This is a genomic window from Gemmatimonadales bacterium, assembly GCA_019637315.1.
GTDB lineage: Bacteria > Gemmatimonadota > Gemmatimonadetes > Gemmatimonadales > GWC2-71-9 > SHZU01.
Window position 1 is genome coordinate 1 of record JAHBVU010000014.1, and the last position, 57,671, is coordinate 57,671.

A 57,671-nucleotide genomic window follows, 5' to 3' on the forward strand; every position below is an offset into this window, starting at 1 on the left:
GGTTGGTCCATGCGGCGCTCCTGGTGAGCGCCATGACCTTCTTCTCGGTGGTGTTTCCGTCTCGTGGCGGGGCGGCGGGTGCGGGGCTGGCGTTCTTCTTCGGCACCCTCGTGCTGGCGATCTGGCCGGTGGCTACCCGTTACAGCTTCATTGGGTTGCCTGGTGGGGTCGGCGCGGTTGTACGATCGGCGCCGTACGCCGCGACCTGGCCGGTGCTTACTGGCGTCGTGGCTACCGTAGGGTTTGCGGTTGCTGCCGTTGCTGCCTTTCGTCGTCAGGAACTCTGAACGCCTGATTTGATTGGAACCTCTCGAGTGCCGGTGCCGCCCGGGTAGGGTCTAGGGCGGCCAATCCAAGTAGAAATACGAGATTGCCTCAACTGCTCCTTTGGGATAGCCTTGTAGTGATCTATTAAAGAGAGTGAGAGCCATTTCCATGTACAGACGGACGATACTTCGTACCAGGTACTGGTGCCGGCCGCCGCTTGGCGGGTGTCTGAGGGTCCACGCTTTCATGATGGAGTGGTGATGTACGAGGAATTCAGCCCCGACTCGTCGAGCCCTGCTGCCGGACCAGTTGTTACGGAAGCGGAGAGGATTGCACGCGGGTGCGGTTCGGGGTGCTGGCGGCTTCTTCCGTGCTGGAACGCGCTATTCACCGAGCTCCGGCCGCTCGGGACCGTCAGGGCAATCGTCCGGGCTCCTGGTGTCTGGATCGCGCGTTGCCTTGATATCCGCCGCATGGTGTCTGCGGGCGGCGTGGCGGATCTCCTAGCGGGCGCGGCCCATTTTCGAGGCGATCTGTCCAGATGGGCCAGTGTCTACCTGACGGATGAGCGTTGGGCCGACGGCCAGGCGAGGAGCGTACGCTGGTTCGATGCTGCCGGGGCGCCTGCCTTCGAGCTCCACGTTCCGGCGGAGGGGTGGGGAACCCTGGATATCCTGGTTGCCGGGTTTTCCGACCCAGACCAGGCGCCCGACCAACTCGTGACCCCGGAGCCCCTCCCGAAAGAGCCTCCGAACGACGATATTGATGTCAAGGAACTCCGTGCGGCCTGGGATCGGCTGAATCCGAGGACGCCGTTCTCGTCGTTACTGGTCCGGTTTGGCATCGGGCGCCCACAGGCGTACCGGCTGGCCGGGCCGAGTCGTGCGGAGCCTGTTGATCCCGTAAGCGTGTGCCGGATTGCCTGCCAGGCCCGGAAGACTGGGCGGCCGCTGGTGATACGGGTGCATGCTGGGACCTCGTCTTTGGCCTACGCAGGGCCAATCACGGGCCAAGCAATGGCGGATGGCGTTCCGCGGATGGTCGCCACCTGCCTTGCGGTTTCGGTCCAAGTGGATCGGAGCCACAGCGCGTGGAGCGTTACACGACCGGGTGTTGCGGCGATAGTGCGCAGCTCTGGTGTACGACGAATCGAATCGGTCGCTGGCCGGGTCTGCCTTGCCCACCGAGTGTGACGTCGACTCCGTGTAACCAGTGTGTGTACCGTTAATCTCTGGAGCAGTCACAAGTGAATCTTCGTGGTCCGAAGGGTAAGATCGCCCGGGCGCTGGGCATTCCGTTGTCCCCCAAAACGGCCAAGGTCCTGGCGGCCCGGCCCGAGCGGCCCGGCCAGCACGGCGCGGCCCCGCAGCGCAAAGTTTCCGAGTACAAGCGGCAGCTGATGGAAAAGCAGCGGCTCCGCGCGCAGTACAACCTGAGTGAGCGGCAGCTGGAAAACGCCTTTGCCGAAGCCTCCCGCTTGCCGGGCAACACGGGTGAGCGGCTGTTGCAGCTGCTCGAGCTCCGGCTCGACGCCGTGGTGCTCCGTTCCGGGTTTGCCCGGACCATCTTTGCCGCCCGTCAGCTGGTGGCGCATGGTCACGTCACGGTCAACGGCCGGATCAGCAAGGCGCCGGGGCGTCGTTTGGCGCCGGGGGCCGTGGTCGGCCTGCGTGAGCGCAGCAAGGACATCGTGCCGGTCGTGGCGGCGCTCGAGGCGCGGCCCGTTGTGCCCACCTACCTCGACGTCCAGGGCGCGGCGCGGAAGTCGACTGTGCGTGCCTTGCCGGTGCGCGATCAGATTCCGGTGCTCTGTGAGCCGGCGCTGGTGGTCGAGTTTTACTCGCGCTAAACGATCAGCGCCGCAGCTGTCGAGAAGGGCCCTGCATACGCGGGGCCCTTCTTGCTTCAGGCCGATCTGCTATCGGGTAAGTCGAACAGCCAGGTGTGCGGTCATGGGACCACCACAATCAGGATGCTGGCGAACGACGTTGGTGCTGTCTCACGGTCGATAGATCGGGTCTCTGATCGACACCGCATTTCGCGCTGGCGGGGCATACACCACGAACCATGTGGGTCCTTCGTATCCGTCCGCCGCTTGCGGACACCCGAGGGACGCGTCAGAGTTCAGCCATGACGAGTTCCCTGGTCGACCCTCCGTTGCCGGTTCAGCTGACCCGATTCATCGGCCGCGAGCGCGAAATGGCCGATCTTGGCGGTTTGCTTGGCGAGGTCCGGCTTGTCACCATCACCGGGCCGGGCGGCGTCGGCAAGACTCGGCTGGCCCGCGAGGTTGCCGCCAAAGTCCTGGCGGATGGGGGCGAAGTGGGGTGGGTGGAACTCGCTCCGCTGGCTGATCCTGCCCTGTTGGCCCAACAGATTGCCGCGTGTCTCGGCATACCTGAAGAGCCTGGGCGATCAGCCTCCGATAGTGTGCTGGACGCGCTGCAGGCTCGTCGGCTGACCCTCGTGCTCGACAACTGTGAGCACCTGGTCGACGCCTGCGCCGCACAAGTCGACCTTCTCCTGCGCCATTGCCCCGGTCTCACCATCCTGGCGACCAGCCGCGAGGGGCTCGGCGTCGATGGTGAACGGGCCTGGCTGGTACCGCCGCTGTCGCTTCCAACGGCCGGGACCGACCTTCGGCCAGACAACCTCTTCCAGTACGAGGCGATTCAACTCTTCGTCGAACGAGCGGGTGACGTCCTTCCGTCCTTTCGGCTCACTGAAGCCAACGCCAGCACGATCGTGCAGATTTGCCGCCGTCTGGACGGCATTCCCCTGGCCATTGAGCTGGCCGCCGCTCGGGTGCGCGTCCTGGCTCCGGAGCAGATCGCCGAGCGACTGGACGACGCGTTCCAGCTGCTGACTCGGGGCAGGCGCACCGCCATACCGCGCCACCAGACCCTCCGCGCCACCGTCGACTGGAGTTACCGCCTGCTGAGCACAAAGGAGCAGGTGCTGCTGCAGCGACTCTCGGTCTTTGCGGGCGAGTTCTCGCTGGAGGCGGCGGAAGCCGTCTGCGCAGGTGACGGGATCGAGGCCGACGAAGTGCTCGATCTGGTGGCGAGGCTGGTGGACCGTTCGCTGGTGGTAATGCGAGAGCGGATTGGCAGCGCGGGTTATTGGTTGCTGGAGATCGTACGACAGTACGGTCGGGATCGGGGCCAGGCGGCGCCGTCGGCCGATCGCGACACGCGGGCCAGGCATGCCGCATATTTTGCCCGGCTAGCCGAGACCGGCCGTCCCGAGCTCGAGCGCACCGGGTCGAGTGCCTGGGTCACGCGGTTGCGCGGCGAGCAGGACAACATTCGGGCGGCGCTCCATTGGTCGCTGTCCGGCGGGCACGACATCGGGGTTGCGCTCGACCTTGTCTCGGCGCTCTGGCGTTTCTGGTTTCATGCCAATCAGTGGCGTGAAGGTGCGACCTGGTGTGAGGCAATGCTGGCCACCACCCCCGACCGCACGCCGGATCCCCGCTGGATTCGCGCGCTGCACGGTGCCGGCGTCTTTGCGTACCTGGCTCGCAACAGCGATCACTGCCGTTCGCGGCTCGAGGAGGCGGAGCGATTGTCACGCCTCCTGGGCGATCCGGAGCTCCAGGCGACGACGGATTACCGTCTGGCGCACCTGTACTGCGATCTCGGATTGGACGCACTCGCGCTGGCGCGGGCCGAGTCGGGTCTGGCACGGGCGCGCGAGAGCGGCAAGCCGTGGGTCGTGGCCGAGGTGCTGGTATACGCGGTGGCCTTCGTGCACCGGGTTCAGGGGCGCCCGGATCAGGCCGATGCCGCATTTGCCGAAGCTGCGGAGCTGGCCCAGGATTCGGCGGCGTGGATGGCGCTGGTCGAGGCGGCAATGGGTCGCGCACTGCTGGCTCTCAATCGGGACGATATGGCGGCAGCTGCGCGGCATGCGGTGCAGGCCTTTGGCGCCGCGCGAACCCTGGCCGATGACTGGTATGTCTCCCGAGCACTGCTGATTGCGGCCGCGGCATCTCGCCGGGCAGGCGATTCGGTCCGCGCTGCTCAGCTGCTGGGTTACGGCGCGGCGCTGCGTGAGGCTTCCGGCACACAGGTCTTTTCGCACGAGCAGGCCTTCTTTACAGAAACGACGGAGGGCGTTGAGCGCGCGCTGGGCCGGGACGATGCGGTCCGCTGGCGGGCGGTCGGCGCGGCGCTACCGATCGACGAGGTCATTCGGCTGGCGGAGGTGGGAAGCTCGGGGGTCGAGCCGAAGCGCTCAGGTGTACCTGGGCCGATCGCGATCGCACCAGAGGTGCCCGTGGCATCCGGGCCGCGGCTGCGCATCGTGACCCTCGGACGCACCGAGATCTACCAGGACGGTAGGCCGCTTGCGGCAGAAGCGTGGGCCTATGCCAAGCCCATGGAACTGCTGCTGTATCTGGTGATGCATCCCGAAGGTCGGACGCGGGAGCAGATCGGGGTCGCCTTCTGGCCCGATGGGTCAGCTGCGCAGGTCAAGAACGTCTTTCATGTGTCGCTGCATCAGCTGCGCAAACGGCTCGGCCGTCATGACTGGATTCTCTTCGAGCGGAATCGCTATCGTGTCAACGAGGCGCTCGGCGTCGAAGTGGATGCCATTCGTTTCGCCGATCGGATTGTCGCGGCGCTGCGCCTGGCCCAGGCGGGCTCGGTGCCGGTGGACGCCTTGCAGGAGGCGCTGCTCGATTACGCCGGTGATTACCTCGAAGCCAATACGGCCGGCGACTGGCACCTGGAACACCGCGACCATCTGCGCCGCCTGTACCTGAACGGCCTGTCTGCCCTCGGACGAGGCCTGACTGCCGCGGCACGCTTCGAGGAGGCGGCCGAGGTGTACCGGAAGCTGGTGCGGACTGACGACCTGAACGAGACCGCACATCGCGGGTTGATGCACGCGCTGGCCCGCGCCGGCGATCGGGCCGGGGCGCTGCGTCACTACGAGCGGCTGGTTGCGCTCCTGGAAGCGGAACTCGAAGCGGCGCCGGAGCAGGAAACGGTCGATCTCGCGGACGCCATTCGCGCCGCCGCCGTCCCCTCGCTGGTCGATTAAGCGGTTGGAGACGGGCTGTAATCGCCCGGTAAGGCCCGAGGCGGAGATTGTCGGCTCGTTTCCTGTTCGGACCCAAGCGAGCCCGAGGCCAATCGTGTTATCCCATCGGCGGTACCTTGCGACCCTGCTGTCGCTCACCTTTCCATGCCTGATCGTCTCTTGCGCCACGACCGGCGCCACCCTCGGCAGCGGGGTGGGGGACACCTATCTCGAGCGCCCGCCGCACTACGCGGGCGTCGGTTTGCCCGATCCCGTCCGGCCACTCGGCTATCTGCCGGTCAGCTACCAGCGAGGCGCCTCCCAATCTCCCGTATTCGACCCCGCCCCAGGGGGCGAACTGCAGAGGCTCCTGATCGAAATGACAGCGTACCTCGATTCTCTGGGCGTCGGGCCACGGCTCGGCGAGGGCGGGTCCGGGCCGCGGCCAGGCGCCGTACCCCCGGATGTGCGCTTCGGGTGTGAGACAGAGACCGGCGCGCCGGATGCCGACTGTGCCGAGCGTGGCGGCGAGGCCCTTGGGCGAGGGTACCAGCACCTCAAGCTGTCGGTCGGGCGTCCCTCGGCCGATTGGGCCAGCTGGATCGACACGACGATGGCAACAGGGCAGGTCGAAGGAGCGCTCGTGATCACGCTCGAGATCGGTCAGTACTGGATCCGGCAGCGCGGGCTGGTTGGAAGCAAGGAGGTCGTGCTTGGCACCGATCACGTCGCCAAGTTGCCATGGCTGACGTCGCTCGAGACGCCGGTGGCGGTGGTCCAGCTCACCGGCGCGCTGATCGGTCCTGGCGGCAAAGCGCTTCGGATCGGCGCTGAGGGGCTGCTGGCGCGCCGCACCCCCTTGCTGATCAGCGCGGTGGGGGGCCAAGCGCTGGTAACGGACGATGAGATCCGCGCGCTCGGCACGGACCGTCGGGTCGACCTGCCGGGGGAGCCGCTCGTCTGGCAGGTCGGGCTGCGCCATCTGGTGGCCGGGCTGACCGGTCGCCCTGGGGCTGGAGGATGATCCCCGCGGTGGTCGGACCTTTGGGTCCGGCCACCGCTTTCCACTGCTTACCGCTGGGGCCCGCCTGACCCGTCCATCCGACTAATCGCTCGATAAGACCCGAAGCTCAGATTCGGATCATCAAACTCAACTGGAGTGAGGATCCGAGTATGTGGTACAGTCTGATGCTGGTTCGGCCGGGCCGCGTGGCCCGGCGTTTTCTGATCACCCTGCTTGCCGGCGCGCTCCTGGCGGCGTGCGGCGAGGATGGGGCGGGGCCGGGGCAGCCTCCGGTGGTGGCCAGCGTGCAGGTGCAGCCTGGCCAAGGCACGGTGACCGTCGGCGACGAACTACCGTTTACCGTGCGCGCGCTCGACGCCGGCGGGCGCGAAATCACAGGGCGGCTGGTCGCCTGGTCCTCCAGCGCACCTGCCGTGGCAACGGTTACGGCAGCAGGAGTCGTCACCGCATTGAGCGCGGGCACGGCTGACATTCGCGCCGCAGTCGACGGGGTAACGGGGGCAAGCGAGCTGACGGTGGCCGAAGCTGCGGTGGCTGCGGTGACGCTCGATGTGTCCGATCTGCATCTCTGGCCGGGCGAAACCCGCCGGCTTCAGGCGGCGGCAAAGGATGCGGCCGGGCGCCTCTTGCAGGGTCGTGCTGCGGCCTGGAGCAGCGCGAGTCCTGCCGTCGCGACGGTAGGTCCGGACGGCCGCGTTCTGGCGGTGGGGCCGGGGCAGGGTGAAATCCGGGTCGTCATTGAAGGCATCGAGGCCGTGGCCCGCGTCACGGTGAGCCGCCGACCCGTGGCCTTCATCGCGATCACGCCTTTGACGCCGGTCCTGACTCTTGGGGAAGGCGTTCAGTTGACGGCCGTGACCAAGGACGCGACCGGTCAGCCGTTGGAGGAGCGGATTGTCGAGTGGTCGGTCGACAACGGCAATGCGACGATTTCCGATGACGGTCTGCTGACCGCCGTGCGTGAGGGATATGTCACCGTTACCGCGCGAAGCGAGGGTGTTGCGGCATCGATGGGTGCCACGATTGTCGATGACGCGGAGTACGAACACGATCTGCTTTATCATCGGGTGACTGCGGCAGGTTCGTCCGAGCTGTTCGTTCTCACGCTCGGCACCGGGCTCGCTCCGTTGCGGCTCAACGCCGGATCGGTGTCGCATGCGCCGACGTCCTCTCCTGACGGGCGACGGGTGGCGTTTGCCGTCTCGATGCGCGAACTCGGCACGGGCTTGCCGGTCGACGACATCTTTGTGATCGATCGGATCGGTGGTCTCAACCTTCGACGGTTGACCGCCACCGCTGGGATCGACGATCAGCCGGTCTGGTCGCCGGCCGGGGGGAAGATTGCCTATCGTCGGGCAGCCGGTGACGGTCGCTCCGACATCTGGGTGATGAACGAGGACGGGAGCGCGCCGGCCAACCTCACCGCCGACATGGATGCAGCCGCGGTCCGCAGCGCACCGGCGTGGACTCGGGATGGAACCCGCCTCGCCTACAGTCAGATTCACAACGGCCCGGCGGGTACGACGGCTTCTATCTGGGTCATGAATGCCGACGGTTCCAGCAAAACTCAGCTCACGAGCACGTTAACCGGATTCGATGCATCGCCAACCTGGTCACCTGACGGAACCCGGATCGCGTTCGTTCGTTATTACGGCGCCGAGGCGGACATCACGATCCTCCGTCTGAGTGACGGTAGTCTGACCCGGATTCCGCTCGAGGGTCGACAAACGACGCCAGCCTGGTCGCCGGACGGCTGGTTGATTGCCTTCGGGCAAAACGTTCGCGGGATCGACGAGCTGTTCACGATGCAGGTGAACGGAACCAACGTACGCCTGCGGACCTCGGATCGAAGCTGGGGCGGCGGTCTGGCGCCGGCATGGATCCGTCGCTTCTGATGGTCAGGGCGAGGCGAGGAGAGAAAGGCTCGTGAAGGCGGCAGTGGTGACGGGGTACGGTGGTCCGGAGGCGATCAGGCTGGTCTCGCCTCCGGATCCGCTGCCTGGTGCAGGGGAACTGCTGGTGCGAGTTCACGCGGCGAGCCTCAATCCGCTGGATCTCAAGCTGCGCAGCGGGGCGTTGCGTCGTGCGATGCCCCTCCGCTTTCCGGCGATTCTGGGGTTCGACTTTGCCGGGGTCGTCGAAGGCGTCGGGCTGGGCACAGCCGGGTGGTCGACCGGTGATCCGGTATATGGCCGGGTCGACGCTCGTCGCGGTGGCATGCACGCCGAGCGAGCTGTCGTTCCCGCGTCGGTGGTCGACCGGATTCCGAACGGCCTTTCGTTCGAGGGTGCGGCGAGCCTGCCGCTGGCGGCCCTGACAGCTCTGCAGGCAATCGACCTCATCGGTCCACGGGCCGGCGATCGAATCCTGGTCTGCGGCGTGGCAGGCGGGGTTGGGTCGGTCGCCGCGCAGCTCGGCCGCACCTCGGGTGCGGATGTGATTGGCGCATTTCGTGGAAGGCCTGCCGAGCTGGGTCTGCGTCTCGGGATCCGCGGCGTCGGCCTGGTCGAGGGCGACGCGCTTCGGGGCGAGGGCCCGTTCGACGGCGTGGTCGACACGGTCTTCGGCGCCCCGACGGCGCTGGTGCGGTCGCTGCTGGCGAGCGAGGGTCGGTACGTCACGACCGGGTTCGCGCCGGGCCTGTTGCTCCAGCAGTGCCGGCGGCTCTGGTCGCGGCAGCGTTTTCGCTTTGTCCGCAGCAGCCCGAGCGGATCGCTGATGCGACGCCTCTCGGCGCTCGTCGCCTCGGGGCAGGTCCGGCCGGTCGTGGATACCGTGTTCGATCTGGCGGATGTTCAGGCGGCCCATGCGCGGCTCGATCGGGGCGGGGTGGTGGGGAAGGTCGTGCTGGCCATGAGGTGAAACTCCTCTGGCAGGAAGCTAGCTTTGGAGGTCAGCCGGCGACTGCCCGGCGGAGTCGCACTCTCGATCGGGATGCCGATGTCGCCGACGATATTGTCACTGGCGCTTGTACTCCAGGCGCCAGCCACCCAACCGGACCCGCCGGGCTACTGGCAACAAAGCGTCTCCTACGCCATCGATGCCTCGCTCGACGAGGCGGCCGGAATGCTGCGGGGGTCTCAGCGCGTGGTGTATCGCAACCGATCACCCGATACGCTGAGCACCCTGTCGTTTCATCTCCATCTCAATGCCTTTCGGCCCAACTCGCGCTGGGCCCAGGCTGATCTCGCTGAGCAGCGCCGTCGGTTCAGCGATCTGCGCGATCCGGATTTCGGAATGAACCAGGTTCGCAACGTCCGAATCATGGGTCAGCCGGTTTCGCCGCTGTATCCCTTTGCCCCGGACAGCACGATCGTCCGTTTCGCGCTGCCCTCCTATTTGCCTCCGGGTGATTCGCTGGTGGCCGAACTCGATTGGATCGCTCGACCGTCGACGATGCCCAGACGGCAGGGGCGGCGTGGCCGGGCCTTCGACTTTGCGCAGTGGTACCCTAAGGTCGTGGTCTACGACAAGTATGGATGGCAGGAGCAGCCGCTCCTCCCGGCGGGCGAGTTCTACGGTGAGTTCGGCGACTTCACCGTCGCACTGGATCTTCCCGAGGACCAGGTTGTCGGTGCCACGGGGGTTCCGATGTGCGGCGATCCCGGCTGGGAACGCGCGAATCGGAATCCTGCGCGCGCGGTGGAGTATCAGCGGGATCACTATCCCGATGCGCTGGCTGTGCTCGCGCCGGATGCCTGCGCTTCACGAGCGCCCGGCCGCAAGACGGTCGTCTGGCGCGCTGAGCAGGTCCATCATTTCGCCGTGTCGATGCGTCCCGACTTCCTCTATGAGGGCGGTCGCTATGGGCCGATAGCCGTGCACGTTCTCTATCAGCCGGGAGACGAAGCGACCTGGGGGGGCGGCCTGGTGGTGCAGCGCACCGAGGCCACGATGGCGTGGCTCGATCGGATCTTTGGCGCGTATCCCTGGCCCCAGATGACGAACGTGCACCGCCTCGAGGGTGGCGGCACCGAGTTCCCGATGATGATGGGCAACGGAAACCCGAGCCTCGGCCTGATCCTCCACGAGGCCGGTCACAACTACGTCATGGGTGTTCTCGCCAACAATGAATGGCGGGAAGGATTCCTCGACGAGGGATTTACGAGCTATCAGACGACCCGCTATTTCCTCGAACAGGGCGATTCCGCCCGCTATCACGCCGCCGAGCTCCGAATACTCGGGCTGGATCTCGATGGTCGCTCGCAGCCGGTGAGCTATCCCAGTCATGCTTACCGGGACTTCGCGACCTACAATGCGATGATCTACGCCCGCGGGGAGCTCTTCTTCCACCGGCTGCATGCACTGGTCGGGGCGGAGACCATGGGGCGTATTCTGCGCACCTACTATGCGCGATGGAAGCTCCGCCACGTCGACGAGGCCGCTTTTCGGCAGGTGGCCGAGGAGGTCTCGGGGCGGAATCTGTCGAGCTTCTTTGGGCAGTGGCTGCACGGCAACGTCCGATACGACTACGCGATTCGGAAGGTGCGATCGAACCGGACCACTGACGGGCGTTGGATTACTCGGGTCCAGCTCGAACGGCGGGAGGACGGAGTGCTGCCGGTCGAGGTGTTGGTGCGCACTCCAACCGATCGAGCCCGGGCGCGGGCCGAGGGGTACGCTACCCGGGAGACGGTCACGCTGCTGACCGAAGGACGCCCGGTCGAGGTGGTGCTCGACCCTGATGGCGTGACGCACGACTGGAATATGCTCAACAACCGGCAACGTCGCGGCTTGCTCGGGTGGTATCGGGCACCGAAGTCGGCCTACTCGATCGACCGGCTGGTCTCGACGCCAGTGTATCGGGACCGGCGTGCAACGACGCTGCTGCCGACGGTCTGGTATAACGACGCTGGCGGGGTGACGGCTGGGTTCCAGGCGCGATCCAACTATCTGGGCCGGTTCAATCGGCTCACCTTCCGCCAGAGCATGGCAACCAGGCTGTGCTGTGAGCGTGGCGAGGCCTTCGAACAGTGGCAACTTCGTCTGGAGAACCCGACGGCTCTCTATGCCCCCCGGCTTGCCACGGCGTTCGAAGCGTTCTCGTTCGAAGGGCGGCGGGGCGCCTCGGCCCTGGTCGAAAAGGAACGGCTCGGGCACCTGGGATTCGGCCCGCGAGACTGGTACGGGTTGTCGGCGGGCTGGGTTGCCACCTCCAACATGGGGTTCCTCGACCAGGCCCTGTACGAGAACGCCGGCACGGTCGAGGCCGCCGCCCATTGGCGGACCGAGCGACGGATCGGCGCTGTTGGGGTGCGAGGCAGGATCGACGTGGCTGGTGGCGTCGAGTATCGGAATCGTGAGCAGGGGGTGGTGACCGAGAGCCGATACGACGCCCAGCCGTATGTCCGACTTTCGCTCGATGCGGCGTTTCGGCGCCCGCTCGATGCGCGGAGTGAACTTGGCGTCCGGATATTTGGCGGCGCGGTGGCCAGTGAATCCGATCCGGTCAGGCAGCGTTGGTTCTACCTGGCAGGCGCGGATCCGTATCAGCAGCTGGGCAATCCCTTCACTCGCTCGAGGGAGGCCTTGCTGACGGGCGAGGTGCACTGGCATACCCCGGGCGGCGGTAATCTGCGCGGTTTCGAGCGCGACGTGGCGGCAACTGCCCTTGCCGCGCTCAATGTCGAACTCGACCGGTCGATCCTGGCGCGGCCGGGTGCCGCCCTGTTTCGTGACACGCGCTTGGCAGTCTTCGGCGATCTGGCCCTGAGTGACGGATTCTTTTCCTTCTCGGGGTCGGGGCGCCTGGCCGGCGACGCCGGAGCGGGTGTGCGATTCACGCATCGGCTGGGCGAGACTACTTTCGTGACACGCTTCGACTTCCCCCTGTTCGTCTCCCACCCCGACCGGGCCGTCGGCGGTGTCTCGGGTGATGGACGTTTCGGGTTCCGCTGGACGATGGCCCTGAGTCCCACGTTTTGAGGTGCGTATGGATCGACGCATTGCGCTGCTCGCGTTCGGCGTTCTCTCGGTCGGAGCAGGATCGGCGGTGGGCCAGGGGCGAGCCTTCGCACCGGGGGACTGGTACCGCCTGACGAACGTTTCGAGCCCGGCGGTGTCGCCGGACGGCAAGTGGGTTGCGTTCACGGTCACCACCGTGCGCGAGTCGGAGAACAAGCGTCATTCCGAGGTCTGGATGGCGGCGACTGCGGGCGGTGCCCCGATGCGGATGACCTCGCCCAGCATGGCGAGTTCGAATCCGCGCTGGTCTCCCGACAGCAAGTTGCTGCTCTTCAACTCGACTCGCCCCAACAGCCGCGCAAGGACTTGGGGACTTCGGATCGATGGTCCCAGTGGCGAGGCCTTCGAGGTCGACAGCATTCCGGACGGCTCGTTTACCCGAGATGGTCGGACAGTCTTCTGGGCTGACACGGTCGAATGGAGGCGGGACACCACCCAGCGGGATCCGTACGAGAAGACTCAGCCGATGGCACGCCCCCCGTTCGGCGCCGTCACGTCACCGGTCGATCCGGTGCGATTCGACGGTCGGCACATCATCGACCTGGGGTACAAGTTCAACAACCGCGGGTTCATTCCGGCGCCTCGGTACACGCCTCGCTGGAACCCGGCGCAGATCTGGACGAGGAGTCTCGACGGCGGGGCCAAGCGACAGCTGACCAGCACCGTCTACTCGCATCGGCAGGTGACTGTTTCGCCGGACGGCGCCTGGATCGCATTCGTGGCTGATGCCCGCCTGCGATCGGATTCGCTGGCTCAAGCGGAGCAGGACTCGGTTCAGCGAGCGCCGTATGATCCCAAACGGAGTGAAACACCGCGCAATGATGCTGACATCTTCGTGGTTTCTGCGTCGGGCGGTGAGCCGCGGCGGCTGACCAGTGCATCTGGAACGGAGGGCGAACTCACCTGGTCGCCCGACGGAACGAGGCTGGCGTACATCTCGGCGCTGACGCGAACGAGTTCGCGCCGGATCTGGATGGTCGAGGCGCAGGGTGGTGCCCCGGTTGATCTGCTCGGGACCTGGGTCTACGAGCCGAACTGGATGCAGTGGCTCCCCAGCGGCGAAATCCTCTTCGGCGCGTCGGTCGGCGGACGTGACGCGGTGTTCTCCCTCGACCCGGCAACCAGGACGCGCCGGGAGCTGGTGTCGGGGCGCCGGCGCTTGCCGGGCACTTCGACCGATGCGGCGGGCCGGATCATGGCGTACGTCAGCACCAGCATCACGTCACCGACCGAGCTGTACCTCGCCAATGCGGACGGCAGTGGCGAGCGGAAGGTGACGACCTTCAACGACAAGCTGAATCAGGAAGTGGCCTGGCCCGACGCGGAACGATTCACCTACAAGGGCGTAGGTGGCCTCGAGATCGAGGGGTGGCTCCAGAAGCCGCATGGGTATCAGCCGGGCAAGAAGTATCCGCTCGTCCTCTACATCCACGGCGGCCCGCACAGCGCGTATGGTGAGCAGTGGTTCGACGAGTTCCACAATCTGACCGGGGCCGGGATGTGGGTGCTCTTTACCAATCCGCGCGGATCGAGCGGCTACGGCTCAGCGTTTACCTACTCCACCCGTGGCCGTTGGGGACTCGAGGATTATCGGGACCTGATGCAGGCCGTTGACATCGCGGTCCGCAGGCCCGACGTCGATTCAACCCGTCTCGGCGTGACCGGCGGGTCGTATGGCGGGTTCATGACGGCGTGGATCACGACGCGGACCAACCGCTTCAAGGCGGCCCAGGCCGACCGAATGATCAGCAACTGGTGGTCGTGGTGGGGCACCTCCGACGTGCCGGGGCTGACCGAGTTCGAGTTCTACGGGATGCCATGGGAGCGCCCGTTGCTCTACGACTCACTTTCACCGATGCGGCATGTCAACAAGGTGCGCACCCCGACTCTCATCGTGCAGTCCGAGGAGGATCATCGGACTCCAATGGCCGATGCGGAACAGTGGTTCCAGGCCTTGCGGAAGCTCAACGTGCCAGCCGAGTTCGTACGCTACCCGCGCTCGACGCACGATCTTTCACGGACCGGAGAACCCTGGCTCCTGGTCGATCGGCTCGGCCGCCTGCGGCAGTGGTTCGGGCACTGGCTCGGCGATGAGCGGCCTGCATCTGCAGGAGGGCAGGGGAGCGAGTAGCGAGCGCGTCGGTCGGGAGCAAGCGAGGCGGCGCCGGGCCGCCTCGTTTCTTTGGGGGATTACAGGGAGAAGTAGTAGTTGCCCTTCACCAGCAGCACGTTCCGCATGTCATCGCCGAAGATGTTGCCCAGGTCGCGCAAGGCGCGGAACCGCGGATCGCGGTCGAGGTTGGCCCGCGCCTGATTCCAGACCAGGAACAGCGTTGATCCCGGACGGTACTCCCAGCGGAGCACCACGTTGCTGCGGAGTGAGCGAATGCTGAAGCTCGGATCGGCATAGGTGAACGCCGGGGCAGGACCAGCGCCATCGGCGTCGACGGTCAGCGTTCCTGCGGCAGCATCGCGGGTCAGGGTCGAGGTTCCGATCCCGTAGGCAGCAAAGTCTCCGCTTCGGGCACGAAGCAGGCGCTCCGGCGATGCAAAGCTGGCGCTGGCGACGAACGGCTCGGCGTAGAGTTGCAGCGACAGCGCCGGCGTGAAGTAGAACTCGAGCCGTGTCTGAATGCCCAGCCCCTGCTGCTCGAACGGGGCAAAGACGTAGCGCCGGCCGAAGGTTTCCGTAGCGGTCGGGTCCGCGTAGCTCCCGGTATAGAAGGCGCGGTAGCTCTGCCGGGTGTAGACCGGGGTCAGCGACAGGCTGTGGCCGCGGCGCGTCTGGACGGCGGCACGCACCTCGCCCAGGAAGGTGTTGGTGCCGTCATCAGCAGCGCTCCACTGAGCCCGAACTCGTCCCGACACGGTCCGACGGGAGTCGAGGCTGTAGAGCACAGAGGCGTTCACTTTGCCGGGCGAGCGAACCAGCGGTCCTCCACGGGTCGCGCGATCGTCCTGACCCGACAGCTGGTATCCGGCGCTCAGTGAGACTGAGGAGAGCGAATGCAGTGACAGGCCGGAGACGATATCGATGGCAGGTCCAGGGCCCTCACCGCCGAAATTGACGAACTGATTGACTCGCAGGCCGAGATTCGCGCGTCGAGTCAGGCGGGTCGGCCGAGTCCAGGTTCGGTTGACGAAACCGGCCAGACGGATCCGGTCGGCGTCGATCTGAAAGCCGGCGTCGTTGATCTCGAATCCGGGCGACGATGCGTTCGCACCGATCGAGTAGGTCCAGTCGCCGCCCACCTTGTCCAATTGGATCTGGCCGGTAAAGCCGCTCAGGCTGGTGCGGGTTGGATCGAAGCCGACGTAGTCCTGGTCCGGGCGCTGGAAGTAGCGGGCCGACGCAAGCTGCGTCGCGGCAATGGCCGCAGCGGAACCGTTGACGCGCGAGACGCCGAGGTTGCCGCTCAACTGGAAGGTGTTGCGCTGCCATCGGTGAAAGAAATCGGCGCCGCCAACCACCGCGCTACCGCGCAGCAGATTGAAACTGACTGAATCGGCATCGCGCTGGACCCCGGTCACGATGAAGCCGAAGCCCGACGTGCCGCGGTTGAGGTCGCGACGGACCCGCGCCACCGTGTAGTTCGACAGTGGTTCGATCGGGACCCGCTCGATCTGGGCTCCGGAGGACGTGAGCTCGGCCGTGCGCGCGTACTCTGCCCGCGTGACGGCGTTCAGAACGCCGATCGACCAGCCCGAGCTGGATCGTCCCGACAGCTTGGCAGCACCGAGGATGGCGGTCGAACTTGGCTGGTCGACGAACGGCGCGCGTCCCGCTGCCGAGACGCTTGGTGCGCGTCCGACCCGTCGCGAGTAGAAGAAGCGATCGCTTCCGAAAGTACCGGAGAAGGAAAACAGATCGGCGCCTTCGACGAAGAAGGGTCGTCGTTCTTCGAAGAAGGTTTCGAAGGCCGTCAGATTGACGACCGACGGGTCGGCTTCGACCTGGCCGAAGTCGGGATTGATCGTCGCGTTGAGGGTAAAGGCAGTCGAAATGCCGTACTTGAGGTCGACCCCGGCCGTTGCGGATGTCACGCTGCCGTCGTCGAAGGGGTTTCCCGGCGGAATTCCCTGGGTCAGCCGTGCCTGACTCGACAAGTATGGAAGCAGCTCGATTCGCCTGGGCGCGGGGATGTTCGCCAACCCCAGCAGGTGACCGTACTTGGACACCACCCCTGGTTCGGTCGCGGGCGACCACTCCCAGTCGACGGCCTCGGCGGCGCGGACGTTGTCGCGACGAAACTGGACCCCCCAGACCTGCTCCGGCGCCGACGAGAAGCGCAGCTGGGAGAACGGAATCCGCATCTCGGCCACCCAGCCTAGCGAGTCGATCGAGGTCGCGGCCTCCCAGACGGGATCCCATCCGATGTCGAGCTCTCGCTGCCCGTCGCCAGTCCGAATGGCATCGCGCCGCTCGCCCGCCGCGGTGACCCCGAAGATGACCTGGGTCTGGTGGTCGTGATGCGGGTCGAGAATGACAAAGAAAATGTCGTTGAACGACGAAAATGAATCGCGGCGGTTGAGTCGGCGCGAAATCAGATCGGGTCGGTCGTCATAGAGACGCGCAGCAACATACAATGCATCCCGATCGAAGAGGACGCGAACTTCAGTATCCTGCGTTGCAGGTTTGCCGTCGCTGGGCGAATCACGGCGGAAACCGCGTTCTGGGTTTGCTGCGGCCCACGCGGCGTCGTCGAGCTTGCCGTCGATCCGTGGCGGAGTGACCGTTGGCACCGCGATGGCGGCCCGCGGCACCCGTCCGTTCGGATGCATGAGCTCCGGTCGGGGCGCGACCGTGGCAGACTGCGTTTGCAGGAGAACAGCGAGCGGGAGCAGCATTGGTGAACAACTCGGGGGTGACGGTAAGACGCCGGCAGGTCCGAGACGCAACTTCGCAGCCGGTACAAGGTACTGGGGCGGGTGCGGCGGTCCAAGGGGCCATATGGCCCTACGGTTAGATTTCGGCATGCGGATCCTTTCATCTGGAGCATGCAATGAGGCGAGCGTGGGGGCGGGGGGCGCTGTGGCTCGGGTTGGTCTCAGGTGCCATGACCGCCGACGCTGAGCCGTTGGCGGCGCAGCGGGGCACCCCGCCGGCTGCCTGGGCATCGGTCAAGACCTTCTTCCATGAGACGTTAGCGGCTGAAGGGGTGGTGGGAGGCAGCCTGATGGTCTTCCACGGGGACTCGATCGTGGGGCGCGAGTTCTTCGGTTTTGCCGACCTTGCCAGCCGCCGGCCCGTCGATGAACGGACGATCTTTCACTGGGCCTCGATCACCAAAACGCTGACCGCGATTGCGGTGATGCAGCTTCGCGATCGCGGACGGCTCGGACTGGACGACCCGATTGTCCGGCATGTGCCTGAGCTCAGAGCGGTCCACAATGCCTTCGGGCCGATGGATGCGATCACGATTCGCCAGTTGCTGTCGCATTCTGCCGGGTTTCGGGCAGGAACGTGGCCGTGGGGAGGTAACCAGCCCTGGCACCCGTTCGAGCCCCGGGAATGGTCGCAACTGGTTGCAATGATGCCGTACACCGAGGTGACGTTTCAGCCGGGCGCCAAGTTCAGCTACTCGAACCCTGGCATCGTCTATCTGGGCCGGACGATCGAAGGGCTGACTGGCGACGACTACGAGGTGTACGTCGATAAGAACGTGCTGAAGCCGCTGGGAATGACGAGCAGCTACTTCGACGTGACGCCCTACCATCTCCTGCCGGATCGTTCCAACAACTACACGGTTCGATCAGGGCAACCCCACCCCAACGGTCTCGATTTCGATACTGGCATCACGGTGTCGAACAGCGGGCTCAATGCACCGCTGACCGAGATGGTGAAATACCTGCAGTTCCTTGCCGGGGCGCCGGGGTTGACCCCGGCCGCTCGCGGGGTACTCGCCCGGTCGAGCCTGAACGAGATGTGGCAGCCGATTCATCCGGTTGGCACCGCCGACGGCGATTCGATCGGGCTCGGATTCTTCATTCGTGAGCATAACGGGGTGCGCCTGGTCGGTCATACCGGAAGCCAGGCAGGCTTTCGGGCCTTTTTCTATGTCGACCCGGTTCGCAAGGCTGGCATGATCGCCGCGTTCAACACCGCCCCGTCGGGCGACGCGCGAAACCCGACGGACGAGGGGCCGGCAAAACCGAGGATACCGTTGATCTACTCAGGGTTGATCGAGCGGCTGACCGCCAACGTCTTTCCCCATTTTCGCCCGTGAGCGTTTGGGATCACGATAGCCCTTCGGACCGCCGTCAGGTTCTCCGTGACGGCCTGAACCGTTGGGTCAAGACGCTGGTCGAGCGGACCGAGGATCGCGTCGTCCAGCAGCGTTACGTCCGTCCGCCGGGTGCGCTGCCGGAGGTTGGCTTTCTGGCGGCGTGTACCCGGTGCGGTGCTTGCGCACCTGTTTGCCCTCCCGGTGCCATTCGGACGGTCCCGCCCTCTGGCGGGCTGGCTGCCGGTACGCCGATGCTGGAGCCTGCGATCGAGCCCTGTGTTGCCTGCGCCGAGATGCCCTGCGTAGCGGCGTGTCCGACGGGTGCGCTGACGCTTCCGGATGCGGGGTGGACCGGCTACCGTTTGGGAACCGTTGAGTTCGTCCCGGAACGCTGTATCACATTCACAGGCACGGCATGTCGGGTCTGTGTGGATGCCTGTCCCATGGGCGAGGCGGCACTGATTCAGGACGAAGCGGGACGACCGGTGCTGCGGCGCGAAGGATGTGTCGGGTGCGGTGTGTGCGTGCGGAAGTGTGTGACGTCTCCATCTTCGTTTCGCTTTCATCCTGCGAGGTCTTAGGTGGCGACAATTCCCTATCGCGTCGAGAAACCATGGGGATACGAACTGATCTGGGCTCGGACCGATCGCTACGTCGGCAAAGTGCTGCACGTAAACGCCGGGCACGTGCTCAGTCTGCAGTACCACAATGTCAAAGATGAAACGATGCATGTTCTGACAGGTGAACTGATCGTGCGGACGGCCGATTCCGAAGGCAACCTGACGGCCCGCCAGTTGCATGCGGGCGAGTCCATGCATATTCCTGCCAAGCTGATCCACCAGGTCGAGGCCGTGGTCGACACCGACGTGCTCGAGGCTTCGACCCCCGAGCTGGACGACCTGGTCCGCCTCAAAGACCGGTACGGGAGGAGTTGAACATGCAGGTGATCATTCCGCTGGCCGGGAAGGGAACCCGGGTCCGTCCGCATTCGCACCTGGTGCCGAAGCCGATGCTCAAGGTTGCCGGCCGGCCCGTGATCGACTGGGTGATGGATCGCCTCAAGGGACTCGACGTCTCGGAGCTGATTTTTATCACCGGCCACCTCAAGGAACAGGTCGAGGCCTACGTCACCGACCGGTACGGACTGCCCTGTCGCTTCATCGAACAGAAGGTGCAGGACGGGACAGCCGGTGCGGTGAACCTGGCCCGGCCGCACGTGACCGGGCCGGTGCTCATCATCTTCGTTGACACCGTATTCGAAGCGGACCTGACGCTGGTCAACCGGACCGACGCCGACGGAATCATCTGGGCCAAGGAAGTCGAGGACTATCAGCGCTTCGGTGTCGTGGTCACCGACGACAACGGTTTCATGACCCGGATCATCGAGAAGCCTTCGGAGCCGGTGTCCAAACTCGCCAATATCGGGCTCTACTTCATCCGCGATGTGGCCGCGCTCTGGGCTGGCATCGACCACACGCTTGCTGCCGCACCGAACAAGGGCGAGTACTATCTCACCGATGCATTCCAGCATATGATCGACAGCGGCCGGAAGATTCTGACGGCCGAGGTGGGGGGCTGGTACGACTGCGGCAAGCTCGATACCATGCTCGAGACCAACCAGATCCTGCTCGAGAAGGGAGCTGCCAAGCGAGGGGACTACCCCGGCGTAACGTTCTTCGACCCGGTGCTCGTGGAAGATGGCGCGCGTATCGAGGGGTCGACCATCGGCCCCAATGTCACCGTGGAGCGGGGAACGGTGATTCTCAACTCGAGCGTGTCGCACTCGCTGCTGGGGCGCGACTGCCGTGTCACTGATGCCCGGCTCAGTGCCAGCATGCTTGGCAATCGAGTGTCTGTCACGGGCTTTTCCGGCAGCGTGAGCGTGGGAGACGACTCCGAGATTCGCAGCGCCTGATGGCGCTGCTCGAGCTATACCGATCCTTTGCGGATCTCTGGAGCCATTTCGACTCGGCCGAGGCGTTCGGTTTCGGTCGAGGCTATTCGTTGCCCTCGCTGCAGCCCTTTGATGAGGAAACCTGCCACCAACACGCGGTCGCTTTCCGTTCCCTGGTCGGAGCGGTCGAGGAACTCGAACTCGAGACGCTGGATGAAGAGATCGATCGCACCGTACTGCTCAGCGCGCTCCGGACCCGAGTCGAACGCCTCGATGTCGAGCGTCCGGAGCGCTGGAATCCGGCGCTCTGGGTCAATCGCCTGTTTCAGGCAGCGGTAGCCCGGCCGGGAGATCCCTCGACGCTGGCTGCGCTGCCGGATTGGGTTGCCCGCGCTTCGGCCACGATCCAGAAGCCATCGCTCTTCTCGTTGCAGGTGGCCCTCGGACAACTCGATGACGTTCGCAGTCGGTTGCGAGAAGGTTCCTGGAGCGCCGACCCGGATGTGCAGTCGCGCGCGCTGGCGGCCGTCGAAGCGTTTGACCGTTTCCTGCGGCACGAGGTCGAACCGGATCCGGAGCCGACGGCGGGTTCGCTCGGTGCGGACAAGGTGGAGTGGCGTCTGCACCATGAGCACCTGCTCGAGGTCTCGAGCAGCGAGGCGTTGCGGCGCCTTTCCCGTCGGGTCGCCGTGCTGACGGAACGCGCGCCCCCTCCCCCTCGGTCGGGGCCCGAGGCCGTCGAACCCGATCAGGCTGCTTTCGAGATCCGGACTCGGCTGGTCGCACCGGCGTGGGGTGAGGCCTGGATGCTGTTTGTAGCCGGGATGTCGGGCGGAAACGCTGCCGACGCGGTGCTCGCGCAGGCCCGTAAGGGGGGCCTCGACTACGCAATCCAGATGGGACAGGTTGGCCCGGTCGAGGGCATTTCGCGGCTGGGCGGTGAATCGGCCGCATTCGACGACTTGGTGGTCTTCCCGATGGCGGCGGCCGCGACGACCCTGCTGATTGCCGAGTGGGAGGCTGTCCGCTCACGTTGGGCAGGTGACGATGCGTCATTCGTCGCGGCGGTAACCGGTCACGCAGTGCTCCATCCGGCCCTGGCCGCATGGCGCCTCGACCTCGCCGAATAACTTGCGGTCGGGTCCGCTGACCGATACCTTCGCGCCAACACTATGTCCTCCTCCGAGTTCGGTCGATCCCTGTCGTGGCAGAGCGCGGCATCCACCCGCGCCGCGGTCCTGCCGGAAACGGAAACACGACCGCAGGTTCCGCCTGGGTTCCATGGCAAAACCGTTGTCATCACGGGTGGCGCGACCGGCCTCGGACGAGCCATTGCGCTCGAGTTCGCACGGCGGGGCTGCAACGTCGCCTTCTGTTTCGTGAATCTGGGCGGGCGTGACGTCCGGGAATCCGCACTCCTCACCGAAACGACGCTCGCCGCCATGGGTGTGCGGGTATTCGCTGACAGCTGTGACGTGCGAGATCGTCGGCAGGTGGTCCGCTTCATCGAGGCCGTTCGCGAGCGGTTCGGGGAGGTCCACTTCCTCGTCAATAACGCCGGCATTGCCCGTGACGGTGCATCGTGGCGGCTCGGCGAAGACGACTGGAACGATGTGATTCAGACCAATCTGATTGGTGCCAACAATTGTCTTGCCGTGCTGGCGCCCGTGTTTCGTGCGCAGCATTATGGCAAGGTCGTCAACATCAGCTCGCATCAGGCGACTCGCCCCGGTTTCGGCGTGACCAGCTATGCCGCCAGCAAGGCAGGGCTGGAGGGGCTGACCCGTGCGGCGGCCGTCGAGCTGGGGCCCAGCAACGTCAACGTCAATGCCGTGGCGCCGGGGTTTGTTCGTACGGAGCGGTTGCAGACCCTCCCTCCCGAAGTGCTCGAGCGCGCCCGATCCAGCACGGTGCTGGGTCGGTTGGCAGATCCATCCGACATTGCACATGTGGTGGTCTTTCTGTGCTCCGACGAAGCACGTCATGTCACCGGCCAGATCATCCAGGTCGACGGCGGTCTGAGCCTCGACGTCCGCTGAACGCCCGAAAATCCGGCGCCTGACCCGGGCCCGCCTCTTGCTTCCTTCCTAGTCGTTTTCCGACGCGCCTCCGACTAGATTGGACGTAGCTATGTCATGTCGTTTCAACACCTTCGCCCTATTGTTCGGCCTGGCCGCAGGGCTCGGCTCGAGTCCGGCAACGGCCCAGAGGCGCCCGGTTACGCAGGCGCTCGCAACGGTCGGAATTTCCGGTCAGGGGGTAGCTATCGTTCCGGTCAACCTGCTGGTCATCGAGCCGTCGGTCGAGCCGGGGGTCTTCCCGGCCGAGCGCGTGGCCACGCTCCGACGGATCGATTCGGTCCTGGCCGACGATGCCGCCGTCCGTGCGCCAGATGTCAACTGGATCTCGGCTGATGAACTGCGCCGCATTGCGCGGCGAAGCGGCGGGCTGATGGGTGACCCCAACCAGATGGGACAGTCGGTCATGCGCGCCTGGTCGATGGCGACGGTCCCTGACCCGCTCCGCTCCAACCTGCGAAAGCTGCTGGCCGCCGCCGGGGGGTGGCGTTACGCCCTGATCCCGGCGTCAGTCACCTTCCAATCCGACAGCCTGGGCGCACTCGAGGCCCGGATGTCGATCGTCCTGGCGGATGTTCGCACCGGCAAGGTGGTCTGGCGATCGGTGGCGCGCGGCAGCGGTGACACGCCCGATCAGGCGCTCAAGAGTGCTGTGGCAACGGTCTTTCCCGTCGATGACGGCAACGAGGAATCATGAGCTATGATGTGACCCTGATCCCCGGAGACGGGATCGGGCCCGAAATTACCACAGCAACCGTGGCGGTTCTCGAGGCGACCGGGATCTCCTTCAACTGGGACCGGCAGCTGGGCGGCATGGCAGCCGTCGAGGCGGTCGGCACGCCGTTGCCGGATGCCACGCTCGACAGCATCCGGTCGCGGCGGGTTGCGCTCAAGGGGCCGCTCACCACCCCAGTCGGACCGGGCTACCGATCGGTCAACGTCGCGCTGCGCAAAGAGTTCGAGCTGTTCGCCAACCTGCGCCCGGCCAAGACCATCCTTCCCGGCCGATACGACAACATCGACATCGTGCTGGTGCGGGAGAATCTCGAGGGCTTCTATACCGGCATCGAGCACTGGGTGGCGACTGCCTCCGATCCGCACGCTGCCGGCGTGACGACGGGTGTGACGACGCGCTACGGTTGTGAACGCATTATCCGGTACGCCTTCGAGTACGCCCTGACACACGGTCGCAAGAAGGTTACCATCGTTCACAAGGCCAACATCCTCAAGATGGTGAGCGGGCTTTTCCTCGAAGTCGGCCGCGCGGTTGCCAAGGAGTACGAAGGGCGAGTCGAGGCCAACGACATGATCGTCGACAACTGCGCCATGCAGATCGTGCTTCGCCCCGAGCAGTTCGACGTGATGGTGGCAACCAATCTCTTCGGCGACATTCTGAGCGACGAGCTCTCGGGCTTGGTGGGTGGGCTTGGACTCACGCCGGGCGCCAATATCGGGACGACCGCATCGATCTTCGAAGCGGTGCATGGCAGTGCGCCGGATATCGCGGGCAAGGGCCTCGCCAATCCATCGGCACTGATGCTGGCCGGCGCCATGATGCTCGATCATCTCGGTGAGCTCGACGCCGCAACTCGGTTGCGCAGTGCCATTCACGGTACCATCGTGACCGACGGAATCCGCACCCGGGACCTGGGTGGCAATGCTTCGACTGAACAGTTCGGGAACAGCGTCGCAGCTCGCGTCCGGGGGTAACCCGGTCCCCTGCATCCAGTGCGACCGGCGGGAGACAGGCCTCTCCTGGGGGGACTTCTGCTCGGTCTGTCGCCGTGAACGGGCGCGACGAGCCGACCGACTGGCGCAACGGTGGGCTATCCTGGCGGCAGCTGCGCTCGCGGCCTGGCTGCTGTTCTGGCGGACCCCGGTTCATTCTGCGCAGCGGATCTTTGCGGCGGCGTCGGTGCTGCTCGTGTATCTCGTGATCCGCCGGCTCGTCTCCCGCGTGTTGCAGGAGCTCATGCCCAAGGAGATGAAACGATGAGCATCGGCAGGGTGTCGCGTGGCCGCTGGTCGCTGGCGGCGGGTTTGTTCGGATTGATGCTGGTCGGTCCCGCAGCGGCCCAGACCAGCCTGACGGTCTACAGCGACGGAAGGGTCTTGCATCGGCGGTCGCTGCCGGTTCGGATCCCGGCTGGCCTGTCGAGCCACGACCTTGCGCTGGGTGCGCTGGATGCGTCCTCGATCTTTGCGCTGGATTCTGGCGTGACGATCACCGGTCTCGTCTTCGACCCTGCGGTCGATCAAGGCAACGCGCTCCGGCGTGCCGTGGGGCGCGACCTTCGGTTTGCGACCCGAGGGGCGGGCGGTGCACGGGAGGTCGTTACGGCTCGCGTGCTTGGGGTCGATCCGGAACGGTTCCGCCTCGAAGACGGTACCGTGGTGTTCGAGCGCCCTGGGACGCCTCTCTTTCCCGCTGATCTCGTGCCGGCCGAGCCTTCGACCCGGCTCACCGTGCGGAGCGATCGAGCGCGTACCGGCCTCGGACTTGGTTTCTTCTCCGACGGCGCCTCCTGGCGTGCCTCGTACAGCATCATCCTGGGGCGGTCGCAGGCCGTGGTCAGTGGCCAGGCCCTGATCACGGCGGGACGGCTGCGGGCCGATTCCGCCGAGCTTCAGGTTCTGGCGGGCAACGTGGGTCGGGCAGCACCGGCAATGCGCTTCTCAAGGGAAGGAGTACAGGCCGCGCCGATGGCTGCCCGAATGGACATGGCAGCGGAAGAGAGCGTCGGGGAGGCCCATCTCTATTCGCTGCCTGGCCGGTTCACACTGCTCCCGGGTGTCGAAACGGCCGTGGCGCTGTTCGATCCCGCCCAGGCCGCTTACGAGCGAACCCTCACGGCTTCCGCACAAAATCAGTGGGCGGTCGGGTTACCGCAGCAGGGTGACGAGGAGATCCTGCCGGTGGCCGTCACCTACGTCGTCAAGCGGGCGGCGAAAACCCCGTTCGGCGACCGTCCCGTCCCGGCCGGAGTGGCCCGAATCTACGAGCGCGACCAGCAGGGCCGGCTCCAACTCGTCGGCGAGTCGTCGCTGGGCCACACCGCTGCCGGCCAGGATCTTCGGCTGAGCGCAGGTACCGCGTTCGATCTGACCGCACGGCGGACCCAGACGGCGTATCAGACCCAGCGCGAAGGGCAGCGGACGGTCGCGACCGCGAGCTACACCGTGACGGTGGCCAACGCCAAGGATTCCGCAGCAACCGTCGACGTCCTGGAAGAGCGGCGGGGAGAGTGGTCGGTGCTGCAGAGCTCCGTTCCGGCCGAGCGGGTGTCCAGCACCATCACCAGGTTTCGGCTCCGGGTGCCGCCCAAGGGCGAAGCGACGGTGACCTATCGGATTCGTGTCGTCTGGTAGTGTGATCCGCCTCGTTCAAGTCTCCGATCTTCACTTCGGCCGGGACGTCGATCTCGATCAGATCGACGCCCTGGCTGCGCTGGTGCCCGAGCTGGCGCCGACGGCCGTGGTCGTTGCAGGCGATCTGACTCAGCGCGCTCGTCACGGGGAGTTCCAGGCGGCGCTGGCGTTCGTGAAGGACCTCCGGAAGACCGCGCCGACGCTGGTGATTCCCGGCAACCATGATGTTCAATGGTGGGCCAGTCCGTTCGACCTCCTGGGCGTGCGGCGCAAGTACACCAAGTACCGGATCTACTTCGGTGAGGACCTTGCTCCCGGGCTCGCGCTCCCGGGAGTGGCCATCGAGTCGCTGCTCACCAGTCACGGCGTGGCGGTGGGCTCGATGACCTGGAAGTTCTGGCGCGATCCGGCCGTCAAGGGGCACCTGCCCAGTGCGGAGCTTGCCAGGGTCGCCGCTCGGTTCGCTGCCGCGCCCAGAGACGCGCTACGGGTCGTGGTCACCCATCAGAACATCCTCCGGGGCGAGATCTCGCGGCGCATGGGGTTGGCCCGCTGGAAGGCAGCGCAGCTGGGGCTCGGCGGGGTCGGCGCCGATCTGGTCCTCTGCGGACACGACCATCAGGAAGGCGCCGGCCTGCTTGACGGGCAGGTGGTGATCGCCACCTCGAGCACCCATACCGGCCGAACCCGCGGGCGGCGGCCGTCCGCATTCAACCTGATCGATGTTTCAGCCGACACCATCCAGGTTCGGCACGGGTGCTGGGACCGGACCCGCAGGCGCTTCGACCTCGCCACTCCGGCCGTCTTTCCCCGGCGGACACACCTGTCGAGCGAAGTACCGCAGCCCCGCTAAATTGCCGCGGTGTCCGCCTCATTTGCCCCGGCCCAGTACGCCCTTCCGCTCGACGATCCACCGGATCTGATCGCTCGCTTGCGGGCAGCCGGATTACCGGCCCGTATCCCGGTCACCCTTCATGCCAACCGGCGCGTCATGGTCTCCTTCGACCAGCGCGGCGGCCTCCGGGTGCACCAGGGGTACGCCGTCGCGCCGGACCGTATCGTCGCGGCCATTGCAACCTGGGCGCGCCCCTGGGTGCGCCGTCGAGACCGGAAAGCCGCCGCTCAGGTCTTTCTCGAGTTCTCGGTGCATGGCGACGCCCAGCCAGCGCCCAAGCGTCGACGGGACGCCGCTGAGCCTGGCGACGAGGAGCGACTCGAGCGCCTTCGTGCGCTCCGCGATGCGCTCAACCTGCGCTGGTTCGACGGACAGTTGGCGGCCATCGAGATTGTGCTGTCGAGCCGGATGCGACGCAAGCTGGGCCACTACGAGCCAGCCTCATCGGGTAGCCCGGCAATCGCGATCAGCCGCCGACACATCCGGCGTGACGGCTGGGGGGAGGTCGCCGAGACGCTGCTGCACGAGATGGTCCACCAGTGGCAGGACGAAAGTGGACTCGGCGTCGATCATGGCCCCACCTTCCGGAGCAAGGCCGTCGAAGTCGGGATCGAGCCCCGGGCGGTCGCCGGCCGGCCTGTGGACTGACTCCACCGGCTTCGCTGGCGGCCCAGTCTGGAGACGCGTTGTCGGATCGTGTCGAGAAGAGCGGCGGCGCTTCCCAGGCGATCCGGTACGCCGGGGGCGAAAAAAGGCAGAGCGGCCAACCCTACCGAGTCCCGGGGCGGTCGGCTATCTTTGGAAGTCTGGTAACTTCAGCTTTTACAAGGGGTTGGACCATGTCCGTCGGATCCGCGGCCTTTACCGGCGTCGATTTCTATCAGCTCGATTCGCTGCTGTCGGAAGAAGAACGGGCGGTACGTGATACGGTACGCAGCTGGGTCGACGAGGCGCTGATTCCCATCATCGGTGAGTACTACGACGGCGCCAAGTTTCCCAAGCAGCTGATCCCCGGTCTCGGTGAACTCGGGGTCTTCGGTGCCAACCTGCCGGAAGAATATGGCTGCGCCGGGTTGGGCAACGTCGCCTACGGTCTGATCATGCAGGAACTCGAACGCGGCGACAGCGGCATCCGTTCGTTCGCGTCGGTGCAGGGCGGCCTCGTGATGTATCCGATCTATGCCTTCGGCTCGGAGGAACAAAAGCGGCACTGGTTGCCGCGGCTTGCCAAGGGTGACGAGATCGGCTGCTTCGGTTTGACCGAGCCCGACTTCGGCTCGAACCCGGGTGGCATGATCACGACGGCGCGTGAGACGGCCGACGGTTGGGTGCTCAACGGCACCAAGATGTGGATCACCAACGGGTCGCAGGCGACCGTCGCGATCGTCTGGGCCAAGACCGGCGACATCAACGACTCGAAGTCGATCCGCGGCTTCATCGTTCCGACGGGTACCAAGGGCTTCACGGGCAAAGATCAGAAAGGCAAGCTGTCGCTTCGCGCCTCTGATACGAGCGAGCTGCATCTCGAGGACGTGCACCTGCCCAAGGATGCCATCCTGCCCAAGTCAGCCGGGATCAAGAGCCCGCTGATGTGTCTGACGCAGGCGCGGTACGGCATCGCCTGGGGCGCGATCGGCGCCGCGATGGCCTGTTATGATGAAGCGGTTCGCTACGCCAAGAACCGCGTCATGTTCGGCAAGCCGATTGCCGCGACGCAAATCCAGCAGGTTCGGCTCGCCGACATGCTGACCGAGATTACCAAGGCCCAGCTGCTCTGCCTCCAGCTTGGCCGGATGAAGGACGCGGGCACGATGACTCCCCAGCACGTCTCGCTTGCCAAGCGGAACAACGTCGACATCGCCTGCGATATCGCGCGCGAGGCCCGGCGCCTGCTCGGCGCCAACGGGATTCTGGTGGAGTACCACTCGATGCGTCACATGGCCAACCTCGAGTCGGTTTACACCTACGAAGGCACCCATGACATGCACTCGCTGATCTTGGGGCAGGAGATCACCGGCGAAGCGGCCTTCTAGGTCCGCAACGCCGATTACGCACGGAGTTTCGAGAGTGAAGATTGCCGTTTGCCTGAAACGCGTACCCGATACGACGGCCAAGATCGCCGTGGGCGGGGACGGGAAGACCATCGATGAAGCCGGGGTCAAGTTCGTTCCGAACCCCTATGACGAGTACGCCCTCGAGGCCGCCATCGCGCTCAAGGAAAAGGCTGGCGCGGGTGAAACCGTGGTCATCTCCCTGGGCGGTGAGAGCTCGCAGGAGACGATCCGCACCGCGCTGGCCATGGGCATCGATCGTGGCGTGCTGCTGCAGAGCACCGGGTCGGCCGATGGGCTCGAGGTCGCCAAGGCGATTGCTGCGGAACTCGGCACCGGCGGCTACGACCTGATTCTCTTCGGCAAGATGGCCGTCGACGACTACAATCATCAGGTCGGCGTCATGGTCGGTGAGCTGCTCGGTCTGCCGGTCATCTCTGCAGTGTCGTCGCTCACGGTCGAGAACGGCGCCGTCTCGGCCGAGCGGGAAGTCGAAGGCGGGGTCGAGGTGCTGGGTTGCCAGCTACCGGCGGTCATCACAGCCGACAAGGGCATCAATACTCCGCGGCTGCCGTCGCTCAAGGGCATCATGGCGGCCAAGAAGAAGCCGCTCGAGTCGAAGCCGACCTCGCTTGGTGCGGGTGCTCTGACCGTAACCGGACTCTCCCTGCCCGCTGAGCGGCAGGCCGGTCGGATCGTGGGTGAGGGCGCGGACGCCGTACCCGCGCTGGTGCAGTTGCTCCGCAATGAAGCGAAGGTGATCTGACCATGGCCGCGATTCTTGCAGTGACGGAACAGCGCCAGGGTGCGCTTCGGAAGGTGTCTCTCGAGGTCGTCTCGGCGGCCCGGATCGTAGCGGATGGCCTCGGCGCTACGGTGGACGCGCTGGTGCTGGGGGCCGGAACGGTCGACGGCGCCGGTGGGCTCGGCGGGCACGGTGCCAATCGGGTGCTGACCGCGTCGCACGACGGATTCGGCCTCTACAATCCCGACGGCTATGCCGCGACGATCGCGTCGATCGGCGCGGGTTACACAGCGATCGTGTTCTCTGCCAGCGCCATGGGGCGCGATCTCGCTCCGCGGGTGGCGGCGAAGCTTGGCCAGGCGCTGGCAACCGACGTGACGGCCCTCTCAGTCGATGGCGGCAAGCTGGTGGTGACTCGACCGGTCTATGCCGGTAAGGCGTTGCAGAAACTGACCCTGACCGGCTCGACCGCCATCGTGTCGGTTCGACCCAACACCTTCGCAGCCGACGGCAGCAAGGGGCTCACCGCGGAAACGGTGACGGTCGCGGTTCCCGACTTTACTCAGCGGGTCACGGTCAAAGAAATCAAGGCGCCGGCCCAGGCCGCGCTCGACGTCACCGAGGCGAACATCGTGGTGTCGGGCGGACGCGGCCTCAAGGAACCGGCCAACTTCAAGCTGCTCGAAGACCTGGCAGCCGCGCTTGGCCCTGCGGCGGTCGGCGCCAGCCGCGCGGTGGTCGACGCCGGCTGGCGGGAGCACGGTGCGCAGGTCGGTCAGACTGGCAAGACGGTGGCGCCATCGCTCTACGTTGCAGTCGGCATTTCCGGCGCGATTCAGCACTTGGCCGGGATGCGGACCTCCAAGGTGATCGTCGCCATCAACAAGGACAAGGACGCCCCGATCTTCAAGGTGGCGGACTACGGCATCGTCGGCGATCTCTTCGAGATCCTCCCGCGGCTCACGGACGAGATCCGGAAGCTCAAGGCCGAGTAGATCGTCGATGGCAGAGCGGCTTCCGGACCTCTCGGCCGACGCGGCGCGCCTGGCAGCCGTCGCGCTGGCCGAGGATGGTCCGGTCGATCTGACCACGGCTGTTACCGTTCGGGGTGCTCCCGCAGGCACTGCAATCATCGAAGCCCGGACGGCCGCTGTGGTGTCCGGGCTTCGCTATGCCGAGGAGGCCGCTCGGCTGGCAGGGTGCGACATCGGCTGGCGGGTCACCGAAGGGCAGGCGGTCGAGCCGGGCGAGATCGGTCGCCTGACCGGTGATCTGACCGCGATCCTGCACGCCGAGCGGACGGTGCTCAACCTGCTGCAACGCGCCTGCGGGATTGCCACGGCAACGTGTCGGTATGTCGAGGCAATGAGCGGAACCGGGTGCCGCGTGCTCCATACCCGAAAGACGGCGCCCGGCCTTCGATTGCTCGACGTGGCGGCTGTCGTTGCCGGTGGTGGAACGATCCACCGGATCGATCTGGCGCACACGGTCATGGTCAAGGACAACCACTGGCGCGCCCTGGAACGGGATGGGCGCAGTCTGGCTGAGGCCCTCGAGGAGGCGCGAGCCCGAGGCGCCGTGGCATGCCAGGTGGAGGTGGAGACCGAGGCCCAGTTGGTCGAAGCCTGCGAGGCGGGCGCCGACCGACTGCTGATCGACAATCAGACGCCGGCGACTGTCCGCGTCTGGGCGGCGGTTGCGCGCAATCGGCGGCCCGGCATTGCCATCGAAGCAACCGGCGGCATCACGCTCGAGAATGTGCGCGAGTATGCGCTGGCCGGGGCGGACTTCATTTCCATCGGGGCGCTGACGCATAGCGTGCGCGCGGCCGACATTTCGTTGAACCTGCTGTAGACGGGCCTGTCCCGTTACACCGAGCCACGTGAGGATGGCCTTCATGTCTCGTATCCTGCCGGTCAAGCATCAGCCAGCCCTTCCGGTCGATCGGTTCATTCGCGCCGACGCGCCGAGCGCCGAGGCCATCGAAATGGACGTGCTGTTCGTGGGCGCCGGTCCGGCGGGACTCGCAGGTGCAATCGAACTGTCCCGTCTCGCCAAAGCGGACGGAACGCTGGGAGAGCTCAACATTGGAGTCCTGGAAAAAGCCGGCAGTCTGGGCGAGCACAACCTGTCTGGCGCCGTAGTCAATCCAATTCCGTTTCGCGAGCTGTTTCCGGACGTGCCGATCAGTGAGTTGCCGTTCCGCCAGGCAGTAACCGGTGAGGCGGTCTACCTGATGACCTCGACCGGCTCGATCCGGATCCCGACGCCGCCGACGATGAAGAACCACGGCAACTACGTGGCCTCACTCTGTGAAGTCGTCCGCTGGATGGGCGAGCGTGCTGAGGCGGAAGGCGTCAACATCTTCGCGGGTTTTCCGGTCGACGCGCTTCTGGTCGAGGGCTCCGGTGTCGTCGGGGTGCGGACCACGCCGTCAGGGCTCGACCGCAACGGCGAGCCGGGCGAGGGCTATGCGGAGCCAACCGACCTGACGGCCAAGGTCACCGTCCTCACCGAGGGCACCCGCGGTCCGCTCGCGCAAGCGTGGCGGAGCTGGCGCGGCGTTTCGTCTCCCAATCCGCAGATCTATGCGTTGGGCGTCAAAGAAGTGTGGGACGTCAAGAAGCCGCTCGATCGGATCATCCACACACTGGGATGGCCGCTCCCGCGTGACGCGTTCGGCGGCACCTTCATGTATCCGATGGGACCCAGTCAGGTTGCCATCGGCCTCGTCGTTGGACTCGATGCGCGAGACGCCAATCTCGACGTCCACGAACTGCTCCAGCGCACCAAGCTGCATCCGCTCTTCCGGCAGTATCTGGAAGGCGGCGAACTGGTGGAGTGGGGCGCCAAGACGATTCCTGAAGGCGGCTATTACGCGCTGCCGGATCGGTTCTCCGGCGATGGCCTTCTGATGGCCGGCGATTGTCTCGGCACGGTCGAGGTGGCGAGCCTCAAGGGCATCCACTACGCCATGCAGTCCGGCATGTACGCCGCGCGCGCCGCATTTCAGGCGCTCAAGGCGGGCACGACCGACGGCTCGACCCTGTCGGCCTACGACACGATGCTGCGCGAGAGCTATGTCGTCTCTGATCTCAAGAAGCGCCGGAACATGCGGCTGGCCTTCAAGCAGGGGTTCTATGTCGGCGGCATCAAGAATCTGCTGCTGACTGCGACGGGGGGCGCGTTCCCGGGCGGTAAGATCCATAGCGAGGAGGACGCCGAGGAGGCGCGCGATGTCTCGGCGGCTGTGCCGTTCGTGCCGGACAACGCACTGACCTTCAGCAAGGTCGACGCCGTCTTCAAGTCGGGCAACGCGACGCGTGATACGATTCCGTCGCACCTGATCGTCGGGCAGGATGTCACGCCGGAGGTGGCAGATTTCTACAGCCATGTCTGCCCGGCTGGCGTCTATGAACGCGTCGGCGACGAGCTGCGAGTCAACCCGCCCAACTGTGTCGACTGCAAAGCAACCGATGTGCTGGGCCCACGGTGGACGCCGCGTGAGGGCGGGAGCGGCCCCAAGTACCGGGTGATGTAGACAGGTCGCACCTCATCATGGCTTTGAACCCGGCTGTTCCCGCGCCGACTCGGCGCCCGTTGAGCCGGGTTCGTCGTTTCTGGGCGCCACCCGACGAGTACCAGCGTATCGCAGGCAAGGCGGGCGAGTTGCTGATCGCCCGGATCCGGCTTGGGCTGGTTCTCGCGTTGACAGTGATTCCCGCGATCAACGTCAACATCGTGTCCTCGGAGCAGCGCAGCCAGCATATGGCGGCGCTCTGGGTTGGCGTGATTGCCTCGCTCATTGCCGGCTTCGTCTACTGGGCCGTGGCGCGTGATCGCCGACAGGCTTGGCTTCCGCTCGCTACCACCTTGCTCGATGTCACACTGATTTCGGGCGCGCTCGGTGCCTACGCTTTCACTGGTGATCCACACCTGGTCACCAACAGCAAGAGCACATTCGAGGCGTATTTCATCGCGATCGGCGCCACCTGTCTCCGCTACGACTGGCGGTTGTCCTTCGTTGCCGGGGTCGCGGCGGTGACACAGTACCTGATCCTGCTGATCGTGGTGGTAGGGCTTTTCAACCTGGATGCGCCGGACCTCGTCAGTGAGTTCGGCCGCTTCCGCTGGACCGATCAGCTCTCCCGCCTGGTCCTCCTGGCCACCGCGACCGGTCTGGCCATGCTGATCGTACGGGAAATGCAGCGCCAACGCGAATTGGTGACGACCGACCCGCTGACCGGGATCTTCAACCGTCGCTTCTTCGACGACTATTTCACCAACGAGATTGCCCGCGCGCGTCGTGCCGAGACGCCGGTGTCGGTCGTCATGGTGGATATCGACCACTTCAAGCAGTTCAACGACACCCACGGCCACGCGGTCGGTGATGCGGTGCTGCGTCGTGTGGCGGAGCTGTTGCGCGATGGGGTTCGGCGGAGCGATCTGGTGGCTCGCTATGGAGGCGAGGAATTCGTCGTCATCTTCCGCGACACAACCGCGGAGCAAGCAATCGATCGGGTTGACCTGATCCGAAAGGCTATCGGCGCCGAGGCGCTGCCTGTGCGCAATGCCGGGCCGGTGTACGTGACGGTAAGTGCCGGTGTAGCCACTTGGTCTGCCGACGGGGGCGCCCCGGAGGTGCTGCTGGCCGAGGCGGACCGCCGGCTCTTTCAGGCCAAAGACGCCGGGCGCAATCGCGTAGTGGGCCCGCCGGGCTAGAGTATGCCAGGCAGCGTGAGGCCGGCATTCCGTGCTGTCTCCACAGCAATCGGATACCCTGCGTCTGCATGCCGCATGACCCCCGTGGCAGGGTCGTTCCAGAGGACGCGACGCAGCCGAGCTGCTGCCTCGGGAGTGCCGTCCGCAACGATCACGACCCCCGCATGCTGTGAAAACCCCATGCCGACCCCGCCGCCGTGATGCAGTGAGACCCAGGTTGCCCCGCTGGCGGTGTTGAGCAATGCATTGAGCAGCGGCCAATCGGAAACGGCGTCCGAGCCGTCCTGCATGGCCTCCGTCTCGCGGTTGGGTGAAGCGACCGAGCCCGAATCGAGGTGGTCTCGCCCGATCACGATCGGCGCCTCGAGTTCTCCGGAGGCAACCATCTCGTTGAACGCCAGGCCGAGTCGATGCCGGTCGCCCAGGCCGACCCAGCAGATTCTGGCGGGCAGGCCCTGGAAGCTGATTCGCTCGCGGGCCATGTCGAGCCAGTTGTGCAGCTGCCGGTCGTCGGGGAGCAGCGCTTTGACTCGCTGGTCGGTCTTGTAGATATCCTCGGGGTTACCGGACAGCGCGACCCAACGGAAAGGCCCAACGCCGCGACAGAAGAGCGGACGGATATACGCGGGCACGAAGCCCGGGAAGTCGAAGGCGTCCTGGACGCCCTCCTCCAATGCCATTTGTCGGATGTTGTTGCCGTAATCGACCGTGGGAATGCCGGCCCGATGAAAATCCAGCATGGCGCGGACCTGCACCGCCATGGAACGCCTGGCCTCCCGAGCTACCAGGGCAGGATCGGTTGCCCGAGCGGACTCCCATTGCTCCAGCGTCCACCCGATCGGGAGATACCCATTGACCGGATCGTGTGCCGACGTCTGGTCCGTGACGCAATCGGGGCGAATGCCCCGACGAACGAGCTCGGGAAACACGTCGGCCGCATTGCCCAGCAAGGCCACGGAAACAGCCCGGCCGTCCTGCTTAGCGCGCTCGAGCAGGGCCAAAGCATGGTCGAGGTCATCTGCCTGGATATCGACGTACCGCGTGCGCAGCCGGAAGGCGATTCGGCTGGGCTGGCACTCCACGGCCAGGCACGATGCGCCGGCCATGGTTGCGGCGAGCGGCTGAGCACCACCCATGCCGCCAAGTCCCGCGGTGAGGATCCACCGGCCGCGCAGGTCGCCGCCATAGTGCTGCCGACCCATTTCCACGAAGGTCTCGTAAGTGCCCTGAACGATGCCCTGGCTGCCGATATAGATCCACGAGCCGGCCGTCATCTGGCCGTACATCATCAGCCCTTTGCGATCCAACTCGTTGAAGTGCTCCCAGGTTGCCCAGCGCGGCACCAGGTTCGAGTTGGCCAGCAGGACGCGTGGCGCATCAGGGTGGGTCGTGAAGACCCCCACCGGTTTGCCCGACTGAATCAGCAGCGTCTGATCCGCCTCGAGCGCACGCAACGCATCGACGATCTCATCGAACGCTGCCCAGTTCCTTGCAGCTTTGCCGATGCCGCCGTACACGACCAGGTCTTCGGGGCGTTCTGCTACGTCCGGATCGAGATTGTTCATCAGCATCCGAAGGGGGGCTTCAGTCAGCCAGGTCTTCGCGGATCGGTGCCGGCCTCGCGGGCTGCGGACCAGGCGTGCGCTGGCGCTGTTCCGTGTTGTCATCGGAGGGACCTCGAACGGGGACGGAAGGCGCAGGATCGGCTGGTCATGGCGCGACATCCGGGAGCATGTCGGTGCCGACGGCCTCGGCCAGGAGACCGGATTGCACCAGGTGGGCTGCCATATCGAGGTCCGGCGAGAGGTATCGGTCATCGGCCAGTGGGGCAACGAACTCGCGAAGTCGGGCGCGAGCCCGTTCGAGCGGGTCGCTGGTGCGGAGCGGTGCGTGGAACTCGCAAGCCTGGGCTGCAACCAGGAGCTCGATCCCGATGATCGCCGCCGTGTTCCTGGCCATTTTGAGCAGCCGGTAGGCGCCATGGGTGGCCATCGAGACGTGGTCTTCCTGGTTGGCGGAGGTGGGGATCGAGTCCACACTCGCGGGATGAGCGCACTGTTTGTTCTCGGCGACCAGCGCTGCTGCCGTGACCTGTGCCATCATGAAGCCGGAGTTGAGCCCAGGTACCGGGGTCAGGAACGCCGGCAAGCCCGAGAGGGCCGGGTCGATCAGCATCGCGATCCGCCGCTCGGCAATCGAGCCGACCTCGCAGAGCGCCAGCGCGATCATGTCCGCGGCGAAGGCCACGGGCTCCGCATGGAAGTTACCCCCCGAGATCACCTCGCCCGTGTCGGCAAAGACGAGCGGGTTGTCGGAGACGCCATTGGCCTCATCGGCGAGTGTCTGTGCTGCGTGGCGCAGCAGGTCGAGGCAGGCACCCATGACCTGCGGTTGGCAGCGGAGGCAGTAGGGGTCCTGAACCCGGGCGTCACCCACCAGGTGCGAGGCGCGGATGGCCGATCCCGCCATCAGTGCCCGCAGTGACGCAGCCGCGTCGCGTTGGCCGCGGTGGCGCCGAAGGGCGTGGATCCGCTGGTCAAACGGTCCATCCGAACCCTTCGCTGCATCGGTCGAGAGCGCGCCGGTGATCAGGGCGGCCCGGAGGACTGCCTCGGCTTCGAACAGGCCGGTCAGGGCAAGCGCGGTCGAGACCTGGGTGCCGTTTAGCAGCGCGAGTCCCTCTTTCGGTCCGAGCACCAGCGGTTCGAGGCCGGCCTCGGCGAGAGCCTGGTCAGGTGGCAGAACCGCTTGGCCGAGCACGCTGCAGTGACGGCCGACGCCCATCAGCGCAGCGGTCAGGTGCGCTAGCGGAGCGAGGTCGCCTGAGGCACCGACTGAGCCCTGGTGCGGAATGCCGGGGATGAACCGGGCCGCGAGGCATGCCTCCAGGTGCTGTATCGTTGTCCAGCGGACTCCAGAGGCACCCTGCCCCAGGCTGGCCAGCTTGAGGGCCATGATCAGCCGAACGATCGGAACGGGTAGTACGTCCCCGACGCCGACCGCATGCGACAGGACCAGGTTGCGCTGCAGCGTGGCCAGGTCGGCAGCGTCGATCCGCACGCTCGCCAGCTTCCCGAAACCGGTGTTCACACCGTAGACGGGACTGCCCTTGGAGACGATGCTCTGGATCGTTCTCGCGCCAGCATCCACGGCTGCCTTGGCGCTGGCGTCGAGCCTAACGTTCGAACCGCGATAGATGCTGCGCCAGGTGTCGAGCGAAACCTCGCCGGGATTGAGCGTCAGAATCGTGCTATCGGTCATCTACCCCTCCAGACCCGCCGGAACAGCGGGTTGTATCCCATCCGGTATACCAGCTCGGCGGGACGATCGATGCTCCAGATGGCCAGGTCGCAGGCCTTGCCGGGTTCGAGCGTGCCGCGGTCAGGCAGACCCAGCGCCCGCGCCGCGTGGTAAGTCGTGCCCAGCAGGCACTCGGTTACGGTCAGTCGAAACAAGGTGGCGGCGAGGTTCATCGCCAGCAGGACCGAGGTCAGTGGGGAAGTGCCCGGGTTACAGTCCGTGGCGACAGCCATGGGAACCCCGAGCCGGCGGAACGCCTCGATGGGAGGAATGCGATCTTCGCGCAGCGCATAGAAGGCGCCCGGCAGCATCACGGCCACGGTTCCGCTGGCTGCCAGCGCGGCTGCCCCAGCTTCGCTGGTGTACTCGAGATGATCGGCCGAGAGTGCGTTGTAGCGAGCGGCCAGAGCGGCGCCGCCCGAATCCGAAAGCTGGTCGGCATGCAGCTTGACCGGCAGGCCGTGAGCCGCGGCTGCCTCGAACACTCGCGCGATCTCGGCCGGCGTGAATGCGATTGTCTCACAGAATCCGTCGACCGCGTCGGCCAGCGACCCCGCTGCAACGGCCGGAATCATCTCCCGGCAGAGTCGGTCGATGTACCCGTCACGATCGTCCGCCGCTTCGGGCGGGACGGTGTGCGCACCAAGAAACGTCGTGCAGACCGACACCGGTCGCTCACGGCCGAGTCGTCGTGCTGCGGTCAGGCACCGAAGCTCGCTGGTGAGCTCGAGTCCGTAGCCCGACTTCACCTCGAGTGTCGTGACACCTTCCGCGATCAGGTGGTCGAGCCGGGGGAGGGCGGCCGCGGTCAGCTCATCCTCGGTTGCGGCGCGGGTGGCCCGCACTGTCGACGCGATGCCCCCGCCCGCGCGGGCGATCTCTTCGTAGCTGGCCCCGTCGAGGCGGGCTTCGAACTCGGCAGCGCGGTCGCCGCCGTAAACGAGATGGGTGTGGCAATCGATCAGGCCCGGGGTAATCACTCTGCCGCCACAGTCGATCTCTTCCGGGTCGGGGCCGGCGAGCGCCCGGGTCAGGCCGGTCTCGCTGCCAGCGTATCGGATCAGGCCGCCAGACGCGATCAGAGCCCCGTTCTCGATCGGCTCGAGCCCGTCCGCCATGGTGACGAGCCGCGCGTTGCGGTAGATCCGGGTTCCGGTCACGTCAGGTCGCTGTGGGTTTTGGCAGGATCAAGCTCGGCTCCGAGGCGCGATCGGAGATATGTATAGACCAATGAGGTTCTGTGCAAGAAGGCCAGATTCGCATCTGGCCTTCTTGGGAGTTGGTACGGTCGGAGGTCGCGCCTGTCAGGCCGATGGCGCGAACCGGGCAACCAGTTGATGAACCGATCCGGGATAAGTCAGCGTCACATGGGTGACCGTATGATCGGTGCGCCAGGTTCGGCGCTCGACCACCAGGCAGGCGGTGCCCCGCGGAATCTGGAGCTGATGCGCCATCTCGGCGCTGGCCGGAACCGCCCGAATCCGGTGCTCTGCTTCGGTCCAGGGCACATGATTGACGAGCCAGGACCCTGGCGACGTATCGGCAAAGCTTTCCTCGGCAGCCTGCGGCACGGCTGCCAGGTTGATGACCCGCCGTTCGTGGCAGAACGGCTGATCGGCGGCCAGGTGCAGGCCGTTCACTTCGAGCACCGGAGAATCGCTGTCGAGCTCGAGATGCTGCCGGTCGCTTGGATTGGCCGGGCGCGCCGCGCGATCGATGATCCGGTAATCGTAGCTCATGCCTAACGCGCTGACTTCGGCTTTGAGGTCATGAATCTCGAGCACGGCAGCTTGCGAGTGCGGACGTTTGACGAAGCTGCCGGTCTTGCGCTTCCGCTCGATCAGGCCGGCGTTGGCAAGTCGCGTCATGGCTTTGTTGACGGTCATGCGTGAGCAGCCATAGTAGGCAGTCAGCTCGCGTTCGGACGGAATTCGGTGACCAGGCAGCCAGTTGCCCGCGATGATCTTGTGCTCGAGTTCTTCCTGGATCCGCTGATGCAGCGAAGTGGCCAGGGTTGCCGTGCCGCCGTTGTTGCCGTAGCTCGTTGTCGCCATCGTCATTGTGATCCTCGAGTCAGCGGGCCGCCGCAGCTTCAGGCGGGATCGGTTGTGCCGGCAAGTGCCAGAGCGCTCTCATTGCCTACAGAGGTTTCAAACCTTCGGTGGTCCAGCGCACTTCGTCGTCGATTGCCTGGCGTGAGTAGTCGACTTCGAGCGAGATCGGCACGCCGGTCTCGCCATCGAAGCGGACTCTGACGTCATCCGCCTGGGCATAGGCTCTCTGGATTTCGACGAAGAGTCCGGGAACGTCGGGGTACCATGGTGCGAGATCGTCCTGAATCGGGGCACCGGTCGCGACCACCGTCCGCGACACAACGAGGCCATCCTCGACCCGAACTCTGACAGGGATATTGGCTTGGGGGCAGAAGCAGACCCTGTTTACGGTCAACTCGTAGCTCCGGAGCCCGGCTTCGTCCCAGCGACGCATGGCGTCGGCGAGTCGGCTGGCGGGACTGCCTGGTTCGAACGCGCACGCGCCGAGCGCGAGTGTCAACAGCGCCAGGGTAACGCGAGTACCCAGGGAGTGTTTCATGGGATCGACAGAATCCGGCCGACGAAGAGCACCGTACCCGACAGCCGTTCCCGAATCACGACGAGGTAGGGCCGGTCCACCGTAACGGTGACTCGCGCCGGGGCGCTGGTGACCCCAACGCCGACCGAGGTGACGGCTGCGGCCTCGGTGCCTTCTTCGTTGATGTCGACGAAGGTCTTATGGTCGACTCGGGTAAGCCGAAGGGGGTCGGCTTGCGAAATGCCACTCAGGTCGGCCTGACGGCTGAAGGCGATGCCCATGCCAAGCTGGCTCAATACCGCCTCAAGCGAGTAAGTGTCTTCCAGGCGTAGCTTGGGCATGGCGAGCACGACGTCGGTTTCCCGGAGTCCGCTCGCGATCGTCGTGAACTCATCGGCTGTCAGGCGCCCGACCAGATCATTGGCGGATGTGGTTCCGGTTGGGACTACCACCGTCATGGAATACGCACCCGAGCCGTACCAAAGGTCGACGGCATGGAAGTCGCTGCCTGCGTAGTAAGGACCGCGCGCTTCCCGGTGCATGAACGGCACCTGCTGCTGGCGCCCGTCCTCGGCATGGAAGGTTCCGGTCCGGGTCTCGGCGGGTCGGAACTGTCTCCGCCAGGTACCTTTGAAGTGAATCGCGTTGACGGCAAAGAGGACTTCGTCCGGTGTGATACCATCGAGGATCGTCGGGATCTTGCCGGCCGTTTTACGGTTGACCCAGTCGTTGATGGTCGCCACCGCCGCTGGCGAGCGGAAGTCGAGGACGTCGGCTTCTGCGTCGAAGTAGGTTCGCGCGTTGCTCAGAAAGGCCGGAGCGATCGGAAAAGTCTGCTCAGCCCAGATGGAATTGGCGATGGTGAGCTGTATCTGCGCATCAAGCGAAACGAGCAGCCTGATCAGGTCGCGATAGCCGGCGTTGATGGCCGCGGGCGGAAGCGTCCCGAACCCGAGGGTACTGGCCATGGCCTCGCGGGTGGAGCCTCGCGCCCCATCCATGACCATTCCGAGCGCCAGGGAAACGGATAACGGCGAGATGAACACGTTCTCGGTCGCGTTCGTTGCGACCACCCGCCCGAGCAGGTTGAATGCGAAGGTGTTGTTGGCGCGGATGGCCGTCAGCTCGTCGGAGGAGAGCGTCCGCGGCAACTGCTGCAGCAACGGTGGTTCGACCGTCGGATCGACGCCGGTCGCGGATTCGCAACCCTGGAGCAACAGCAGCCCCAGCCACAACATTCGGATCCGCACCGGACTGTACTCCCGCTCAGGTCGCGGTAGTGTAAGGCAATCGTCGTGCCCTCGGGTGGTGCCGGCGTTACTCTTTGCAGAGCAACGATTTACAGCGGCGCCCCGGGGGTCGCCTATGACGGATCGACACACCGGCGCGGGGAGGCGCGTTGTCGCTCCGACACGCCCGATTATGTGAGATCGGTCAGGCCCGGCTCCGGCTCGGCGGAGCCGGAGCGTCCCGGAGGTGCGTTGCGCCAGGGTGAACGCTAGGTGGGAAGAGCGGGGCGCCGCAGGCCCCGCCCGGTTGGGCCACCCTCAAACTGCCGGCGTGCGACGCGACTTGATGATCGACATCGCGATCGATCCCGTCAGTACCGTCAGGATGAAGCCGAGTGATATCGCGACCGGCAAGTGAAACCATTTGATGAAGATCATCTTGACGCCGACGAACGCCAGAATCAGCCCGACGCCGGGCTTGAGGTACTTGAACTGCTGGATCGCGTCCTGAATCACGAAGAACATTGCGCGCAGCCCCAGGATGGCGAAGATGTTCGAGGTGTACACGATGAACGGATCACGGGTGATGGAGAGAATGGCCGGAATACTGTCGATGGCAAAGACGACGTCGGTCCACTCGATCACCAGGACGACCACGAACAGCGGCGTCGCGAGCCATCCGGCGGGCGTCTTGACGAAGAACCGCGCGCCTTCGTAGTTCGGCGTCATTGGCACCAGTCGCTTGGCCAGCTTGACGAGCGGATTCTTTTCCGGCTCGATCTCATCCTCGTGCTCTTTGAACATCCGGGCGGCCGTGAACAGCAGGATCACCCCCAGCACGATGAAGAGCCAGTCGAAGCGGCCCAGCACGGCCGTGCCCACCACGATCATGATGCCGCGCATCGCGGCCGCGCCGAACACACCCCAGTTGAGCACCTTCGAGTGGGCAACTGGCGGGACCGCGAAGTACTGAAAGATCAGAATGAAGACGAACAGGTTGTCGACCGAGAGGGACAACTCTACCAGATAGCCGGCGTAGTACTCGAGTGCCGACGTCGGCCCGCTCCGCCAGAGAACGATCAGGCCGAAGAGGAGAGATGTCGACACGACGACGGCGGTCCACCGCGACGCCTCGCGCATCGACAGGACGCGCGCCTTTCGATGTACAATGAAGAGATCGGCCGCCAGCAAGGAGAATGCGACGGCCGCAAACAGAAACCACTCGATTGAGTGCACGGATTATTGCCTAGCGCGCGTTCGCCATCTCCATCAGCTTGGCGACCCGTTCCGCGGTTGGAGGATGGGTGGAGAAGAGCTTGGTGAGCCCGCCGCCCGTTGCCGCCAGCGGGTTGACCTGGGCAAGCGGAGCCGCCGCCGGAGTGATCTGCATCGGGATGCGCTGGGCCATGGCGTCGAGCCGCGTGAGCGCGTTGGCCAGCGAGCGTGGCCGCCCCAGAATCTCGGCGCCAACCCGATCGGCCTCGAACTCCCGCTGCCGCGAGACGGCCATTTGAATGATTCCGGCGGCCAGAGGGCCGAGGATCAGGGCTGCCAAGCTCGCAATCGGATGGCCGCCCCCGTCCTCACGGTCCCGCCCGAACATGATCAGCCACGGCAGGTAACCGATTGCGCCGGCAATACCGGCTGCGATGGTCGAGATCAGCATATCGCGGTTCTTGATGTGCGCCAGCTCGTGGGCCACGACACCCTCGATCTCGTCGACTGGCAGCGCACGCAGCAGCCCCGTGGTGACCGCGACGACCGCCTTTTCCGGACTCCGGCCCGTGGCAAACGCGTTAGGCTGAGCTTCGTCCGTGATCGCGACGACGGGCATCGGTAACCCAGCGCGCTGGCGCAGCCGGTCGACCATCCGATACAACTCCGGCGCTTCCTGCTCGCTCACCACCCGAGCCCGGTACATCCGAAGCACCATCTTATCGGAAAAGAAGTACATGATGAAATTCATGGCCGAACCGACCACGAGGGCAAGCACCAGCCCCTGGCTCCCGCCGATGAGCTGCCCCAGCGCCAGAAACAGCGCCATCAGAGCCGCCATCAGAACAAACGTCCGCATGTTATTCATAGTGCAAAACCTGGCACTCCTGCCGTTGGTGTGCAAGAACAAAGCGAGACCCTCGTCACCGCCCTCACGGAGTGAGGCGGTTGACGAAGGTCTCGCTCGAGTCGTTCGCCGACCCGGGATAGCCGTGTTGGCCTCGCAGCCAACAGTCTTGACGACCACCCCGTCCGTCTTTCGCGACGGATAAGCTACTCCCCTTCTCGAGGCGAACGGTACACCCTGGGCGGCTGCCATGTCAATCGGAGTGGTCGAAAATCGGTGGGGTGATGACGCCCGCTGAACGCGTTCGAGATCCCGTCCTGATCGTCGGGTCGGGACTGCCGGCGGCCGCCGTGGCGCGGGCCGTAGCCACCGCCGGTTTGCGGGCGGTCCTGGTCGACGAACGGGAGCCCGTCCGCGAGGGCGGGGGCGAGGGCCTTTGGTACGCGCCCTGGTGGCCGGGTGGGGAGCCGCCGATCGTGCAGCTGACCGAGGCCGGAATCGACCGGCTCGAGGCAGTCTACCGCGAGAGCGGCGAAGGGTTCAGCGCCAATCGGCGCGGCCGGCTGATCGTCACCGGGCGGCCCGAGCTTGCGCGCTTGCTGCGAAGCATGGCCGGTCGCCAGGCCGCGCTGGGACACGGGCCGCTTCGCGAGCACACCACGACGGACTGGTATCTGCCCTCACCACCCGACGGCTTTCGCGGTGTGCCGGACGGCTTCGATCTGCTGGAAGGTGCTGGTCTTCGAAGCGCCTTTCCGTTCCTGGATCCCGGCATGGTGCTTGGTGTGCACGTCCGCCGGGCCGGGTGGGTCGATGCCCGCGCCCTCCGTCGCTGGCTGATCGGCGCCATACGGGGAGCAGGCGGGGTCGTCGTCTCGGAACCGGTGCGAGGAATCGAGTTCACCGGAGACGGCTGGCGGATTACGACCGTCTCCGGTGCGCGCCTTTCGGGACCGACCCTGGTGCTGGCGGGATCTCGCGTGCGCTCGCTCGGGCGCCTCGCGGGGTTCGAGCTGCCCTGGGCCGACTACACGCGACTGGTTGGTGTGCTGGCGGGCGGCGCACGCGCCATGCCTGGCTCCTGTCCAATGATCGCCGCTGATCTGGATGGTTGGGGCGCCGTGGGGCCTGCCGGCGAACTCGGCGCTGAGGCAGCGTGGGGCTTGCCGTCGTTGCTGGCAGACGGTGACGGGGGGCTTCGACTCGAGGCGGCCATGCCCGGCGTGCCGGCGGCAGCCGAGGTCGGTCGGCTGGGCGAGGCGTTGCTCGAGCGCCTGGGACAGGCGGTGGCGACGCTGCGTAGCTATCGTGGTCCGCCTGGCGGGCTCGAGGTGGCGGCCTATCCGATGCCCCTTGCCCCCGATCTGCGACCCGCCATCGGAATGGCCGATCGCCGGGGCGGCTTCGTCGTGGCGGGGGTCGGGATGACGGTGGGGCTGGTCCTCGGGGCCGCGGATCTGCTGGCGGCCTACCTGGCCGGGGCTCCGCTGCCCGGCTATGCGCCGGCGTTCGTGCCCGGGCGGTTCGGTCCCTTATCCCTGCGCCCACCCGACGGCACGACCAGCCGGGTTGATTTCTAGCCCCCCGGGCTCCTATTTCCCGGGTTGGCGGGCGGGACACACCCATGACCCCGCAGGACTCAAGTCTCAAGGGAGAAGCAGCGATGACTCGACGTAACGGCATCTGGGCGGCGGCATTCGCCGCAACCGTGGCGCTGGCCGGAGTGGCCGAGGCCCAGCAGCAGCAACCGGTCCTGTCGCCCCGGGACACCACCAAGGCAACTATTGCCGGCGCCACCATCATCGTTGACTACGGTCGGCCATCGAAGCGGGGGCGGCAGGTGGTTGGCAATCTGATTCCGTACGACAAGGTCTGGCGCACCGGCGCCAACAAGGCAACCCACCTCGTGACCGACAAGGGGCTGATGTTCGGGAACGTGATGGTGCCGGCCGGGACCTACACGCTGTACACCTTTGCGTCGGAAACGGGCAACTGGAAGCTGGCCATCAACAAGCAGACGGGACAGTGGGGCACCGAGTACAAGCCCGAAGAGGATCTGGCCCGGATCGATCTCAAGGTGGCCACGTTGCCGCAGTCGGTCGAGCAGTTCGTCATCAAGATCGAGCCGACCCGAGGCGGGGGCATCCTCAAGCTCGAGTGGGACACGGTTTCGGCCAGCGCCGCCTTCATGGTCCACTGATCGATGCGCGAAGCAGACCGGGCGCCGCTGGCATCGATTGCGCTGATTGCGGCCTTTGCCGACGGGTTCCGCAGTCCCGAGGAAATGGCGGAGCTCGAGCGCATTGCGGCGCAGATCGGCGGCTCCGACTACGACGAGGTGGCTCATCGCGTCGTTTCGGAAGGAGCAGACCTGCCTGGTCTGGTGTCGCAGCTGTCCAGCACCGAAGCCCGCGTCGCAGCGCTGGAGCTGGCGTCGGCGGTGATTCACGCTGACGGTGTGGCCACCGAAAGCGAGCAGGCGTTTCTCCGCCAGTTGAGCCGCCTGCTCGAGCGCAGTGGCATCGATGCCCCGGAAATTCGACGCGCCGCAGAAGTCGCCGAGGCGTCCATGTCAGCCCCGGATGCAGTGGTCGTGGCTGGGACGATGACGACCGCCGAGATGGATCGCTTGATCCTCGACAATGCCGTGCTCGCGGCGGCGCTGGAGTTGTTGCCGCAGGGCCTGGCCACCCTCGGCATTGTTCCACTCCAGCTCAGGATGGTCTATCGAATCGGACGTGATCACGGCCAGGCGTTGGACATGAACCAGACCAAGGATCTCGTCGCCGCCATGGGAGTCGTGGTTAGCGGGCAGGTCCTGGAAGGGGTCGCGCGGAAACTGCTGGGCGGGGTGACGCGCGGCCTGCTCGGTCGCCTGGCCGGGGGCCTGGTCGGAGCAGCGGCCGGTGCCGCGCTGACGTTCGCGACGACCTATGCGCTCGGGCACGCGACCCGCCAGTACTACGCTCAGGGGCGATCGCTCAGTTCGGGCGATCTCAAGTCGCTGTTTACTCGGCTGCGCGAGGAGGCGCAAGGGCTGTTTCCGTCGCTCGAATCCCAGGTCCGGGATCGCGCGGCAAAGGTGGATGTCGAAACCGTCATGCGGGAGCTTCGAAGTTCGACTTGATAACGCCATGAGGTTCGGACTCGAAGGGAGGCCCTCGGGCCTCCCTTTTGCGTTGTGTCCTACCTGGGTGCCGACGGCGCCCGTGAGCCAGTCCCGCTTTGTTCTGCGCGTGATTCCGAAGCGTCTTCAGCCAGGCGACTTGACGACCGGAACCGGGGGACAAAGTATTATGAGTCACTCAGCGGCCGCCTGTGGAATCCTCTCAGTCCGAAGTCACCCAGCTGCTCACCCTCGTCTCGGATGGCGAGCCGGACGCGCTCGACCGCCTTTTGCCGCTCGTCTACGACGAACTCAAGGTGCTTGCCGCGAGCCATTTGCGTCGGGAGCGGGGCGATCACACTCTGAGTCCGACCGCGCTGGTGCACGAAGTCTTTCTCCGGATGGTCGGGCAGCACTCGGTCAACTGGGTTGGCCGGGCGCATTTCTTCGGCATCGCCGCCCAGGCAATGCGCCGGATTCTGGTCGACCATGCCCGGCGCCGCACCGCGCGCAAGCGGGGCCGGCAGCATCAGGTCACCCTCGATACCGATGCCGATGTGCCGGACGATCTGTCGTCCGACGAAGTCATGGCGGTCGACGAGGCGCTTGCCCAGCTTGCCGAGCTGGATCCGCGGCAGGCCAAGCTGATCGAGCTGCGCTACTTCGCCGGGTTCTCCATCGAAGAGACCGCCGCCGTGCTCGGAATCTCGACGGCAACGGTCAAGCGCGACTGGGCCCTGGCACGGGCCTGGTTGCAGCACCGGCTGGGGCCGTGATCGCGCCGACGCGCGCTGGCCAGGTGGGCACGTGACACCGCAACTGACCCCCGATCGCTGGCGCCTGGTCAAGGCCGCCTTTGCCGAGTTGTCCGAGCTGCCGACCGACGAACGCGCCCTTCGGCTCGACCAGATGACATTCGGTGACTCGGCCCTGCGGGCCGAGGTCGAAGCGCTGCTTGCGGCGGCCGACGCCGTGGGCGACCGTTTCGAGCGCTCGCCGCTCGAAGCGCTGGCTCCCGATGCCGTGAGCGACCCGGTCGGCTGGCGGGTCGGGCCCTACCAGATCATCAGGCCGATCGGTCGGGGTGGGATGGGTGCGGTCTACGAGGCGCACCGGGCCGACGCCGACTTTCACAAGCGCGTCGCGGTCAAGATGGTGGCGCGTGGGCGGGACTCCGACGCGATCCTGCGGCGCTTTCGCTATGAGCGCCAGATTCTGGCGCGGCTCGAGCACCGGAACATTGCCGCCCTGCTCGACGGTGGGGTCACCGACGACGGGCAGCCGTACTTCGTGATGGAGTACGTCGAGGGTGAGCGGATCGACCGCTACTGCTCGGCAGCGCAGCTGGGCATCCATGACCGCTTGCGGCTCTTCCGTCAGGTTTGTACCGCCGTCCAGTATGCCCATCAGAATCTGGTCGTTCACCGCGATCTCAAGCCGAGCAACATCCTGGTCAGCGCCGACGGCACCGTCAAGCTGCTCGACTTCGGCATTGCCAAGGTGCTCGACCCCGAGGAGTCGGATGCCGAGCCGATGACGCAGACGGGCGTCGCCCCGATGACGACCGCGTACGCCAGTCCGGAACAGCTGATGGGCAGCCCCGTCACCACGTCGAGCGACGTGTACTCTCTCGGTGTGCTGCTTTACGAGCTGCTGACCGGGCGACCGCCGTTCGATGTTACGGACTTGCCCGTGCTCGAAGCCCGGCGCCGGATGGCGGAGTCGATGCCTGACCTGCCAAGCCGCGTGGTCGCCGCCGAGACCATGTCGTCGACCGCCGAGCCGACCACGCGGCGCCTGCAGCGCGCCATCGAGGGTGAACTCGACGATATCGTGATGATGGCGCTGCGGAAGGAGCCGGAGCGCCGATATTCCTCGGTGGAGGCCATGTCCGAGGACATCTTGCGCTTCCTGGCCGGGCTGCCGATTCAGGCCACCCCCGACTCGGTACGGTACCGGATCGGCAAGCTGGTGCGGAGGAATCGGGCTGCGGTCGCTGCGCTGGCGGTGGCGGTGGTCGCCCTCGTGGCCGGCACGGCCGTCAGCGTGTGGCAGGCGGGGCGGGCCCGCGCCGAGCGGGACCGGGCGGAGCTCGAGTTGGCCAAGGCCGAGAGCGTCACGGAGTTTCTCCGTTCCGTCTTTCTCGCCGCCACTCCGCAACAGCTGGGCCGGCAGGTCACCGTCGTCGATGCGATCGATGCCGCCGTGCCCCGGGTCGACTCGGCGTTTCACGACCAGCTGGCCGCGCGCTCGGCGGTCAAGGTCATCCTGGCCACGACGCTGTTCGACATGGGCTTGCTGGACCGGGCGGAACCTCTGGCGCGCGAAGCGCTGCAGCTGCAGACCTCGCTCGACAGCGGGCGGGTCACCTGGGCCGGCGCCACGACACGCTACAACCTGGCAATGGTCGAGCGTTCGCTCGGTCGTCCGGATGCTGCGGAGCCGCTGCTGCGTGAGGCACTGGCACAGTACGAATCACTGCCCGGGGTCGATCCGGCGGAAATTGCGGTCGGGTGGGCCGAGATGGCGCTGCTGCTGAGCGAGCAGGGGCGCCACGAGGATGCCATTACCCTGCAGAGCCGGGTCGTTCAGCTGCTGCGTCAGCGGGGCGCCGGGCAAGTCCGTCGCCGTTCGGTGACCATCGCCAACTATGCCAGCCTGCTGACCGAAGTGGGTCGCCTGGCGGAGGCGGAGCCGCTCCATCGGGAGAGCATTGCGCTGGCGGAGGAGGCGCGCGGACCGGATGACCCGCTGGTCGGCAGCATTCTACAACCGTTTGCGATCAACCTGCTCTATGCCGGTCGGCCGGCGGAAGCGGAGTCGGTGGCGCGTCGCAGCTATCGGATTCTGTCGCATCACTTGGACCCGTTCAACCCGGCCACGCTGGTGGGTTTGCGCGGCCTGCTCAACGTGCTGGTGGAGCATGGCGGGTGTCGCGAGGCCGTGAGTCTGGCGGAACCGGTCATTGCGGAGCGTGGCAAGCGGGTCCCCGAAAGCGAGCTGTCGCTTGGCTCGGCTTACCTCGCCGCAGGCGACTGCCTGGGGCGCGACGGTGACCCCGTCCGAGCGGAGGCCCTGCTGCGGGAAGCGGTTCGGCTACGCCAGCGAACCTTGCCGGCCGGGCATTGGGCCACCGGGCACGCCGAGAGCCTGCTGGGAGAGTTTCTGGTCCGTCACGGTAAGAAGGATGAGGGACGGTCGCTCGGGGCGGGCGCAGTTGCTGCGCTCGAGGCCGCCCTGGGCAGCGATCACTACCGGACCCTCCAGGCCCGAGCCCGTCTTTCGCGCGATTAGAACGCCGGGTCGGCCCGGTGACAAGGTTCGTCGAGGCGAATCGCGTGCAGTTCCGCGCCTGCCGGCGTCTCATGCTGGCCTTCCGGCACGATCATCAGCCCGTCGGCGCGCGCCATCGAGGTGAGCACACCTGAGCCTTGTGATCCGGTCACCCGCGCGGTCGGGCAGACGGGGTCGCCGTGCAGCGACACCCGCAGAAAATGCTGCAGGACGGGGCCGAGTGAAATCGCGGTTTCGGTCCGCACCCGGATGCCCTCGCGGAAGGGCAGTCGGTGCCCCATCAGCACCCGAACCGCGGCCCGCCCGAAGAGCTCGAATGTCACCATGGTACTGACCGGATTGCCCGGCAGACCGATCCATGGCGTCGGTCCCAGGCGCCCGAATCCCACCGGAGCGCCGGGTCGCATCCGCAGCCGCCAGAAATCGAGCTGTCCTCCCATGGTCTCGATGACGCTGCGCAGATGGTCGTGCTCACCGACACTGATCCCGGCGCTGGTGATGAGGAGGTCGCAATCGGCTGCACGTTCGAGCTGGGCGCGAATACTCTCGGGCGTATCCTGTGCCAGGCCAAGGTCCACCGGTTCGCCGCCGGCCTCACGTACCAGCGCAGCAAGGGTATAGCTGTTCGAGCTGGCGATTCGCTCGCCGCGCAGGATCAGGTCGGGCTGGTCGAGTCGCGCCAGCTCGTCGCCGCTGGCGGCAATCCCGACTCGGGGTCGGCGCCAGACCATGGGGTGCGTTACGGCCAGGGACGCAAGCACGCCGAGATGGGCCGGGCGCAGTTCGGTGCCGGGTTCGAAGACGACGGCGCCACGGGGTATGTCCTCGCCTGCCTGGCGCAGGTTGGCGAGGCAGTCGCGATCGCCGAAGATCCGAACCTCGGGCTCACCGAGATCGGTGTCTTCCTGCCGGATCACGCTGTCGGCGCCATTGGGAACCGGAGCGCCGGTGAAGATGCGGGCGCATTGTCCGGGGCCGATCGACCGGCTCGGCACGGCGCCGGCCGGAATCCGCTCGATCACGGTGAGCCGACGCGGTTGTTCGGCTGAGGCGCCTCGAACATCACTGCCGCGAACGGCATAGCCGTCCATGGCAGCGTTGGTTCGAAACGGGACGTCGATCGGGCTGGTGATCGTTTCGGCGAGGACGCTTCCCAGCGCGCCTTCGAGCGGCACGCGGAGAGGCGGCTGCGGGGTCAGCGCGTCGGCGATCCGCCGGGCTGCCTCGCGGGCAGTCAGTCGAGTGTCCATCCGGCGCAGATGGCTGGTGTCAGGAGGGCTCGAACCGCCGGGCGCGATCCCACACGAGCGCGGCGAGAAACTGCAGCCACATGGTGTCGGTGAAGCGAAGCACGGAGCACTTGATTGCAGGCAGCTCGATGTCGCTCAGCACGGCGATCCAGTCCTGCTGCACTGAACTGGTGGTCGCGAGCGGCGCGGGGCCGAGCGAGGAGCGAAAGACCTCGATCTTCGGGATGCCGTCATCGGTCAGATTGTCTGCCAGGACGAGATCGCGGTCGCTGAAGTAGCGGAGCGCCAGCTCGGCGGTGCTCGGCTCAGTGTCCGCTCGCTCGAGCAGCATCCGGGTGCCCCGTCCGACCTGCAGAAAGCCGTCCAGCTGCCCCTCGTGAAGGATCGATCCGGCATCGCTGGCTCGGTCGAACTGTTCCAAAGGATCCCCCACGGCGCGGATGGCCGCTACCCGCTTGCCTCGCCGAGTCAGTTCTCGGGCGAGCATGGCGAGCAGGGTGGTTTTTCCGACGCGCGGATGGCCGACAATCGAAATGAGCCGCATGGCACCACGGGGACCAGCCCCGCCTCCGGGTGAGTTCGGCCTGGTCTCGCCGAACTCCGAAAGTGTACTTGGCTTGTGGTGGGAAGTCGAGTCGCCGTGAGAGTCAGGGCAACACCGCGTTGGCTCGGGCCAGGTCGTCCGCGGTATTGATATTGAGGAAGAGTCGCGACGTTTCGCCTAGCGCAGCAAGCGATTCCGGGGGGATCCGGTGGACCCGCGCTCCCGGCAGCCACCCGGTCACGCGACGCTCGCCTCGGGCCAGCGCCGCTTCGATGATCGGCAGAGCGCCGGGGCCATAGCCGGCGCAGAGCGGTTCGAGCCGCCCCGGGCTGCTTTCCGGAATGACCGCGTCGAACTGGTCGAGTGGTGCCGCCACCGCAGTGAGCAACTCCGGGGTCACGAAAGGCAGGTCCCAGGCAAGACAGATCACCGAGCCACCCGCCGCGCGGATCGCGGTTTCAATGCCGCCGAGCGGGCCCAGGCCGGCAAGACGGTCCGGCACGACCGTGAGGCCAGGAACCCACCGGTGCGCGGCTGGCGAGCTGGCAATCAGCATCGGGGGCCGCCCGAATGCAGCTTGGCAGGCCGCGACGATCCGGTCGAGGATGCGATGCCCGTGCACTTCGAGCAGGCCCTTGGGTAATCCACCGAGTCGACGGGCATCGCCCCCGGCAATCACGGCGCACTGTACCATCAGCGAGGCGCCCTTGCGCGCAGCAACCTGGAGTCGCGCGGTGCGGAGCCGACCGTCAGAAGAAGGGATTCCGGAAAGCGTAGCCCAGCCCGGCGTGCAGTACCGGCGTCGGCGCCCATTGCTTGAGGGGTTGGTTGGCCAGCAGCGGCTCCATCGGCCCCAGTCCGTCCGGGTCATAGGTTCGGTACAGCGCCGGGTATGACAGGTTCACGAAGATGGCACGAGCCTCGGCGCGGACATAGAGGCGCCGGGTGAGGAAGGTGCGCATCCCGACGGCGGGCGCAAAGTAGAACTTGGTGCCGAACCGGTAGCCGGACCGGTCTTCCGGAACGTTCTCGCCGAATGCCAGACCGAGGCCCAGACCGATGTACGGGGCGACGCTGTTCCAAGTCTTGTTGCCGGTCAGGTTGAGCTGGACCAGCCCCTCGGCGAACCAGACGTTCTGGTCGACCGGGCCCCGGAAGCCCTGGCCGGACAACGAGGTATCGGCATAGTTCCGCTGCAGCTGTGCGTAGCCGGCGCCGAGCCCGATCGTCAGGGCGCGATCGGCGAGGAACTCGTGGCGGGCCCAGATCGAGGGGCCATCGTGGGGGCCGAGCCCGTAGGAGCCGCCCTTGCCGAACGCCTGGCCGGCTGACACGGAAAGGAACTGCCCCCAGCGCAGGTCGCGATAGGGAGATCGGGCCGGGTCATGGCCGACCTGAGCGGCTGCCTGCCCGGCCAGAGCAACGGCAAGAGCGGCAGCCGACGTGATGCGCAGCAGGTAACTAGGCACGAGACAGACTCCGGCCGGTCATTTCGACCGGCTGATCGAGGCCAAGCAGATCGAGGACGGTCGGCGCCACATCACAGAGGGCGCCGCCTGATCGAAGGCCGGTGAAGGAGGTACCCACGGCCACGAACGGGACCGGGTTGGTCGTGTGTGCGGTATGCGGTCCGCCCGAGACGGGATCGACCATCATCTCGCAGTTGCCGTGGTCGGCCGTGATCAGAACGCGGGTGCCGCTCCGCTCGGCAGCTTCGAGAATTCGCCCGAGGCAAACGTCGATCGTTTCGACGGCTCGGAGGATGGCCGACGGGACCCCAGTATGACCGACCATGTCCGCGTTGGCAAAGTTGCAGAGGAAAAAATCGTGGGCTCGCCGTGTCATGGCGGTGCAAAGCGCGTCGGCAATGCCGGCGGCGCTCATTTCGGGCATCAGATCGTAGGTGGCCACCTTGGGCGATGGAATCAACTGCCGTTCTTCGCCGGGGTAGGGTGGTTCGACGCCCCCGTTGAAGAAGTACGTGACGTGCGGGTACTTCTCCGTCTCGGCGGTGCGAAACTGGGTCCGCGAGGCATCGGCCAGCACTTCGGCCAGGATCCGGGCCAGGTTGAACGGCGCAAACGCGGTGGGCAGCGCAAAAGTCCCGTCGTACTGCGTCATGGTGACAAGAGCAACGGCCGGGCGGTCGTCGACGGGAAATCCGTCGAAACCCTCGATGGCCAGCGCCCGGACGATCTGGCGCATCCGGTCGCTGCGGTAGTTGAAGCAGAAAATGCCGTCGCCGTCCCGGAGCAGCGCGGCAGGCACGCCGTGCTGCTGAATCACGATCGGTTTGATGAACTCGTCGGTTTCGCCCCGATCGTAGGCCGCTTTGATGGCCAGGACCGGATCGGTGGCAGCAGCGCCGACGCCATGGACCATCAGATCGTAGGCAAGCCGGGTCCGCTCCCAGCGTCGGTCGCGATCCATTGCGAAGTACCGGCCGATCAGGCTGGCCAGGACTCCGCGATCGCCGGTTATGCGTCGGATGTCCGCCGCCAGGGCTTCGACGAAGCCCAGTGCCGACATCGGCAGGGTGTCGCGCCCGTCGAGAAAGGCGTGAACCGCAATCCGCCGGACGCCCAGACGCATCCCGAGTTCCAGCGCGGCAAGCAGGTGGGTATCGATGGCGTGGACGCCACCATTGCCGACCAGCCCGACCAGGTGCAGGGTGCCACCCGTGCGGGCCAGGCGGACGCCGAGTTCGCGAAACGCTGGGAGATCGAAGAACGCTCCGGTACGGATGCTCTCAGATATCCGGACCAGGTCCTGCATGACGACTCGGCCCGCGCCGAGGTTGAGATGGCCGACTTCGCTGTTGCCCATCTGCCCGGCGGGCAGCCCGACGGCAAGGCCGCTCGCGTCGAGGAGCGTGCGCGGCGACGCGTTCCAGACCTGGTGCCAGACCGGGGTCCGTCCGAGTTCGATCGCGTTGTCTCTGGGGTCGCTGCGATAGCCCCAGCCGTCGAGGACGATCAGTGCGACCGGGGCGGCATGGTTTGACATGGTTTGGAGCGTCGTCTACAATCCGAAACGTGTTAAAGCTGCCGCAATCTAGTCCGGGGCTGGGTCGCCTACCAGCCTGTCTCGCGATCGTTCTGGTCGCCCTCGCTGCGCCGCTGTCCGGCCAAAACCGACTTCGTGCCAATTCCGCTGCGCCCCTGCTCAAGGACCCGAACGGAATCCGGCTGGCCACCCTCGTTGCCGGGACGACCTACCCTGTCGGTCGTACCCGCGAAGGGCATGTCCAGGTCACCCTCGAAGGGTGGCTGCCGACGGCATCGGTGCAGGCGACCAACCGAGACGGGTTCGATCTCGTCGTCACCGCGCGGTCGGGCGAGGCGCTCAGGACCGGGCCCGGTACCGGCACGTCCGCTCGGCTACAGGAGGGGACGTTGCTGACTCGGGCCGAAACTCGGGGGGCCTGGGTCCGGGTTCGCCGGGAAGGCTGGGTCGTTCGGTCCGGACTCAGCGACCCGACGGTCGAGACGGCGGCCACCCCGCCGCCTGGACGCACCACGCCCGCTCCTGCGCCTACACCGTCGCCAGCGCCGGCTACGACGGGCCCAGCATCAACCCAGCCGACCGTGGTGGCTCCGACGGACTCGGTTTCGGCCGAGCGCCGGACGGCTGCTGCGACAGATGCGGAGACACCGACGAGCGTCGCACCGGGAATGGCCGCGCTCCGCGCCGGAACCGGGATTGCACCTACTCGGGACGGAAAACCGGCTGCCACCGCCTCGGGCGGGTCGACCGTGACTGTGCTCGAACGCGACGGCGAATGGGCGCGGGTGCGTCTCGAGGGCTGGATCCGGGCCGAAGACGTCATCGATGACGCGCCACTCATCCCGGCTATTACGGGTGCCATGATCCGGCAAGCCCCCGACCGCTATATCGGCCAGACGGTAACCTGGCGGCTGCAGTTCCTGGCCGTGCAGGAGGCGGATGCGCTCCGCCCCGAAATGCCGCTTGGGCAGCCGTATCTCCTCGCGCGTGGTCCGCTGCCCGAGAGCGGCTTCACCTATGTCATGGTCAGTCGTGACCAGGCGGCTCAATTCCGCCGGATGACCCCGCTCGATGAAGTCACGGTCGAGGCGGTACTCCGGTCCGGCCGGACCAAGTTTCTGCCAACGCCGGTTCTCGAATTCGTCAGGATGGTCAATCGATGAACGACAACCTCAAGCAGCGGATCATGCGGCGGCTGGAAACGCTGAGCGACCAGCGCGGCTACCAGATTCTCGACTACGTCGAGTTCCTCGAGAGCAAATACGCCGAGCGGGTGGCCCCGACCAACGTCTTCGCGCGCATGACTGAAACGGTCGAAGACGTGCTGCGGGCAGGCAAGGTGCCGGTCAAAGCGATCTCGGGCACCATGGGTGTGATGGACAGTGCCAGCAAAGTCATGCGCGGTGTGGCGGCCGCCGCCCAGGCGGTCGTGGATGAGGCAATCCAGGCAGTCGAGCGGCCGGCGGACAAGCCGGTTCCCCCGGGCACTGCGCCGGACCGGGTGCCGGGCGGCTCCGGTGCGTCCGAGGGGCGTTAGGCTCGCCATCGGCACCCGTCGTTCTTGATTCGACTGCCCCCTTACCCTAGATTCGTCCATGCTCGCCGCCCGATGTTCTGCAGGACACCGTACCCACGCAATTGAGATGTGTACCCGATGAGTTCGCTTCGCGTTGGCGTTGCGCTCACGTTCGACGACGTACTTCTCGTCCCGCGCGAAAGCGCCGTTCATCCGCGAGACGTTTCCGTTCGGACCCAGCTGACCCGCCGTATCCCACTCAACATCCCGCTCATAGCCGCCGCCATGGATACCGTCACCGAGGCGGAAATGGCCATCGCCATGGCGCGCGCGGGCGGCATCGGTGTGGTCCACAAGAACATGTCGATCGATCGCCAGGCAGCCGAGATCGATCGGGTCAAGCGCAGCGAAAGCGGGATGATTCTCAACCCGATCACGCTCGGCCCGGATCGACCGATTCGTGAGGCCGCGACGCTGATGACCCGCTTCCGGATCTCGGGCGTTCCGATCGTCGATGCGCACGGCAAGCTGATTGGCATCCTGACGAACCGCGACCTGCAGTTCGAGCGGGATCTCGATCGCCCGATTCAGGGCGCCATGACCAAAGACAACCTGATCACGGCGCCCGTGGGCACGACGCTCGACGAGGCGGAACGGATCCTGGCGCAGCATCGAATCGAGAAGCTGCCAGTCGTCGATGACGCGGGTGTGCTCAAGGGGCTGATCACGGTCAAAGACATTTTCAAGCGTCAGCGGCACCCCGAAGCGAACAAGGATGAGCATGGTCGACTTCGCGTCGCGGGTGCGCTTGGCGCGGGTCCTGATACCTTGGCACGAGCCAAGGCGCTGCTTGATGCGGGGTGCGACGTTCTGGTACTGGATTCTGCGCACGGGCACAGTGCGGGCGTTCTGGAGATGATCGACAGATTGCGCGAAGCGTTTCCCGATGCACAGCTGATTGGCGGTAACGTGGCCACCGAAACAGGGGCTCGCGAACTTGCCCGGCGCGGCTGCGATGCCATCAAAGTCGGGATCGGACCCGGGAGCATCTGTACGACCCGCGTCGTTACCGGGGTCGGGGTGCCGCAGATCACGGCCATCATGGACGCGATTCGCGGGGCCGGGGAGGTTCCGGTCATCGCGGATGGCGGAATCAAATATTCAGGCGATATTGTGAAGGCAATGGCAGCAGGGGCCTCCTCGGTCATGATGGGGTCGATGCTCGCCGGAACCGAGGAAAGCCCGGGCGAATCCGTCCTGGCCGAAGGACGCCGGTTCAAGATGATCCGCGGCATGGGCAGCCTCTCTGCCATGCAGGACGGGTCAGCCGACCGGTACTTTCAGGAGGGTGAGCTGGCGCCCTCCAAGATGGTTCCCGAGGGGATCGAGGGCAGGGTGCCCTATCGGGGGCCTGTGGGTGATGTCTTGTTTCAGATGGTGGGTGGCCTGCGAAGCGGCATGGGATACTGCGGGGCGGCCGATCTGGTCGCGCTTCGGCGGGATACCGAAATGGTTCAGATCACGGC

49 protein-coding genes (1 of these 49 running past the window's edge) are annotated in these 57,671 nt (G+C 66.0%); 35 read left to right on the forward strand and 14 right to left on the reverse strand.

The genetic code is table 11. The annotated features are described in order from the left end of the window. The 9 genes from KF785_12835 to KF785_12875 all read left to right on the forward strand — a co-directional run. Positions 1–287: hypothetical protein (locus KF785_12835; protein ID MBX3147643.1), on the forward strand; the 287-nt coding region annotated here is incomplete at its 5' end. A gap of 240 nt (positions 288–527) precedes the next feature. After that, the gene (locus tag KF785_12840; GenBank protein ID MBX3147644.1) at positions 528–1,460 is read left to right on the forward strand and encodes a hypothetical protein; all 933 of its coding nucleotides are present in this window, start codon (positions 528–530) and stop codon (positions 1,458–1,460) included. Between the two features lie 53 nt (positions 1,461–1,513). Continuing rightward, positions 1,514–2,116 (forward strand): 30S ribosomal protein S4, encoded by a 603-nt coding sequence (rpsD, locus tag KF785_12845; GenBank protein MBX3147645.1) that lies wholly within the window; start codon positions 1,514–1,516, stop codon positions 2,114–2,116. Positions 2,117–2,397: 281 nt separating this feature from the next. Further along, a complete protein-coding gene (locus KF785_12850; GenBank protein MBX3147646.1) occupies positions 2,398–5,319 on the forward strand; it encodes a hypothetical protein in 2,922 nt (973 codons plus the stop codon). Between the two features lie 94 nt (positions 5,320–5,413). Next, positions 5,414–6,322 (forward strand): hypothetical protein, encoded by a 909-nt coding sequence (locus KF785_12855; GenBank protein MBX3147647.1) that lies wholly within the window; start codon positions 5,414–5,416, stop codon positions 6,320–6,322. A gap of 149 nt (positions 6,323–6,471) precedes the next feature. Then, the gene (locus tag KF785_12860) at positions 6,472–8,217 is read left to right on the forward strand and encodes a PD40 domain-containing protein (protein MBX3147648.1); all 1,746 of its coding nucleotides are present in this window, start codon (positions 6,472–6,474) and stop codon (positions 8,215–8,217) included. A gap of 31 nt (positions 8,218–8,248) precedes the next feature. Continuing rightward, a complete protein-coding gene (locus KF785_12865) occupies positions 8,249–9,184 on the forward strand; it encodes an NADP-dependent oxidoreductase (GenBank protein MBX3147649.1) in 936 nt (311 codons plus the stop codon). Positions 9,185–9,262: 78 nt separating this feature from the next. Further along, a complete protein-coding gene (locus tag KF785_12870) occupies positions 9,263–12,247 on the forward strand; it encodes a M1 family metallopeptidase (protein MBX3147650.1) in 2,985 nt (994 codons plus the stop codon). Between the two features lie 7 nt (positions 12,248–12,254). After that, on the forward strand, positions 12,255–14,417 hold the full coding sequence (locus tag KF785_12875) for a S9 family peptidase (protein ID MBX3147651.1): 2,163 nt from the start codon (positions 12,255–12,257) through the stop codon (positions 14,415–14,417). Positions 14,418–14,476: 59 nt separating this feature from the next. On the opposite strand, the gene KF785_12880 is transcribed toward KF785_12875, so the two are convergent. Continuing rightward, the gene (locus KF785_12880) at positions 14,477–17,134 is read right to left on the reverse strand and encodes a carbohydrate binding family 9 domain-containing protein (protein ID MBX3147652.1); all 2,658 of its coding nucleotides are present in this window, start codon (positions 17,132–17,134) and stop codon (positions 14,477–14,479) included. A gap of 155 nt (positions 17,135–17,289) precedes the next feature. On the opposite strand from KF785_12880, the gene KF785_12885 reads away from it, so the two are divergent. From KF785_12885 to KF785_12970, 18 genes are all read left to right on the forward strand, one after another. Next, on the forward strand, positions 17,290–18,513 hold the full coding sequence (locus tag KF785_12885; GenBank protein MBX3147653.1) for a beta-lactamase family protein: 1,224 nt from the start codon (positions 17,290–17,292) through the stop codon (positions 18,511–18,513). Next, a complete protein-coding gene (locus KF785_12890; protein MBX3147654.1) occupies positions 18,510–19,094 on the forward strand; it encodes a 4Fe-4S dicluster domain-containing protein in 585 nt (194 codons plus the stop codon). Before KF785_12885 ends, KF785_12890 begins: the two co-directional genes overlap by 4 nt. Beyond that, complete coding sequence (locus KF785_12895; protein ID MBX3147655.1) at positions 19,095–19,448, forward strand: cupin domain-containing protein; 354 nt, start codon at positions 19,095–19,097, stop codon at positions 19,446–19,448. It abuts the gene before it with no gap. A 2-nt stretch (positions 19,449–19,450) separates the two neighbouring features. After that, positions 19,451–20,428, forward strand: coding sequence for an NTP transferase domain-containing protein (locus KF785_12900; GenBank protein MBX3147656.1), 978 nt, complete (start codon positions 19,451–19,453; stop codon positions 20,426–20,428). Next, positions 20,428–21,537: a hypothetical protein gene (locus KF785_12905; protein MBX3147657.1), complete on the forward strand. Its 1,110-nt coding sequence runs from the start codon at positions 20,428–20,430 to the stop codon at positions 21,535–21,537. The genes KF785_12900 and KF785_12905 overlap by 1 nt, the downstream gene beginning before the upstream one ends. 42 nt (positions 21,538–21,579) lie before the next feature. Then, complete coding sequence (locus tag KF785_12910) at positions 21,580–22,446, forward strand: 3-oxoacyl-ACP reductase FabG (protein MBX3147658.1); 867 nt, start codon at positions 21,580–21,582, stop codon at positions 22,444–22,446. 91 nt (positions 22,447–22,537) lie between these two features. Beyond that, positions 22,538–23,182, forward strand: coding sequence for a hypothetical protein (locus tag KF785_12915; protein MBX3147659.1), 645 nt, complete (start codon positions 22,538–22,540; stop codon positions 23,180–23,182). Then, positions 23,179–24,195 carry an isocitrate/isopropylmalate dehydrogenase family protein gene (locus KF785_12920; GenBank protein ID MBX3147660.1) on the forward strand — a complete coding sequence of 339 codons (1,017 nt, stop codon included), beginning with the start codon at positions 23,179–23,181 and terminating at the stop codon, positions 24,193–24,195. The genes KF785_12915 and KF785_12920 overlap by 4 nt, the downstream gene beginning before the upstream one ends. Further along, positions 24,143–24,481 carry a hypothetical protein gene (locus KF785_12925; protein MBX3147661.1) on the forward strand — a complete coding sequence of 113 codons (339 nt, stop codon included), beginning with the start codon at positions 24,143–24,145 and terminating at the stop codon, positions 24,479–24,481. Before KF785_12920 ends, KF785_12925 begins: the two co-directional genes overlap by 53 nt. Next, a complete protein-coding gene (locus KF785_12930) occupies positions 24,478–25,854 on the forward strand; it encodes a hypothetical protein (protein ID MBX3147662.1) in 1,377 nt (458 codons plus the stop codon). Before KF785_12925 ends, KF785_12930 begins: the two co-directional genes overlap by 4 nt. 1 nt (position 25,855) lies before the next feature. Beyond that, positions 25,856–26,707, forward strand: a complete 852-nt coding sequence (locus tag KF785_12935; protein MBX3147663.1) for a metallophosphoesterase — start codon at positions 25,856–25,858, stop codon at positions 26,705–26,707. 9 nt (positions 26,708–26,716) lie between these two features. Then, entirely contained in the window at positions 26,717–27,397 is a 681-nt protein-coding gene (locus KF785_12940) for a SprT-like domain-containing protein (protein MBX3147664.1), read from the forward strand. Between the two features lie 191 nt (positions 27,398–27,588). Beyond that, complete coding sequence (locus KF785_12945) at positions 27,589–28,782, forward strand: acyl-CoA dehydrogenase family protein (GenBank protein ID MBX3147665.1); 1,194 nt, start codon at positions 27,589–27,591, stop codon at positions 28,780–28,782. Between the two features lie 34 nt (positions 28,783–28,816). Further along, complete coding sequence (locus KF785_12950) at positions 28,817–29,566, forward strand: electron transfer flavoprotein subunit beta/FixA family protein (GenBank protein ID MBX3147666.1); 750 nt, start codon at positions 28,817–28,819, stop codon at positions 29,564–29,566. 2 nt (positions 29,567–29,568) lie between these two features. After that, the gene (locus tag KF785_12955; protein ID MBX3147667.1) at positions 29,569–30,540 is read left to right on the forward strand and encodes an electron transfer flavoprotein subunit alpha/FixB family protein; all 972 of its coding nucleotides are present in this window, start codon (positions 29,569–29,571) and stop codon (positions 30,538–30,540) included. Positions 30,541–30,547: 7 nt separating this feature from the next. Continuing rightward, positions 30,548–31,399, forward strand: a complete 852-nt coding sequence (gene nadC / locus KF785_12960) for a carboxylating nicotinate-nucleotide diphosphorylase (GenBank protein MBX3147668.1) — start codon at positions 30,548–30,550, stop codon at positions 31,397–31,399. Between the two features lie 43 nt (positions 31,400–31,442). Further along, positions 31,443–33,086: a 4Fe-4S dicluster domain-containing protein gene (locus tag KF785_12965; protein ID MBX3147669.1), complete on the forward strand. Its 1,644-nt coding sequence runs from the start codon at positions 31,443–31,445 to the stop codon at positions 33,084–33,086. A 17-nt stretch (positions 33,087–33,103) separates the two neighbouring features. Next, complete coding sequence (locus KF785_12970) at positions 33,104–34,267, forward strand: GGDEF domain-containing protein (GenBank protein MBX3147670.1); 1,164 nt, start codon at positions 33,104–33,106, stop codon at positions 34,265–34,267. On the opposite strand, the gene KF785_12975 is transcribed toward KF785_12970, so the two are convergent. The 8 genes from KF785_12975 to KF785_13010 all read right to left on the reverse strand — a co-directional run bounded on the left by KF785_12975 (position 34,264) and on the right by KF785_13010 (position 43,450). Next, positions 34,264–35,991 (reverse strand): urocanate hydratase, encoded by a 1,728-nt coding sequence (locus KF785_12975; GenBank protein ID MBX3147671.1) that lies wholly within the window; start codon positions 35,989–35,991, stop codon positions 34,264–34,266. The two genes, KF785_12970 and KF785_12975, sit on opposite strands and share 4 nt — an antisense overlap. Further along, positions 35,978–37,528: a histidine ammonia-lyase gene (gene hutH / locus KF785_12980; GenBank protein MBX3147672.1), complete on the reverse strand. Its 1,551-nt coding sequence runs from the start codon at positions 37,526–37,528 to the stop codon at positions 35,978–35,980. Before hutH ends, KF785_12975 begins: the two co-directional genes overlap by 14 nt. Then, complete coding sequence (gene hutI / locus KF785_12985; protein MBX3147673.1) at positions 37,525–38,685, reverse strand: imidazolonepropionase; 1,161 nt, start codon at positions 38,683–38,685, stop codon at positions 37,525–37,527. The genes hutH and hutI overlap by 4 nt, the downstream gene beginning before the upstream one ends. Positions 38,686–38,871: 186 nt before the next feature. Beyond that, positions 38,872–39,627 carry a histidine utilization repressor gene (hutC, locus tag KF785_12990; protein MBX3147674.1) on the reverse strand — a complete coding sequence of 252 codons (756 nt, stop codon included), beginning with the start codon at positions 39,625–39,627 and terminating at the stop codon, positions 38,872–38,874. Between the two features lie 79 nt (positions 39,628–39,706). Beyond that, a complete protein-coding gene (locus KF785_12995; GenBank protein ID MBX3147675.1) occupies positions 39,707–40,159 on the reverse strand; it encodes a hypothetical protein in 453 nt (150 codons plus the stop codon). After that, positions 40,156–41,388, reverse strand: a complete 1,233-nt coding sequence (locus KF785_13000) for a serpin family protein (GenBank protein ID MBX3147676.1) — start codon at positions 41,386–41,388, stop codon at positions 40,156–40,158. The genes KF785_12995 and KF785_13000 overlap by 4 nt, the downstream gene beginning before the upstream one ends. A 297-nt stretch (positions 41,389–41,685) precedes the next feature. Next, the gene (locus tag KF785_13005) at positions 41,686–42,603 is read right to left on the reverse strand and encodes a TerC family protein (protein MBX3147677.1); all 918 of its coding nucleotides are present in this window, start codon (positions 42,601–42,603) and stop codon (positions 41,686–41,688) included. Positions 42,604–42,613: 10 nt separating this feature from the next. Continuing rightward, complete coding sequence (locus KF785_13010; GenBank protein ID MBX3147678.1) at positions 42,614–43,450, reverse strand: zinc metalloprotease HtpX; 837 nt, start codon at positions 43,448–43,450, stop codon at positions 42,614–42,616. Positions 43,451–43,713: 263 nt separating this feature from the next. On the opposite strand from KF785_13010, the gene KF785_13015 reads away from it, so the two are divergent. The 5 genes from KF785_13015 to KF785_13035 all read left to right on the forward strand — a co-directional run bounded on the left by KF785_13015 (position 43,714) and on the right by KF785_13035 (position 49,829). After that, positions 43,714–45,009: an FAD-binding oxidoreductase gene (locus KF785_13015; protein MBX3147679.1), complete on the forward strand. Its 1,296-nt coding sequence runs from the start codon at positions 43,714–43,716 to the stop codon at positions 45,007–45,009. 83 nt (positions 45,010–45,092) lie between these two features. Beyond that, positions 45,093–45,629 carry a DUF2911 domain-containing protein gene (locus KF785_13020; GenBank protein MBX3147680.1) on the forward strand — a complete coding sequence of 179 codons (537 nt, stop codon included), beginning with the start codon at positions 45,093–45,095 and terminating at the stop codon, positions 45,627–45,629. A 3-nt stretch (positions 45,630–45,632) separates the two neighbouring features. Next, positions 45,633–46,556, forward strand: a complete 924-nt coding sequence (locus KF785_13025) for a hypothetical protein (protein ID MBX3147681.1) — start codon at positions 45,633–45,635, stop codon at positions 46,554–46,556. Between the two features lie 191 nt (positions 46,557–46,747). Continuing rightward, positions 46,748–47,311: a sigma-70 family RNA polymerase sigma factor gene (locus KF785_13030; protein ID MBX3147682.1), complete on the forward strand. Its 564-nt coding sequence runs from the start codon at positions 46,748–46,750 to the stop codon at positions 47,309–47,311. 31 nt (positions 47,312–47,342) lie between these two features. Continuing rightward, a complete protein-coding gene (locus KF785_13035) occupies positions 47,343–49,829 on the forward strand; it encodes a serine/threonine protein kinase (GenBank protein ID MBX3147683.1) in 2,487 nt (828 codons plus the stop codon). Here the strand turns inward: KF785_13035 and KF785_13040 are convergent. From KF785_13040 to gpmI, 5 genes are all read right to left on the reverse strand, one after another. Then, positions 49,826–51,079: a molybdopterin molybdotransferase MoeA gene (locus KF785_13040; protein ID MBX3147684.1), complete on the reverse strand. Its 1,254-nt coding sequence runs from the start codon at positions 51,077–51,079 to the stop codon at positions 49,826–49,828. The genes KF785_13035 and KF785_13040 overlap by 4 nt on opposite strands. Positions 51,080–51,098: 19 nt before the next feature. Continuing rightward, a complete protein-coding gene (locus KF785_13045) occupies positions 51,099–51,623 on the reverse strand; it encodes a molybdopterin-guanine dinucleotide biosynthesis protein MobB (GenBank protein MBX3147685.1) in 525 nt (174 codons plus the stop codon). Positions 51,624–51,726: 103 nt separating this feature from the next. Continuing rightward, the gene (locus KF785_13050; protein ID MBX3147686.1) at positions 51,727–52,317 is read right to left on the reverse strand and encodes a molybdenum cofactor guanylyltransferase; all 591 of its coding nucleotides are present in this window, start codon (positions 52,315–52,317) and stop codon (positions 51,727–51,729) included. Between the two features lie 55 nt (positions 52,318–52,372). After that, the gene (locus tag KF785_13055) at positions 52,373–53,092 is read right to left on the reverse strand and encodes a hypothetical protein (protein MBX3147687.1); all 720 of its coding nucleotides are present in this window, start codon (positions 53,090–53,092) and stop codon (positions 52,373–52,375) included. After that, positions 53,085–54,629 carry a 2,3-bisphosphoglycerate-independent phosphoglycerate mutase gene (gpmI, locus tag KF785_13060; GenBank protein ID MBX3147688.1) on the reverse strand — a complete coding sequence of 515 codons (1,545 nt, stop codon included), beginning with the start codon at positions 54,627–54,629 and terminating at the stop codon, positions 53,085–53,087. Before gpmI ends, KF785_13055 begins: the two co-directional genes overlap by 8 nt. Before the next feature lie 29 nt (positions 54,630–54,658). Here gpmI and KF785_13065 point away from each other — a divergent pair, with 29 nt between their 5' ends. From KF785_13065 to guaB, 3 genes are all read left to right on the forward strand, one after another. Beyond that, positions 54,659–55,792, forward strand: a complete 1,134-nt coding sequence (locus tag KF785_13065) for a hypothetical protein (protein MBX3147689.1) — start codon at positions 54,659–54,661, stop codon at positions 55,790–55,792. After that, the gene (locus KF785_13070) at positions 55,789–56,166 is read left to right on the forward strand and encodes a hypothetical protein (GenBank protein MBX3147690.1); all 378 of its coding nucleotides are present in this window, start codon (positions 55,789–55,791) and stop codon (positions 56,164–56,166) included. The genes KF785_13065 and KF785_13070 overlap by 4 nt, the downstream gene beginning before the upstream one ends. A gap of 117 nt (positions 56,167–56,283) precedes the next feature. After that, positions 56,284–57,671 carry the 5' portion of an IMP dehydrogenase gene (gene guaB / locus KF785_13075; protein MBX3147691.1) on the forward strand. It continues 70 nt past the right edge of the window, so only the first 1,388 of its 1,458 coding nucleotides appear in the window; its start codon is at positions 56,284–56,286; its stop codon lies beyond the right edge, outside the window.

Bases quoted from the DNA above. Each gene is read 5' to 3' on its own strand.
- hutH (MBX3147672.1), bottom strand. From the start codon at position 37,528: ATGACCGATAGCACGATTCTGACGCTCAATCCCGGCGAGGTTTCGCTC.
- KF785_12995 (MBX3147675.1), bottom strand. From the start codon at position 40,159: ATGAAACACTCCCTGGGTACTCGCGTTACCCTGGCGCTGTTGACACTC.
- hutI (MBX3147673.1), bottom strand. From the start codon at position 38,685: ATGGCGGACGGGCTCGAGCCGATCGAGAACGGGGCTCTGATCGCGTCT.
- KF785_13070 (MBX3147690.1), top strand. From the start codon at position 55,789: ATGAACGACAACCTCAAGCAGCGGATCATGCGGCGGCTGGAAACGCTG.
- KF785_12900 (MBX3147656.1), top strand. From the start codon at position 19,451: ATGCAGGTGATCATTCCGCTGGCCGGGAAGGGAACCCGGGTCCGTCCG.
- KF785_12920 (MBX3147660.1), top strand. From the start codon at position 23,179: ATGAGCTATGATGTGACCCTGATCCCCGGAGACGGGATCGGGCCCGAA.
- KF785_12955 (MBX3147667.1), top strand. From the start codon at position 29,569: ATGGCCGCGATTCTTGCAGTGACGGAACAGCGCCAGGGTGCGCTTCGG.
- KF785_13045 (MBX3147685.1), bottom strand. From the start codon at position 51,623: ATGCGGCTCATTTCGATTGTCGGCCATCCGCGCGTCGGAAAAACCACC.
- nadC (MBX3147668.1), top strand. From the start codon at position 30,548: ATGGCAGAGCGGCTTCCGGACCTCTCGGCCGACGCGGCGCGCCTGGCA.
- KF785_12880 (MBX3147652.1), bottom strand. From the start codon at position 17,134: ATGCTGCTCCCGCTCGCTGTTCTCCTGCAAACGCAGTCTGCCACGGTC.
- KF785_12915 (MBX3147659.1), top strand. From the start codon at position 22,538: ATGTCATGTCGTTTCAACACCTTCGCCCTATTGTTCGGCCTGGCCGCA.
- KF785_12850 (MBX3147646.1), top strand. From the start codon at position 2,398: ATGACGAGTTCCCTGGTCGACCCTCCGTTGCCGGTTCAGCTGACCCGA.
- KF785_13050 (MBX3147686.1), bottom strand. From the start codon at position 52,317: ATGGTACAGTGCGCCGTGATTGCCGGGGGCGATGCCCGTCGACTCGGT.
- KF785_12925 (MBX3147661.1), top strand. From the start codon at position 24,143: ATGCTTCGACTGAACAGTTCGGGAACAGCGTCGCAGCTCGCGTCCGGG.
- KF785_13040 (MBX3147684.1), bottom strand. From the start codon at position 51,079: ATGGACACTCGACTGACTGCCCGCGAGGCAGCCCGGCGGATCGCCGAC.
- KF785_12930 (MBX3147662.1), top strand. From the start codon at position 24,478: ATGAGCATCGGCAGGGTGTCGCGTGGCCGCTGGTCGCTGGCGGCGGGT.
- KF785_12875 (MBX3147651.1), top strand. From the start codon at position 12,255: ATGGATCGACGCATTGCGCTGCTCGCGTTCGGCGTTCTCTCGGTCGGA.
- KF785_12905 (MBX3147657.1), top strand. From the start codon at position 20,428: ATGGCGCTGCTCGAGCTATACCGATCCTTTGCGGATCTCTGGAGCCAT.
- KF785_12970 (MBX3147670.1), top strand. From the start codon at position 33,104: ATGGCTTTGAACCCGGCTGTTCCCGCGCCGACTCGGCGCCCGTTGAGC.
- KF785_13025 (MBX3147681.1), top strand. From the start codon at position 45,633: ATGCGCGAAGCAGACCGGGCGCCGCTGGCATCGATTGCGCTGATTGCG.
- KF785_12975 (MBX3147671.1), bottom strand. From the start codon at position 35,991: ATGTCGCGCCATGACCAGCCGATCCTGCGCCTTCCGTCCCCGTTCGAG.
- KF785_12840 (MBX3147644.1), top strand. From the start codon at position 528: ATGTACGAGGAATTCAGCCCCGACTCGTCGAGCCCTGCTGCCGGACCA.
- KF785_13010 (MBX3147678.1), bottom strand. From the start codon at position 43,450: ATGAATAACATGCGGACGTTTGTTCTGATGGCGGCTCTGATGGCGCTG.
- KF785_12965 (MBX3147669.1), top strand. From the start codon at position 31,443: ATGTCTCGTATCCTGCCGGTCAAGCATCAGCCAGCCCTTCCGGTCGAT.
- KF785_12945 (MBX3147665.1), top strand. From the start codon at position 27,589: ATGTCCGTCGGATCCGCGGCCTTTACCGGCGTCGATTTCTATCAGCTC.
- KF785_12870 (MBX3147650.1), top strand. From the start codon at position 9,263: ATGTCGCCGACGATATTGTCACTGGCGCTTGTACTCCAGGCGCCAGCC.
- KF785_12885 (MBX3147653.1), top strand. From the start codon at position 17,290: ATGAGGCGAGCGTGGGGGCGGGGGGCGCTGTGGCTCGGGTTGGTCTCA.
- KF785_12860 (MBX3147648.1), top strand. From the start codon at position 6,472: ATGTGGTACAGTCTGATGCTGGTTCGGCCGGGCCGCGTGGCCCGGCGT.
- KF785_13020 (MBX3147680.1), top strand. From the start codon at position 45,093: ATGACTCGACGTAACGGCATCTGGGCGGCGGCATTCGCCGCAACCGTG.
- gpmI (MBX3147688.1), bottom strand. From the start codon at position 54,629: ATGTCAAACCATGCCGCCCCGGTCGCACTGATCGTCCTCGACGGCTGG.
- KF785_13015 (MBX3147679.1), top strand. From the start codon at position 43,714: ATGACGCCCGCTGAACGCGTTCGAGATCCCGTCCTGATCGTCGGGTCG.
- KF785_12910 (MBX3147658.1), top strand. From the start codon at position 21,580: ATGTCCTCCTCCGAGTTCGGTCGATCCCTGTCGTGGCAGAGCGCGGCA.
- hutC (MBX3147674.1), bottom strand. From the start codon at position 39,627: ATGACGATGGCGACAACGAGCTACGGCAACAACGGCGGCACGGCAACC.